We start from the raw sequence: 57,671 nt of genomic DNA on the forward strand, positions 1-57,671 counted from the left end.
CCCGGCGGGGGGTGGCGTAGGGCATCACGGGCGGCGTACGGCACGAGCGGCTGGATGTGCACGGGGTACGGGCCCGGGGGCTGCGGCTGGACGCGTTCGCCGCGGACGGGGTGGGGAAGGTGGCGTTGAGGCCGGGGGCGGGGCGTGAGCCGGGGCGCGGCGCGGGGCGCGGGGTGGCGCGCTGGGCGACCCGCGTGCCGGAGCCCTGACGGGCCGTCAGCCAGCCCTCGGCGACGAGCTCGGCGTACGCGTCGGCGACCGTGTTGCGGGCGATGCCCAGGTCCGCGGCGAGCGAACGGGAGGACGGCAGCCGGGTCCCGGGCGCCAGCCGCCCGGTCCGAACCGCCTCGCGCAACGCGTCCATCAGGCCGGAACGCAACCCCGGGCCACGCAGCTCCAGATGAAGGTCGGCCCCGAAAGTGGCCCAGGAATCCGTCATGAAAGTGGACCATACCTCTGCGCCACAGCCCACGTACGGTCATAGCCATGACTCACAACGCACCTGAGTACGCGACCGAGCACACCCCCCGCCTCCCCTGGGCCCGGCACGCTCCCGAGGTCTACAAGGCCATGGTCCGGCTGGACGCCGCCGCCCGGCAGGGCGTCGACCCGGTCCTCCTGGAACTGGTCAAGATCCGCGCCTCGCAGCTCAACCACTGCGCCTTCTGCCTGGACATGCACACCAAGGACGCGCTGGCGGCGGGCGAGTCGGTCGAAAGGATCGTCCAGCTCAGCGCGTGGGAGGAGTCCCGGCACTTCTACACCGACAAGGAGCTCGCGGCAATCGAACTGACCGAGGCCATCACCGTCCTGACGGACGGTTTCGTCCCCGACGAGGTGTACGCGAGGGCGGCCAAGCAGTTCGAGGAGGCGGAGCTGGCCCAGCTGATCGCCGCGATCACCGTCATCAACGCCTGGAACCGCTTCGCGGTCACCACGCGCATGGTCCCGGGCCACTACACGCCGGGCCAGTACGAGGGCCTGGCCAAGTGACGGCCTGACGGCCGCCGCCGATGCTTTCAGCCGCGCCGCAGCTCGTAGCGGATGCCGTCGTCGGTGGCGGCGGCCTCGGTGAAGCCGGCGCGGGTGACGACCCCGTGCGAGGGCGTGTTGCCGCGGTCGACGGTGGCGCGCAGGACGGTCACCTCCGGGTGGGTGAAGGCCCAGTCGGCCAGCGCGCGCAGCGCCTCGGTGGCGTAGCCCTGGCCGCGCGCCGCCTCCACCAGGTCGTAGCCGATCTCGGCCTGGCCTTCGGCGTCGGGGGCGGCGTGGAAGCCGATGCCGCCCACCGCGCGGCCGTCGCCGGCGCGGACGATGGCGTAGGTACCCCAGCCCGGGCGGTACGTGCCGTCCTCGCGGGCCTTCACCACCATCCCGCCGGCGAACCGCGTGCCGCGCTCCGGCCCGTCGCCCGCCCACGCGAAACCGCCGCTGCCGCCGCCGTGCAGGTCGGCCGCCAGGTGGGGCGACACCTCGCACAGCAGCAGGCGTTCGGCGCGCAGGGGCTGGGCGTACCAGCGCCAGGCCGCCAGGCGGGGCAGCAAGTCGAGCTCGGCGCGGCCGGTGGCCCACAGCAGGGTCCGCCACGGGTCGTCCGTGCGCGGGGCGTGCGCGAAGAGGCGGTCCAGGACCCGGGCGCACAGGTGCGGGGGCGGCCGCCAGTCGGGGACGTCGAGGGCGCCGAGGATGTCGTACGTGTGCAGCAGCGCCTCGACGACGCCCATCGCCGCGAAGCCGTCGGCCCCGGCCATGCCGTACGGATGCCACGCCCGCACCTCGTCGGGCGTGGTGCGGACGGCGGCGGACAGCAGCCCGCCGGTCGCCTCGATGACGTGGATGAGACCGGCCGGGGTGGTGCCGGGGTCGGGGGTGATCTCGAAGGGGACGTACGTGTCGGTGGCACGGCCGGTCAACTGGGCGGCGTAGCCGGTGAAGTCGCCCGCGATGTGGACGGCCGTGTCGTAGCAGCTCCACTCCAGCCCGGCCGCCGCGCCGGACCAGTCCCGGTCCGCGACGCCGCGCAGCGCGCGGGCGGTGAGTGCCACCGCTTCGTCGATGTCGTCCGCCCCCACGACCCCCGTGATGCCCGCGATACCCGTGATCCCCTTGATCCCCATGGCCGCGACCATAGATCGGTACGTCCGCGGGGGCCACCGCTTTTCGAGGCGCCCGCCGAAATCCGCTGGGCCACGCCGCCGGGTGTGAACCATCCTGGGAACCCGCCCGCCCGCTGGAGGAGGATTCTCCATGACCACCACCGCACGTACCGGTCCGCCGCTCGTCGGGGACGAGCGCACGATGCTGCGCGCCTTCCTCGACTACCACCGCGCCACCCTCGCCATGAAGTGTGACGGCCTGTCGGACGAGGACCTGCGCCGCCGCTCGATGCCCCCCTCCACGCTGTCCCTCCTCGGCCTGGTCCGCCACATGGCGGAGGTGGAACGCGCCTGGTTCCGCCGGACGATCAACGCCGAGGACGTGCCGCTCGTCTGGTCGCCCGACGGCGACTACCAGGTGGCGTACGACGCCACGGGAGCCACGCGCTCGGAGGCGTTCGCCGCCTGGCGGGCGGAGGTCGAGCACGCGCGCCGTATCGAGGCCTCGGCCGCGTCGCTGGACGTCACCGGCCACAACGCCCGGTGGAACGTCGACGTGTCGCTGCGCCATGTGATGCTGCACCTCATCCACGAGTACGCCCGCCACAACGGCCACGCGGACCTCCTCCGCGAGGGCGTCGACGGCACGGTCGGCGCCTGACGCCTGACGCCTGACGCCTGACGCCTGACGGGCGGCGGGCGCGGGCTGTGGGCCGGGCAGCGGGGCGCCACCGGGTGCGCGCCCGGCGGCCGCGGACAGGCGGTGCCCCATATGCCTGATTAACCTGGTTCCGTGGAGTCGTATCCGACGCCTGTGAGAGCCCAACGCGGCGGGGAGCGGTCCGGTGCCGGAGTGCGCGCCGAGATCCTCGCCTCCTGGGAGCGCTCGCAGTCGCTCGGCATCGACCGCGAGGGCATGGTGCTGCCCGTCGAGAGCGACCTGGACCCGGACTCGCGCCTGATACGGGCCGCCGCGCCGGTGTTGGAACGGCTGTGCGGGCGGTTCTCCGGTCTGCCGGTCACGGTGGCCCTGGCCGACGCCGAGGCGAACATCATCGACCGGCGGGGCGACCGGGTGGGGCTGGAGCTGATGGACGAGGCGTCCCTGGTGCCGGGCGCCAACGTCGACGAGCGCTTCATGGGCACCAGCAGCGTCAGCATGGCGCTGAGCACCAAGGCGCCGTTCGTGGTCGTGGGCCACGAGCACTTCCTGCACAATCTCAAGGCGCTGACCTGCATGGCCGCGCCGGTGCACGATCCTGTGAGCGGCACCGTGCAGGGCGCGGTCAACCTCTCGGTGCCCGAGGAGCTGGCCAAGCCGGGCATGGCCCTGGCGCTCCGGGACGCCACCGACCGGATCGGCGAGCGCCTGCTGGAGCTCAGCTCCGCCAGGGAGCGCGACCTGATGAGGTCCTTCCTCCGTGCCAGGGAGCGCGGCCCCCGCGCCGGGCTCGACTTCCGCCCGGGCGAGCCGGCGATTCCCGGCGGAGCGGCTCCCCAGCTGGCCCGGCGGGAGCGGTTGGCGCTGCTGGAGGCGGCCGTGGAGCTGATCTCCTCCCACGAGGAGACGTCCGCCGAGGTCGGCCTCGCGGGCGGCCGCGTGGCAGCCCTGCGCCGCAAGGCGCTGCGCCACGGCGACGCCGAGGGCGCCGCCGTCGAGGTCAGCTTCCGGGAGGGTCCGGGGGCGGGTACGGGGACCGGGGCGGCGGCGGGTACGGCCACCGCGACCGTGGCGGGGACGGCGACCGGGGCGGCGGCTGGGACGGCGACCGCGACCGCCCCCGACGGTCGGAAGGTGCCCCTGCTCGGCCCCTCGGCCCCCGCCCCCGCCTCCGCCGGGGAGCAGCAGCCCGCCCAGCCGCCCGGCAGCCGCCCCGACGCGTGGCTGCTGCTGGTGGGCGAGCCGGGTGTCGGCCGCCTCGCCGCGGAGGCGCGCGGACGGCTGTCCCTGCTGAACGAGGCGGGCGTGCACGTCGGCACCACGCTGGACATGCGCCGCACCGCGGAGGAACTGGCCGAGATCGCGGTGCCCCGGTTCGCCGACCTCGTCGTCGTGGACCTGGTCGAGAGCGTCCTCGCGGGCGAGGAACCCCCGCCGGGCCCGGTCGGCCCCGGTACGCCGCTGCGCCGCGCAGCCACCCGGTCCGGCGAGGACACGGTGCGCGACGCCGGGGCGGGCGGGCCGGTCACGTACCCGGCCGGTACCCCGCAGGCGCGCTGTCTCGGCAGCGGGGAGCCGGTCGCCGAATCCGTGCCGGTCACCGGCTCGGGGCCGGTCGCCGAATCGGGGCCGGTCACCGGCTCGGGGCCGGTCGCCGAATCGGGGCCGGTCGCCGGCTCGGGGCCGGTCACCGGCTCGGGGCCGGTTGCCGCATCGGGGCCGGTTGCCGCATCGGGGCCGGTCGCCGGCTCGGAGCCGGCCACCGCCGCGGCGGCGCGCCCGGCCGGCGGCGGCCACCCCGTGGACCTGCTGGGCGAGGGCGTGCACGCCTACGTGGGCGCCCCGCTGTGCGCCAGGGGCGCGATCCTCGGGCTGGCGGGGTTCTACCGGTGCGGCAGCGCCAGGCCGTACGACGAGGACGACATCACCCTCGCGGCGGAGCTGGCCGCCCGCGCCGCCATCAGCGTGGACAACGCCCGCCGCTTCAGCCGGGAGCGCAACGCCTCCCTCACCCTTCAGCGCAGCCTGCTGCCGCGCGACCTGCCCCGGCTGGCCGCCGCCGACCTCGCCTTCCGCTACCTGCCCGCCGACACCGGCCTGGGCGTGGGCGGCGACTGGTTCGACGCGATCCCGCTGTCCGGGATGCGGGCGGCGCTGGTCGTCGGCGACGTGGCCGGGCACGGCCTGCACGCGGCGGCCACCATGGGGCGGCTGCGCACGGCGGTGCGCACCCTGGCCGGTCTCGACCTGCCGCCGGAGGAGGTGCTGGCCCACCTGGACGACCTGGTCGGCCGCGCCTCCGACGACCCGGCCGAGGAGCAGGACCCGGCCACGGCGGCGACGTGCCTGTACGTGGTGTACGACCCGGTGTGCTGCCGCATGACGGCGGCCCGGGCCGGGCATCCGCCGCCCGCGGTGGCCCCGCCCGGGGGCACGGCCCGGATGGTCGACATCCCGGCCGGCCCGCCACTCGGGCTCGGCGGGCTCCAGCCGTACGAGTCCGCCTCCGTCGAGCTGGCCCCGGGCAGCCTGCTGGCGCTGTACACCGACGGGCTGCTGAAGGAGGGGCGCGGATACGGGAACACCGAGGCGCGGATGCGGCAACTGCTGGCCGCGCTGAGCGGCGGGGGCGGCCCTGGTGAGGGCGGCGAGACGTCTGTGGAGCGCGCCTGCGACCGGATCACCGGCACGCTGCTGCCCGGCGGCCCGCGCGACGACGTGGCCCTGCTGCTGGCCCGGGTGCGCGCGCTGCCCGAGGACCGGGTGGCGTCCTGGGAGCTGCCGCCCGACCCCTCGGTGGTCGCGGGCGCCAGGGAGCTGGTACGCCGGCAACTGGCCGACTGGGGCCTGGCGGACCTGGAGTTCACCACCGGCCTGGTGGTCAGTGAGCTGGTCACCAACGCCGTGCGGTACGGCGGCGAGGGACCGGTGTCGCTGCGGCTGCTGCGCGACGGAGCGCTGATCTGCGAGGTGTCCGACCACAGCAACTCCTCGCCGCGCATCCGGCGCGCCGCCACGACCGAGGAGGGCGGGCGCGGACTGTTCCTGGTGGCGCAGTTCACCAAGAGCTGGGGCGCGCGGTTCATGCCGCAGGGCAAGACGGTATGGGCCGAACAGGTGCCGCAGGCGGAGCGGCGGGCGCCGGAGGCGGACGAGCATGCGCTGCTGGACATGTTCGACGACCTGGCGTGAGCCGCCGGCCGGTCCCGCCCTGGCGGCCGATGGCGCGAGGGGTGACCGGTGACCAGTGGCGACGAGCCGGCGAACGCCGGAGAGCTGGACGCGGCGCTCGGCGAGGCCATGCGCCGTACCGGCGCGTCCATCGGCGCCTTCTACCTGCTGGTGCCTCAGGAGCAGGTCCTCCGCCTGGTCGTGGTGGGCGGCGCGCCCCCCGACGTCGCCGCGCCGTGGGCGAGGGTCGCCCTGGCCGCCCCCGCCCCGGTGGCCGACGCGGTCCGCGAGAACCGTCTCATCTGGGTCGGCGGCCAGGACGAGCTGGCCCGCGGCTATCCGCGCACCGCGGTGGCGCTGCCCTACCCGCTCGCGCTGGCCGCCACCCCCGTCGCCGGTGACCGCCGCTGGGGTGCCCTGCTCCTGATGTGGCCGGGCAGTCATCCGCCCCGTATGACACGGCGCGAGCGCGGCCACATCGCGTCCAGCAGCCGGCGGCTGGCCCGGCTGCTGGACGAGGCCGCCCGCGCCGGGCGTCCCGTGACGGCGCCCGACGAGCCGCGCATCCTGGCCGCCGCCCCGCCGGCCGGTCTTCGGACCGCGCCGCAACCGGCCCTGGCGGCCGCCGACTTCGCCGAGCGCCTGCCCGAAGGGTGCTGCGCGCTCGACCTCCAGGGCCGCATCACCTTCCTCAGCGCCAGGGGCGCCGAGCTGCTCGGCCGCGGCGCCGACGAGCTGCTGGGCACACTGCCGTGGCAGGCCCTGCCCTGGCTGGACGATCCGGTGTACGAGGACCGCTACCGTGCCGCGGTCATCAGCCGTCAGCCCGTGTCGTTCACGGCCTGCCGCCCGCCCGACCAGTGGCTGGACTTCCGGCTCTACCCGGACGCGAGCGGCATCAGCGTGCGCATCACCCCGTCCAGTACCGGGCCCCGTCCCACGGCCGGTCCCACGCCCGACCTCACCTCCGGTCCCACGCCCGGTCCCACGCCCGGATTCACGCCGGGCCGGGAACCCGACTTGCACCAGCCGCTGCCCGCCCCGGCACCCGCCCGCGCCGGTCAGCTCTACCAGTTGATGCACCTGGCCGCCGCGCTCACCGAGGCCGTGGGGGTGCGGGACGTGGTGGACCTGGTCGCCGATCAGATCATGCCCGCGTTCGGCGCCCACGGCCTGGTGCTGTCCACCGCCGAGTCCGGACGGTTGCGGATCATCGGCTCGCGCGGCTACCCGCCGTACATCATCGAACGCCTCGACGGCCTCCCCCTCGACACCCGCGTCACCCCGGCGGGGCAGGCCCTCGCCACCGGCGTGCCGTCGTTCTTCACGCACCCCGACGAGATGGCGCGCATCTACCCGGAGGCCCCGCTCATCAGCGGCAAGCAGGCGTGGGCCTTCCTGCCGCTGATCATCTCCGGCCGTCCGGTGGGCATCTGCGTACTGACGTACGACCGGCCCCGGGCCTTCCCCGCCGAGGAGCGGGCCGTGCTCACCTCACTGGCCGGGCTCATCGCCCAGGCGCTGGACCGGGCCCGGCTGTACGACGCCAAACACCAGCTCGCCCACGGGCTCCAGGAGGCCCTGCTGCCGCACACCCTCCCCGCAGTCACCGGCCTCCAGGTCGCCGCCCGCTACCTGCCGGCCACCCGGGGCATGGACATCGGCGGCGACTTCTACGACCTGATCCGCCTCGACGCCACCACCGCCGCGGCCGTCATCGGCGACGTCCAGGGCCACAACGTCTCGGCCGCCGCGCTCATGGGCCAGGTCCGTACCGCCGTCCACACCCACGCGACCGCGGGCGCCTCGCCCGACGAGGTGCTGGCCCGCACCAACCGCCTGCTCCTGGACCTGGACCCGGGCCTGTTCACCACCTGCCTGTACGCCCACCTCGACCTCACCCGCCACCGCGCCCACCTGGTCAGCGCGGGCCACCCACCACCGCTCCTGCGCCACCCGGACGGCCACGCCCACCCCGTGGACGTGACACCCGGCCCGGTACTGGGCATCGTCCCGGAGGCCACGTACCCGGTGACGGACATCCCGCTGCGCACCGGCACCCTGCTCGCCCTCTACACCGACGGCCTGGTCGAAACCGCCGACACGGACATCGAGCAGGCCATCACCGACGTCGCCGCCCACCTCGACGAAGCCGCCGACCAGGACCTCGACCTCCTCATGGACACGATCCTGCGCCAAGCCCCTCCCCCGCACCGGCACACCGACGACATCGCACTCCTCCTGCTCCGGAGCACGGCCACCGACTGACTGGCCCCCTGGTCCCCGCACGCCCACGGGGACCGCCCCAGTACGCCAACGGCGCGCGCGGCCTTACCGGTCGCCGTGCGGGCCGCCCGCTCTCCGGGGCTAGGAGGGGAGCCAGGCCCGCCACGTGGACTCATTCGCCCTGACCCACTTCTCGGCCGCCGCCTCCGGGGAGAGCTTCTGCTCGGCGATCATCAGCGCGACGTCGTTCTGCGCCTCGGTCGTCCAGCGGAAGTTCTTCAGGAAGGCGGCCGCCTTCCCGCCCTTCTCCGCGAAGTCCGCGTTGAGGTACTTCTGCAGCGGGGTGTGCGGGTAGGCGCAGGCGACCTTCTTCGGGTCGGCGTCACAGCCCTCCTTGTACGGGGGCAGCTTCACCTCCGTCATCGGCACCTTCTCGAACAGCCACTGCGGCTTGTACCAGTACGTCAGGAAGGGCTTCTTCTCCTTGGCGAACTGCTTGATCTGGGTGATCTGCGCCGCCTCGGAGCCCGCGAAGACGACCTTGTAGTCCAGGTCGAGGTTCTCCACCAGCGCCTTGTCGTTGGTGACGTAGGACGGGGAACCGTCCAGCAGCTGGCCCTTGCCGCCGCTCTCCGCCGTACGGAGCCGACCGGCGTACTTGTCGAGGTTCTTCCAGTCGGTGACGTCCGGGTGCGCCTCGGCGAAGTACGTCGGTACGAACCAGCCGATGTGGCCCGTCACGCCCAGGTTCCCGCCGCGCGCGATGGTCTTCTTGTCGGTGACGTACCGCTTCTCCTGCTCCGGGTGGCCCCAGTCCTCCAGGATGGCGTCCACCCGGCCCTGGCTGAGCGCGTCCCAGGCCGGGACCTCGTCCACCTGGACGGTGTCCACCCGGTAGCCGAGCTCGTGTTCGAGCAGGTACTTCGCCACGGCGACGTTGGCCTGCGCGCCCACCCACGACTGGAGGGAGAGGGTGACCGTCTTCGTGCCCTGGGCGGCGGCGTACGGGGACGCCTGCTTGGTCATGTCGGCCGCGCCGCAGCCGGTGAGGGCCACCAGGCCCAGCGCGGCGGCGGCGCACACGGTGGTTCGGGCCGTCCGCATGTCAGGCCTCCTTTCGTACGGGCTGGGTGACCCGGTCGAGCATCAGGCCCAGGCACACGATGGCCGCGCCCGCGACCAGACCGGTCGCCAGGTCGCCCTGCGCAAGGCCGAAGACGACGTCGTAACCGAGCGCGCCACCGCCCACCAGGCCGCCGATGATGACGACGGCGAGGACGAGGACGACCGCCTGGTTGACCGCGAGCAGCAGCGCCGGACGGGCCAGCGGCAGTTGGACCTGGCGCAGCTGCTGCCACCCCGTGGCCCCCAGCGAGCGGGCGGCCTCCAGCGCGACGGGGTCGACGCCCCGCAGGCCCTGGGTGGTGATGCGGACGACGGCGGGCAGGGCGTAGACCACGGCGGCGGCCACCGCCGGGGCGCGGCCCACGCCGAAGAGGGCCACCACGGGGATCAGGTACACGAACTGCGGCATGGTCTGGAAGACGTCCAGGACCGGGCGCAGGCAGCGCTCGCAACGCGCGCTGCGCGCCGCCGCCACCGCGATGCCGAAGCCCAGGACGAGGGTGACGGCCACGGCGGCCAGCACCTGGGAGAGGGTGTCGAGCGACGCGTCCCACACGCCCAGCACACCGATGGCGCCCATCGCGGCGACGGCCGTCAGCGCCGTACGCCAGGTGCCGACCAGCAGCGCCAGCGCGCCGACCAGCAGCAGCACCGCCCACCAGGGCAGCGCCTGGAGCCCGTCGCGCACCGGGTCGAGCACCCAGCCGGTGAAGCCCGCGGCCCAGTCGGCCGTGCCGCCGATGACCGGGACGCCGGAGTAGAGGTGGGCGGTCATCCAGTCGACGGCCCGGTTGACCGGCTCGGCGATGTCGACGTGCCAGGACTCGGGCCAGGTGAGCCGGTCCGCGAACCGGCCGGCCAGGGCGACCAGCACGAGCACGGCGGCCGCACCGGTCCAGCCCCGCCGGGCCGCCGCGCGCCCGCCGCCGCCGGACCGGGCGCCCGTCGCCGTACGGTCGAGCACCACGGCGAGCAGCACGATCGGGATACCGGCGGCGAGTGCGGCGCCCACGTCGACGGAGGCGAGCGCCTGGTAGACGCGGTCGCCGAGGCCGCCCGCGCCGATGACGGAGGCGATGACGGCCATCGACAGGGCCATCATGATCGACTGGTTGACGCCGAGGAGCAGTTCCTTGCGGGCGAGCGGCAGGCGTGCGGTCAGCAGCCGCTGCCTGCCGGTCGCGCCGAGCGAGGCGGCGGCTTCCAGGACGCCGGGGTCGGCGGCGCGCAGCCCGAGCGCGGTGAGGCGGGCCATGGGCGGCGCGGCGTAGACGACGGTCGCGAGGACGGCCGCCGGTACGCCGATGCCGAAGACCAGCACCACGGGCAGCAGGTACGCGAACGCCGGCAGCACCTGCATGGTGTCGAGCACGGGGCGCAGCGCCCGGTACGTACGGTCCGAGAGCCCGGCGGCCAGGCCCAGCAGCCCGCCGAGCGCGACGGACGCGGCCACCGCGACGACCATGAGCGCGAGCGTCTGCATGGTGGGCACCCACATGCCGAGCAGTCCGCACACGGCGAAGGCGGCGGTGGCGCCGAGCGCGACGCGTACGCCCGCGACCCGCCAGGCGATCAGCCCGGCCGCGGCGGTGACGCCGGCCCAGCCGACGGCCAGCAGCAGCAGGTAGACGGCGCGCACGGACAGCACGACGGCGTTGCTGATGTGGCCGAAGAAGTACAGGAACAGCGGGTGGCTGTCCCGGTGGTCGATGATCCAGTCGCTGGCGGAGCCGAGCGGCCCGGAGAGATCAACGGAGAGCGAGGCGGGCCAGCTGCCGCCGCCCGCGAAGAGGACGCCGAGCGGTACGAGGACGACGGCGGCGGCCAGCGGCCAGAACGTGAGCGCGGCCGGCAGCCGGGGCCGTACGGGGGCGGTTGTGACGGTCGCGGTCATGCCGCCGCCTTCCCGGCCGGGACGCCGGCGACCACCGACAGCAGGTCCTTGTGGTCCACGACGCCCACGCACCGGCCGGACTCGACGACCCGTACCGGGCCGCCGCTGCGGGCGACGGCCTCGATGGCCTCGGACACGGTGGCGCCGGGGGCGACGGCCGGCCCGGAGGTCTCGTCCCCGCAGGGCGGACGCATGGCGCTGCGTACCGTGATGACCTGCTCGCGCGGCACGTCGCGGACGAAGTCGCGTACGTAGTCGTCGGCGGGCGCGCCGACGATCTCCTCGGGCGTGCCGAGCTGCACGATCCGGCCGTCGCGCATCAGCGCGATCCGGTCGCCCAGGCGCAGGGCCTCGTTCAGGTCATGGGTGATGAAGATCATCGTGCGGCCCTCCTCGTGGTGGAGCCGGATGACCTCCTCCTGCATGTCGCGCCGGATCAGCGGGTCGAGCGCGCTGAACGGCTCGTCGAAGAGCAGCACTTCCGGGTCGACGGCGAGCGCCCGGGCGAGGCCGACGCGCTGCTGCTGGCCGCCGGAGAGCTGCTCCGGCCTGCGGCCCTCCATGCCCTCCAGGCCCACCTTGGCGACGACCTCGGCGGCCCTGGCGCGCCGCTCGGCACGGCCGACGCCCTGGATCTCCAGCCCGTAGGCGACGTTGTCGAGGACCGTGCGGTGCGGCAGCAGGCCGAAGTGCTGGAACACCATCGCGGCACGGTGGCGGCGCAGTTCACGCAGCCGGGTCCGGTCCATGGACCGGACGTCCTCGCCGTCGATGGCGACGGTGCCGGAGGTCGGCTCGATGAGCCGGGTCAGGCAGCGTACGAGGGTGGACTTGCCGGAGCCGGACAGGCCCATGACGACGAAGACCTCGCCCCTGCGCACGTCGAACGACACGTCCCGCACGGCGGCGGTGCAGCCGGTCCGCTCCCGCAGCTCGGCGGCGGACAGCTCGGCCAGCTCGGCGTCGCCGGGCACGCGCTCGGCCTTGGGCCCGAAGACCTTCCACAGCCCCTGGACGGAGAACACGGGCGGATGCGCGGAGTCGTCCGCGACCCCACCCCCGGGCACGTCGCCGAGCCCAGCGCCGGCAGACGCACCCCCGGGCTCGTTCGCGGACACGCCCCCGGGCTCGTTCACCGGCGCACCCCCGGGCTCGTTCGCGGACACGCCCCCGGACCGGCTCGCAGGCACACTCGCGGGCACGTCAGCGGGCACGTCAGCAGGCGCACCCCCGGGCTCGTTCGCGGGCGCACCCCCGGACCGGCTCCCGGGCACACGCGCGGGCACGTCAGCGGGCACGTCAGCAGGCGCACCCCCGGACCGGCTCCCGGGCACACGCGCGGGGGCCTCCCCGGTCGCGTTCGCGGGCACGTCCCCGGGCAGGTGTGCGGGCGCCTGGGCGGAGGTACCCGCAGGGGTGTCCGCGGGCGCGGGCGCGGAGCCGTCCGCAGGGGCGTTCGCGGGGGCGGTCGCAGCAGTGGGGGGCTTCATGGAGGAACTCGCGGGGGTGCTCATCAGGCACCACCTCCCAGTAGTTCGGCGGCCTTTTCGCCGACCATCAGCACCCCGATCATCGGGTTGACGGCCGGCATGGTCGGGAAGACGGACGCGTCGGCGATCCGGATGCCGTCCAGGCCCCGTACCTTCAAGTCGGGGCCGACGACGGCCTGTTCGTCGTCCACCGCACCCATACGGCAGGTGCCGGCCGGGTGGTAGACGGTGTGGGCGACCTTGCGGGCGTACTCGCTCAGCTCCGCGTCGCCGGTGACCTCGGGCCCCGGGCAGACCTCGCGCTTGAGCCAGCCGGCCAGCGGCTCGGCCTTCGCGATCTCCCGCGCGATGCGGATGCCGTCGACGAGCGTGCGGCCGTCGTAGTCGTCCTCGTCCGTGAAGTAGCGGAAGTCGAGCGCGGGCTTGACGTCCGGGTCGGCGCTCGTCAGGTAGAGGCGGCCGCGGCTGCGGGGCTTGGGTATGTTCGGCGTCATCGACACGCCGTGCGCGGGGCGCTGGTAGCCGAGCCGCTCCGGGTTGTCGGTGAACGGGATCTGGTAGAAGTGGAACATCAAGTCCGGCCCCGGTGAGTCGGGGTCGCGGCGCACGAAGAGCCCCGCGTCGCTGTCCATGGCGGAGTTCTCGGGTATCGGACCGTGCGTCTCCCAGACGATGACCGACTCGGGGTGGTCGAGCAGGTTCTCGCCGACGCCCGGCAGGTCGTGGACGACGGGGATGCCCAGCTTCTCCAGGTCGGCGCGCGGCCCGATGCCGGAGTGCAGCAGCAACCGGGGCGTGTCCACGGCGCCCGCGCAGACGAGGACTTCGCGCCGCGCCTGGACGAGCCGCTCGGCGCCGTCCTTCGTACGGACGTGGACGCCGCGCGCCCGCGTACCGTCCAGTTCCAGCCGGTACGCCCAGGTCTCCAGCATCAGATGGAGGTTGGGCCGCCGGTCCATGACCGGGTGGAGGTACGCGACCGAGGCGGAGGAGCGCTTGTTGTCCTCCGGGTGGTACGCCAGGTCGAAGAAGCCGACGCCCTCGTGGAACGGCTTCTTGTTGAACCCCTCGACGCGCGGAACGCCGAGCGCGGCCTGGGCGGCGTCGACGAAGTCGCGGGCGATGGCGTTCCGGTCCTTCTCGTCGACCGAGACGATGTTGTTGAGGAGCTTGTCGTAGTACGGGTCCATGGCGGCCGCGTTCCAGCCCTCGGCGCCGGCCTCCTCCCACTCGTCCCAGTCGGACGGCAGGGGCTTGAAGGAGATGAGGGTGTTGTGCGACGAGCAGCCGCCGAGCACGCGGGCGCGGCTGTGCCGGATGTGGGAGTTGCCGCGTGGCTGCTCGACGGTGGGGTAGTCGTAGTCGAGGTCGCCGCCGAGCAGGCCCATCCAGCGGCGCAGCGTCAGGACGTCGGGCCGGTCGACGTCGCTCGGGCCGCCCTCGATGACGGCGACCGTGACGTCAGGGTCGGCCGTGAGGCGGTGGGCGATGACGGAACCGGCGGTTCCGCCTCCGACGATGACATAGTCGTACACAGGGTTGGCGCTCATGATCTTTTCTCTCCCGCGTCGTCAGCCCGCGAACCAGCGCACGGGGCGCGGGGCGAGGTTCTGGTACACGTGCTTGGTCTCGCGGTACTCGGCGAGCCCGGCCGGGCCGAGTTCGCGGCCGATGCCGCTCTTGCCGAAGCCGCCCCACTCCGCCTGCGGCAGGTAGGGGTGGAAGTCGTTGATCCAGACCGTGCCGTGCCGCAGCCGTCCGGCGACGCGCCGGGCGCGGCCGGCGTCGGCGGACCAGACGCCGCCGGCGAGCCCGTACTCGGTGTCGTTGGCGAGGGCGACGGCCTCGTCCTCCGTACGGAAGGTCTCGACGGTGAGGACCGGGCCGAAGACCTCTTCGCGCACCACCCGCATGCCCCGGTGGCAGCGGTCGAGGACGGTGGGGCGGTAGAAGTAGCCGGGGCCGTCGGGCCGTTCGCCGCCCGCGCGCAGGACGGCGCCCTCGGCGAGGGCGGAGGAGACGTACTCCTCGGTGCGGGCGAGCTGCTGCGCGGAGACGAGCGGGCCGCATTCGACGCCCTTGTCGGTGCCCCGGCCGATACGGATCTTCTCGGCGCGGCGGGCGAGTTCGGCGACGAAGCGCTCGCGCAGCGACTCCTCGATGATGAGGCGGGAGCCGGCCGAGCAGACCTGGCCGCTGTGGATGAACGCCGCGTTGAGGGCCTGGTCGACGGCGGTGTCGAAGCCCTCGTCGGTGGCGCAGGCGTCGGCGAAGACCACGTTGGGGTTCTTGCCGCCCAGTTCGAGGGCGACCTTCTTGACGGTGTCGGCGGCGGCGCGCATCACCTTCGTACCGCTGAGGAGTCCGCCCGTGAACGACACGAGGTCGACGTCCGGGTGCTCGGACATGCGGGCGCCCACGGGGTCGCCGGCGCCGGTGACGAGGTTGCCGGCCCCGGCCGGGAGCCCGGCCTCGGCCAGGAGCCTCATGAGGGCGACGGTGGTGAGCGGGGTGATCTCGCTGGGCTTGATCACAAAGGTGTTGCCCGCGGCCAGCGCCGGGGCGATCTTCCAGCTGGCCTGGAGGAGGGGGTAGTTCCAGGGCGTGATGAGGGCGCAGACCCCGACGGGCTCGTGCACGACCACGCTGTGGATGTCCGGTGACCCGGCGTCGACGACCCGGCCGCCGCTCTCGTTCATCACGAGGTCGGCGAAGTAGCGGAAGGCGTCGGTGACGCAGTCGACGTCGACGCGCCCTTCCTCCAGGGTCTTCCCGGCGTCGCGGCTCTCCAGCAGACCGATCTCCTCGCGGTCGCGCTGGAGCAGGTCGGCGACGCGGCGCAGCAGCGCGGCCCGTTCGGCGACGGGGGTACGCGGCCACGGGCCCTCGTCGAACGCGGTGCGTGCGGCGGCGATCGCGGCGTCGGTGTCCTCGGCCCCGCCCTCGGCGACGACCGCGAGGGTCGTGGCGTCGGCGGGGTCGAGGATGTCACGTGTGGCGCCGGAGGCGGCGGCCCGCCACGCTCCGCCCACGTGGATGGTGTGTTGTTCCGACACGATCGCGTTTGCCTTCCATTCCCGGTTCGGTCCACACCAGCGGTGGCTGGCGACCGGGGACCCTGCCCGGGGTGGCGGAAAGCATGCGCGAAAGTGGGTTTGCTCACTCCGTGCCGGGTAGGCGGGCGCGTCCCCGCCCGGCGGACGCCGCCGTCCGCGACGCCGTCCCGCCCGTGTTTCCGACACACGCGATCAACGCAATCAATAGGACAAGCGCAATGATCTGTATGGATGACCGCTTGGGCTCGTCGCCCTCTCCCGGCCCGGTGGCGCGCCTAGGGTTCGGGCATGCGCAGCAGCGACCGCGTCTATCTCGCCCCCGTCGACCATCTGCGCGCCGCCGCCGCCGTACTGGTCGTGCTCTACCACGGGTGCCAGCTCCTCGGCGCGCGCATCGAGGGCCGGGACTTCAGGCCGGTGACCGACTGGCTGTACTCCACCAACCCCGCCGCCACCCTCGTCTTCGAAGGGCACACGGGCGTCGCCCTGTTCATGGTCCTGTCCGGCTTTATCTTCACCGTGGGCGCGCACGGAAAGCCCGTCCGCTACGGCCGCTTCCTGACCAACCGGCTGCTGCGCGTCTACCCGCTCTACCTGGTCATCGCCGTCCTGGGCATGGCCACGCACATCGCCATACCCACGTTCCAGGACCTGCTGCGGATCCTGACGTTCGCCGCGCCCGCCCAGCCGTACGGGGGCGTCTTCTGGACCCTGTGCGTGGAGATGCAGTTCTACCTGGTCTTCCCGCTGCTCAACCGGCTCCTCACCGAGCGCGGGCCCGGCGCCCTGCTGCGGCTGCTGGCGGCGGTCTCGCTGCTGCGGGCGCTGGTGTGGCTGAGCAGCCCGGCGCCCGAGCCGCACACGGCCGCGCTGTACCTGGGCCTGGCCGGGCGCATCGACCAGTTCCTGCTGGGGATGCTCGCCGCCTGGCTGTACCTGCACCACCGGGGCCGTCTGCGGAACCGCTGGCTGCCTCCCGCCGCCCTCACCCTGGCGGTGGGACTGCTGTGGTCGTTCAACCAGGTCCACGGGTTCGTCTCCGACAGCCCGCTGAAGCTGGCCTGGAGCAGTGCGGAGGGGGCCGTCTGGGCGCTGGTGGTGGCGGCGTACGTGGCGAACCGGGGGCCCGGCGGGGCGCTCTCTCGGGCGGCCGCCCGCCTGGGCGAGGTCAGCTTCTCGGTGTACCTGACGCACTTCATGGTGCTGACGGTGATCTGCGAGTACGGGTACGGGTGGCTTCCGCGCGGGCTGCCGCCGGTGTGGGGCGCGTTCCTGGTCACGCTGCTGGTGGCTCTGCCGGTGACGGTGGGCCTGTCGTTCCTGACGTACCACGCCATCGAACTGCCGTTCCTGCGGCTGCGGCGGCCGTACGTGGGCGGGGCACCCGTCGTGGAGACACCGCGCCCCCGGCAGCGGGAGAGCTACCGGGGGCGCTGAGCGGTTCTGGCGATCGGGTCAGCCAGGTCAGGTCAGCCGGGTCAGGTCAGCCGGGTGAGATCAGGCCGGATCACCGGATCAGATCAGGCCCAGGCCGCGCACCGCGTCGCGCTCCTCGACGAGCTCGGCGACCGAGGCGTCGATGCGCGCACGCGAGAACTCGTTGATGTTCAGGCCCTGGACGATCTCGTACTTGCCGTCCTTGCAGGTCACCGGGAAGGAGGAGATCAGGCCCTCCGGGACGCCGTAGGAGCCGTCCGACGGGATGCCCATGGAGGTCCAGTCGCCGTCGGCGGTGCCGTTGACCCAGGTGAAGACGTGGTCGAGGGCGGCGTTCGCGGCGGAGGCGGCGGAGGAGGCGCCACGGGCCTCGATGATCGCCGCACCGCGCTTGGCGACGGTCGGGATGAAGGTGTCCGCCAGCCACTGCTGGTCGCTCACGACCTCGGCGGCGTTCTTGCCGGCGATCTCCGCGTGGAAGATGTCGGGGTACTGGGTGGCCGAGTGGTTGCCCCAGATCGTCAGCTTCTTGATGTCGGTGACCGCAGCGCCGGTCTTCTTCGCCAGCTGCGAGATGGCCCGGTTGTGGTCCAGGCGGGTCATCGCGGTGAAGCGCTCGGCCGGTACGTCCGGCGCGGCGGCCTGCGCGATGAGCGCGTTGGTGTTGGCCGGGTTGCCGACGACGAGGACCTTGATGTCGTCCGCGGCGTTGTCGTTGATGGCCTTGCCCTGCGGCTTGAAGATGCCGCCGTTGGCCTCCAGCAGGTCGCCGCGCTCCATGCCCTTCGTACGCGGGCGGGCACCCACGAGGAGGGCCACGTTGGCGCCGTCGAACGCGACGTTCGGGTCGTCGGTGATCTCGATGCCGCGCAGCAGCGGGAAGGCGCAGTCGTCGAGCTCCATGGCGGTGCCCTCGGCGGCCTTGAGGCCCTGCGGGATCTCCAGGAGGCGGAGCTTGACCGGCACGTCCGCGCCGAGCAGGTGGCCGGAGGCGATGCGGAAGAGGAGCGCGTAACCGATCTGGCCGGCCGCGCCGGTGACGGTGACATTCACGGGAGTGCGGGTCATGGCGATCTCCGTAAGACAGCTGGCGGTGGGGGTCCCTGCCCCTGGTGCTGGACATCCTTACTGATCGATCGGTGTCTCGACGTGAAGAGATATCCAGCGGTCAGGCTATCCGACCCGGACCCCCCTCAACCGCCGCCCCCTTGTGTCGCGGCTCACTGCCTCCCGGTGCGGCCCACGGTGCCGTTTCTCCGGCGTGGCGCAGGCCCTGAGCCGGGCTCACGGGTGGGTGAGTGTCTCGCGCTCGTCGCGGGCCGATCACACCATGGCGGAATGGTCACCTCCGTGCCACAGGGCCCGGACACGTCTTGATCCAGCTTGGCGCCCGCGTGACGCTTTACGCAGGCCACGGCGCCCGTCCTGCTCGGGGGAGAGGACGGGCGCCGCGACCGGTGACGGGAGACAGGAGACGGGAGCGGTGACCGGAGACAGGAGACGGGAGCGGGAGACGGCACGGCTCAGGCGGAGACCATTTTCTTCTGCACATTGGTGTCGACGGCCTCCAGGAACTGCTCCGTGGTCAGCCACGGGTGGTCCCGGGAGATCAGCTGCGCCAGGTCCTTGGTCATCTGACCGCCCTCGACGGTCTCGACACAGACCTGCTCCAGGGTCTGCGCGAACCGGGTCACCTCGGGGGTGCCGTCCAGCCTGCCGCGGTGCGCGAGGCCACGGGTCCAGGCGAAGACGGAGGCGATCGGATTGGTCGAGGTGGCCTTGCCCTGCTGGTGGCGGCGGTAGTGGCGGGTGACCGTGCCGTGCGCCGCCTCGGCCTCGACGGTCCGGCCGTCGGGGGACATCAGCACCGAGGTCATCAGCCCGAGGGAGCCGAACCCCTGGGCCACCAGATCCGACTGGACGTCACCGTCGTAGTTCTTGCACGCCCAGACGTAACCGCCCTCCCACTTCAGTGCCGAGGCGACCATGTCGTCGATGAGACGGTGCTCGTAGGTCAGGCCCGCCCGGTCGAACGCGGCCTTGAACTCGGCGTCGAAGACCTCCTGGAAGAGGTCCTTGAAGCGCCCGTCGTACTTCTTCAGGACCGTGTTCTTCGTGGACATGTAGACCGGGTAGCCACGGTCCAGGCCGTAGCGGAACGAGGCACGCGCGAAGTCGCGGATCGACTCGTCCTCGTTGTACATGGCCAGCGCGACACCGGAGTCCGGGAACTCGTGGACCTCCAGCTCGACCGGCTCGGAGCCGTCCTTCGGGGTGAACGTCATGGTGAGCGTGCCCGGGCCGGGGACCTTGAGGTCGGTGGCGCGGTACTGGTCGCCGAAGGCGTGACGGCCGACGACGATCGGCTTGGTCCAGCCGGGGACGAGCCGGGGCACGTTGCTCATGATGATCGGCTCGCGGAAGATCACGCCACGGATGATGTCGCGGACGGTGGCGTTGGGCGAGCGGTACATCGCCCTGAGGCCGAACTCCGCGACACGCGCCTCGTCCGGGGTGATCGTGGCGCACTTGACTCCGACGCCGTACTGCTTGATGGCGTGGGCGGCGTCGACGGTGACCTGGTCGCGGGTGGCGTCGCGGTGCTCGATGCCGAGGTCGAAGTACCTCAGATCGACATCGAGGTACGGCAGGATCAGCTTGTCCTTGATGACGTGCCAGATGATGCGGGCCATCTCGTCGCCGTCGAGCTCGACGACGGGGTTGGCTACCTTGATCTTGGCCATGTGGCGGTACGTCCCTCTCGCGCGACGACGACCTCTCTCGGCATCAAGGTACTCACGGTGGGGTCGGTACGCCGGGACCTACGGCCGTCGACCCACCTGCGTCGACCCGCCTGTCAGCGCACCGAGAGGGTCAGCGCCCGAGAAGGTCGGCACCGAGAAGGTCAGCGCACCGCGAAGCGGACGGCTTCCTCCAGGAACGGGATCTCCAGCCACGGCTTCGGCTGGGTCATCAGGGCGAGCAGCACGATGGTCCCGCCCAGCACGCCGTACGCGGCCATGTCGGTGAAGCGCGACCGTACGGCGAGCATGCCCACGGACGGCAGCGCGCGCCGCAGCCCGGCACCGGTGAGCAGGGCGGCCCCGATGAGCAGGGCCCCGATGCGCGGCGCCTGCGGGAACGGGTCGAACCCGACGACCAGCAGGCCGAGCGCGGCCATCCCGAGCACGGTGAGCAACGGCCACTGCCGCGCGGGCGCCGGCGCGTCCCCAGGAGCGGCCCGCCCACCGCCCTCGGGCCGCGCGGTGCCCCGCGTCACGGTCGGCGGCCGCCGCGACCCCCCACCCCGGCGCGCCTCGGGCCGCGCCGCCTCAGGTGAGCGGGGGCGGTCGCCGCCGGCACGATCGGCGGCCGCGGGACGGTCAGTGGCGGAACGGTCAGTGGCGGGACGGTCAGCGCCGGTGGCACGGCCCGTGGCGGGACGGCCGGCCGGCGGCACGTCACCGCCGGCGGGGCGGCCGGCGGCCGTGGCACGGCCCTCGGCAGGAGGGTGACCGGCAGGACGGTCACCGGCCGGGGAAGGGGCCGTCGCGGGGTCATCGGCGTCGGCGGCGGCAGGGGCCCCGGTGGGGCCGTCTCCCGCCTCCGCGTCGGCGTCGGCGGGCCGCCCGGCCGCCGGAGCCCCGGCCTTCAGGGGGCCGGGGCCCTCGGAACCGTCGCCGCGCGACGCGGCGCCGCCCGCGCCCCCCGCGGGGGCACCCGCAGCTTCCGCCGCCGCGGCACCGGTGCCGGCGGGATCGTCGTTCGCCCGTACGCCCATGGGGTCGCCCTCTCCGGTCCGGCTCAGCTCGCGGTGGCGTTCGCGGCGCGCTCGGCCGCCTCGACGACGTTGACCAGCAGCTGCGCGCGGGTCATCGGACCGACGCCGCCCGGGTTGGGGGCGCGCCAGCCGGCCACCTCGTTGACGCCGGGGTGTACGTCGCCCACGATCTTGCCGCTCTCGTCGCGGCTGACGCCGACGTCCAGCACCGCCGCGCCGGGCTTGACGTCCTCGGGCTTGATCAGGTGCGGCACGCCCGCCGCCGCCACGATGATGTCCGCCCGCCGCAGGTGCGAGGCGAGGTCGCGCGTACCCGTGTGGCACTGCGTGACGGTCGCGTTCTCGGACTTGCGGGTGAGCAGCAGCGGCATCGGGCGCCCGATCGTCGTACCGCGGCCGACGACCACGACCTCCGCGCCGTTGATCTCGACGCCGTGCGCGCGCAGCAGCGTGATGATGCCGTTCGGCGTGCAGGGCAGCGGGGCGGGCTCATTGAGCACCAGGCGGCCGAGGTTCATCGGGTGCAGACCGTCGGCGTCCTTGGCCGGGTCCATGAGTTCGAGGATGCGGTTCTCGTCGATGCCCTTGGGGAGCGGCAGCTGCACGATGTAACCCGTGCAGGCGGGGTCCTCGTTGAGCTCGCGCACGACCGCCTCGATCTCCTCCTGCGTGGCGGTGGCGGGCAGTTCGCGCTGGATGGAGGCGATGCCGACCTCGGCGCAGTCGCGGTGCTTGCCCGCGACGTACTTCTGGCTGCCCGGGTCGTCACCGACCAGCACAGTGCCGAGGCCGGGGGTGATGCCCTTGGCCTTGAGGTCCGCCACGCGGGCGGTCAGTTCGGACTTGATCGCTGCGGCGGTGGCCTTGCCATCGAGAATCTGGGCGGTCATGTGCCCATACTCGCGGATGACCCCGCCCCTGTTCCAATTCGGTCCCCGCCGGAGGAACAGCGGGTTGCACTTGCACAACACCTGACGATTCCGACTGGACAAAAACAAGACGATACGACCACGATGAGCCGCGCAGTGCCGCGGGCAGTGCCGGGGGGCAGAACCGCTTCAATATTTGTGAGAGTTCCTCCGCGCGGGCCGCGCCGTCCCCGCACTACCAACGGAGGAAACCCGCCATGAGTTTTGGCGACCCGAACAACCCCTATGGCCAGCAGCCCCCGCAGGGCCAGCCCGGTTACGGCCAGCAGCCCCCGCAGGGCCAGCCGGGCTACGGCCAGCCCCAGCCGGGTCAGCAGGGTCAGCCGGGCTACGGCTACCCGCAGCAGGCGCCCCAGGGTGTGCCGCCGCAGCAGGGCTACGGCTACCCCCAGCCGCCTCAGCCGCCTCAGCCCTACGGCGCCTACCCGCAGCAGCCCGGGATGCCGGGCATGCCCGGCATGGGCGGCGGCATGCCGCCGCTGGCCCACTGGGGCCAGCGCGTCGGCGGCTACCTGCTCGACATGCTGATCATCCTCGGTCCGATGTACGCGCTGGTGGGCATCGACGCCGCCATGAGCGGCTCGGGTGAGCCCAGCGGTGTCCTCAGCTTCGTCGGCATGCTGTACGGCCTCGGCATGGGCTTGTTCCAGATCTACAAGGAGGGCAAGACCGGTCAGTCGATCGGTAAGAAGGTCCTCGGGATCAGCCTGCACAAGGAGGCCGACGGCCGCACGCTGGGCTTCGGCATGGCATTCGTCCGCAAGCTGGCGCACATGCTGGACAGCTTCGCCTGCTACCTCGGCTGGCTGTGGCCGCTGTGGGACGCCAAGAAGCAGACCTTCGCCGACAAGGTGTGCAGCACCGTCGTCATCAAGGTCAACAAGGGCTGACACCGCCCGCCCGGCCGCCCGCCCGGCCCGACACGCACGCACGGCGAAGGCCGTAACACCCGCTTGGGAGCGGTGTGTTACGGCCTTCGCCGTTGCCTCACGCCTCCGCGTACCTCGCGGTCAGTGGAAGAAGTGGCGCGTACCGGTGAAGTACATCGTCACGCCCGCCTTGCGCGCCGCCTCGACGACCTGCTCGTCGCGGACCGAACCGCCCGGCTGGACCACGGCCTTGACGCCGGCCTCGGTGAGGATCTCCAGGCCGTCGGGGAACGGGAAGAACGCGTCGGACGCGGCGTACGAGCCACGGGCACGCTCCTCGCCCGCGCGCTCGACCGCGAGCTTGGCGGAGTCGACGCGGTTGACCTGGCCCATGCCCACGCCGACGCTCGCGCCGTCCTTGGCGAGCAGGATCGCGTTGGACTTGACCGCGCGGCAGGCCCGCCACGCGAAGGCCAGTTCGGCGAGTTCGGCCTCCGGCAGGGCCTCGCCGGTGGCCAGCGTCCAGTTGGCGGGGTCGTCGCCTTCTGCCTGGAGGCGGTCGGTCACCTGGAGCAGCGCGCCGCCGTCGATCGGCTTGACCTCGACGGGGTTGGCGGGCGCGCCCTCGGCGCGCAGCACGCGGATGTTCTTCTTACGGGCGAGGACCTCAACGGCCCCGTCCTCGTAGTCCGGCGCGACGATGACCTCGGTGAAGATCTCGGCGACCTGCTCGGCCATCGCCACCGACACCGGGCGGTTGACGGCGATCACGCCGCCGAAGGCCGAGAGCGGGTCGCAGGCGTGCGCCTTGCGGTGCGCCTCGGCGACGTCGGCGCCGATCGCGATGCCGCACGGGTTCGCGTGCTTGATGATCGCGACGCACGGCTCGGTGTGGTCGTACGCGGCCCGGCGCGCGGCGTCGGTGTCCGTGTAGTTGTTGTACGACATCTCCTTGCCGTGCAGTTGCTCGGCCTCGGCGAGGCCCCCGGTGCCGTCCACGTAGAGCGCGGCGCCCTGGTGCGGGTTCTCGCCGTAGCGCAGCACGTTCTCGCGGGTGTACGTGGCACCGAGGAAGTCGGGGAAGCCGCTGTCGTCGGCGGCGGCGTAGTCGTCGGCGAACCAGGACGCGACGGCGACGTCGTACGCGGCGGTGTGCTGGAACGCCTCGGCGGCCAGGCGCTTGCGGGCGGCCAGGTCGAAGCCGCCGGACGTGACGGCCTTGAGCACGTCCGCGTACCGCGCGGGCGAGGTGACGACCGCGACGGAGGGGTGGTTCTTGGCGGCGGCGCGGACCATGGAGGGGCCGCCGATGTCGATCTGCTCGACGCACTCGTCGGGGGCGGCGCCCGAGGCGACCGTCTCGCGGAACGGGTACAGGTTCACGACGACCAACTCGAACGGCTCGACACCCAGCTCGGCGAGCTGCTCGCGGTGTGCGTCCAGGCGCAGGTCGGCGAGGATCCCGGCGTGCACGCGCGAGTGCAGGGTCTTGACGCGGCCGTCCAGGCACTCGGGGAAGCCGGTCAGCTCCTCGACCTTGGTGACCGGGACACCGGCGGCGGCGATCCTCGCCGCGGTGGAGCCGGTGGAGACCAGCTCGACGCCGTTCTCGTGCAGCCCGCGGGCGAGCTCCTCCAGCCCCGTCTTGTCGTAGACACTGATCAACGCGCGACGGATGGGCTTATTCACCGACATGAACCTTTCGTCCCTCAATGCGGTAGCCGTGCCGGGCCAGACGCCCCACGACCTCGACGAGCAGCGTGCGCTCGACTTCCTTGATGCGCTCGTGGAGAGCGGCTTCGTCGTCCTCGTCCCGTACCTCGACCACGCCCTGGGCGATGATCGGGCCGGTGTCGACGCCGTCGTCGACGAAGTGGACGGTGCATCCGGTGACCTTCACGCCGTACGCGAGCGCGTCCCGCACTCCATGGGCACCGGGAAAACTGGGCAGCAGGGCGGGGTGGGTGTTGACGATCCGCCCGCCGAAACGCGCCAGGAATTCCTTCCCGACGATCTTCATGAAGCCGGCCGAGACGACGAGGTCCGGTGCGTACGCGGCGGTCGCCTCGGTGAGCGCGTGGTCCCACTCGCCGCGGGTGGCGTAGTCCTTGACCTTGCACACGAAGGTCGGCAGCCCGGCACGCTCGGCACGCTCCAGGCCGGCGATGTCGTCGCGGTCGGCGCCGACCGCGACGATCTCGGCCCCGTATCCGTCCGGATCGGCGGCGATGGCGTCGAGGAGGGCCTGGAGGTTCGTCCCCGAACCGGAGACCAGGACGACGAGGCGGGCGGCAGCGTCAGCCACAGGGGGACTCTTTTCGCATTGCGGCTTCGTGAAGCGGTGATCTTTGTGTGGTCGTACGAACGAATCACGCCCTCCGATACGGGGAACTCTACGAAGGGGCCGACCGTCAGCAACGATACCGGCACACCGAGCCGCCCCCGCGGGACGGGGGCGGAGCCGGGGGGTAGCGTCTGGGGACAGGGCCGTCCCCGAACGGACGGACACGACGACACAAGACCCCTTTATGTACCGGGTCTGAGGGGAAGACGTTCACCACATGCCGGACCGACGCCGCCGCACGGCCATCCACCTCCTGCCGCGGGAACGCCAGTCCACGGACTCCAGGGACGACAACAATCCGTTCGCCCCGCCGCCCGAGGGCAGGCCCGACCAGCCCTGGCAGCCGCGCCGGCCCGCGAACGGCGACGACTCGTCAGGATCGGGCTCAGGGTCGGGCTCCTCGGAGTCGCCCGATGGCGACCGTGACGGTGACCGCGACCGCCCGGCCTGGGGCAGCCAGTGGAGCCCGCGGCAGCCGGGGCGTTCCTCCGGCGGCTTCGGCAGCCGCCCGAACGCCGACCAGCAGGGCGGCGGCGGTCAGGGCGGCCAGGAGGGGCCCGGCCTGCGGTGGGACCCCACGGACCCGTCCCAGCGCCGCGCGCGCTACGCGCTGCTCTCCGGCATGTGGGCGTTCTTCTTCGCGATCTTCGACTTCCCGGAGATCGCCCTGCTGCTGGGCGCCCTGGCGCTGTACTGGGGCGTCAGCTCCCTGCGCGCCAAGCCCCGCCCGGCCGCTCGGCCCGCCCTGGACGGCACCACACCCCCGCCCGGCCCGCCCCCGGGCTCGGGCCGCCCGCAGACGACCGCCGCGGTGAGCGGCCTGGTCACGGCGGCCCTCGCGCTGACGATCGTGGCGGCGACGTTCACGATCCAGCTCGTGTACCGGGACTACTACACGTGCGTGGACGACGCCCTGACCAAGACGGGCCAACTGTCATGCAACGAACTGCTCCCCGAACCCCTGCGGGACGTCTTCGGCGTCCAGGAGTAACCGTCCGGGCGGGATGCCGGGGCCGCTAGCGCTCCTTGGCCGCGGGGTTCTCCGGGGTTTCGGGGCCCTGCGGGTCCGCGGCGCCTCGGGGGCCGCCAGGTACACCGGGGGTCTCAGGGGCAGGGGCTTCCGGGCCGGGCTCCCGGGGTGCGGGGCTCTGCGGGGCGGCGGTAGCGACGTGTTGGGGGCGCTGGAGCGGAGGCTCCCCGGCGGGCGGGGCCTCGTCGGCTACGGCGGGCGGGTCTGCGGGGGCTTCCGGGATGCCCGGGTTCGCCGGCTGCTCGCGAGGCTCGGTCGCCGGGGCGGCAGGAGCGAGGGGGGCGGCCGGGGCCGCCGCCGGGGCAAGGGGGACCGCCGGGGCTTGCGGGACCTCCGGGGCCAGCGGAGCCTCAGGGGCATGCGGGACCAATGGGGCTGATGGGGCAAGCGGGGCGGTTGGGGCCGGCGGGACCGCTGGGGCCACCCGGCCCAGGGGGGCCATGAGGCCGCCTGAGGCTTCCTTGAGGGCCGTCCAGCGGGCTTCGCGGGCCGCCGGGTCCTCCCAGGCGGCGGGGAGGAAGTCGTACGGTTCGAAGGACGGGTCGCCGGGGTCGTCCTCGCGTGCGGGCCGCTCGCGAGGCGGTGCCGAGACCGGAGCCGGCGCGGGCTCGGGCGGTTTCGGGAGGGCCGCCCCGCCCGCCCCGCCCCGCGACCGCCACGCCCGTACCGCCAGCGCGCCCGGCAGGCCGAGCGCCGCCGTCCACGCCAGCGCGGCGCCGCCGGTGCGCCACCACACGGGGCCGAACGCCGCCAGGCGCCCCGACCCCAGCGGCCCGCCCGCGGCCGCGGCCAGCGCCGCCATCGCCGCCCCGCACAGCACCGCCGCCATCAGTGCGGCCAGCGCGGTGTCCCGTAGGCCCGCACTCCTCACCCGGCCGGTGAACCACGCGACCGTCACCCCCGCCGCGACCGGCACCGCCGCGGCCGTCCAGGTCAGCCAGCCCCCGCGCCCGTCCGCCGGCACCGCGGCCAGCAGCGGGAAGGGGGGCAGCCCGGCGGTCCCGGCTACCGCGAGCGGGGTCGCCGTCACCCCCGTACCGACCGCGAAACCGGGGCCGAGCCCGTACGACGCGCCCCACACCGCCGCGTTCGGCAGCAGCGCGACGGTCAGCAGCAACAGCGCGATCCGCCCCGACCACACGCCCGACAGGCCCAGCAGCGCCTCCCGGGCCGCCCCCGCGTGCCACACCAGCGACACCAGCACCAGCAGCGCTCCCCCGCCCACCAGCACCGCGACTCCGGCGCCCCCGGCGCGTACCGCGACGGCGACCCGGGAGCGCGCGAGCGCCACCCGCAGCCGTTCCGGCAGCCACGTCGGCAGCGGCCCCCGCGGCCGGCCGTGCGCCGTCCACACCCCGGCGGCCGCGGCGAGCGCGACGAGCGGCGGCAGGTGGAGCGCCGCGCCGAGCGGGTCGGTCGGCAGCGGCCCGCCGACCGCGTACCCCACGGCGGCGGCCGCGACGAGCAGGTAGCCGCCCGTGACGGCGCCGACCGCGCCGCGCGCCGACGGGCTGGGCCGGTCCTCGCCCGGCTCGGCGGCGTCGCGCGCGGTCCGGTACACCAGCCACGCCGGCAGCGTGACGAGCAGCAGCGGGACGACGCCGACGGGCGCGGGCGTCCCGGAGAGCGTCGCGGGGCGCGTCAGCTCCGCCCCGTGGGCGAGCAGCCACAGCCCGGCGGCGACGTGCAGCGCCCCGCCGGGACCGCTGTCGGGGTACGGGGAGCTGATCCACATCACCATCACCAGGACGGTGAGCGCGGCGAGCCCGAGCCCCGCCGCGAGCGCGCCCCGTACGCAGGACCCGGCCAGCGCGGCGGCCCGGCCGCCCTGCACCGGGGCCGGAGGGTGGTCGGTCACTTGCGTCACGGCGCCATGCTGCCAACGACACGCGCTTGATCCCCGTAACACGAGAATGGCCGGTGTGGCGCGCAATATACGTTTATGTACTTTTTCGTCGAGTGCAGTGCTGCCGGGGGCCGGCCATGACCGCCACCACGAGCGGCAGCCGTTCCGCGCCCCGGCCACCGCTGCCCACCCCCAAGGAGCGGCGCCGACTGCGCGAGGCGCGGTCGTTGACGGAGGAACAGCTCGCCCGACTCGTCGGGGTGACGCGCGCGACGGTGCGCTCCTGGGAGACGGGGCGCACGAGTCCGCGCGGGCGCAAGCGGGAGGCGTACGTGAAGCTCCTGAGCGCCGCTCCGGGCACGGAAACGGCCCATAAGCCCACGGAGCCACCTCCGCGGCCGCAACCGCGGGAGAAGGCGCGGGACAAGCCGGACCCGCCCGCCGCTCCGGCCACTCCCGCCGAGGCGTTCGACCTGCTGTACGCGCACGCCGCCCCGGCCCTCGTACGGCAGGCCTATGTGCTCACCGGGCGGCGCGGGCTGTCCCGCGAGGCCGTGGAGTACGCCTTCCACCTGGCGTGGGAGCGCTGGCCGCAGGTCGCCGTCGACCGGGACCCGGCCGGGTGGGTGCGCGTGGCGGCGCACGAGTACGCGCTGTCGCCCTGGCACCGGCTGCGCCGCTCCCACCGGCATCCCGACGGCCCCACGGCCGACCGCGCCGCCCGGGCGCTGCACGGCGCGCTGCTGGACCTGCCGCCCGCGTACCGCCGCACGCTCCTGCTCTACGACGGGCTCGGCCTGGACCTGCCGGAGACGGCCGCTGAGACGGAGGCGAGCACTCCGGCGGCCGGCAGCCGCGTACTGCGCGCCCGCGCGGTGCTCGCCGAACGCATCCCGGAGCTCGCCGACCCCACGGTCCTGCAGACACGGCTGGCGTCGCTGCTCGACAAGGGCCCGGCACTGTTGCTGGCCCCGCCCAGCACCGTACGCACGGGCAGTGAGCGCCGGGTCAGGTACTGGACCCGGGGGGCCATCGGCCTGACGGCGGTCATCGTGGCGGCGACGGCGTTCACGCTGGCCACCGCGCCGACCTCGTACCGGCCGCCGGTGGCGCCCGGCGCGGCGGTGGGCGGCGTCCCGCAGCTCAGCGGCCCGCAGCGGCTGACCCCCGCGGACGCGGCGCTGCGCGCCAGGCTGGCCACCGAGCCGGTCACCGGGCCCGCCCGCCTGGTCCCCGAGCCCCACTGACAGGCCAGGTGCGCGCCGAAGCCGAATGACGGAGAAACAGCGAAACAGCGAAAAGGCGAGAAAGAGAGAAGGCGAGAAGGCGAAACGGCGAAACACGGATGGGCCCGCTCCCGGACGACGTACATCCGGAAGCGGGCCCATCAGCCGTGCGGCAGGCCGCGCGGTGCGCGGCAGGTGAGGCGGTGGCTCAGCCGGCGAGGATGGCGCGTGCCAGCTTGGCCGTCTCGGTCGGGGTCTTGCCGACCTTGACGCCCGCGGCCTCCAGGGCCTCCTTCTTCGCCTGCGCGGTGCCGGACGAACCGGACACGATCGCACCGGCGTGGCCCATCGTCTTGCCCTCGGGGGCGGTGAAGCCCGCGACGTAGCCGACGACCGGCTTGGTGACGTTGGCCTTGATGAAGTCGGCCGCCCGCTCCTCCGCGTCGCCACCGATTTCACCGATCATCACGATCAGCTCGGTCTCGGGGTCGGCCTCGAAGGCCGCGAGCGCGTCGATGTGGGTCGTACCGATGACCGGGTCGCCACCGATGCCGACGGCCGACGAGAAGCCGATGTCACGCAGCTCGTACATCATCTGGTAGGTCAGCGTGCCGGACTTGGACACCAGACCGATCTTGCCGGGCTTGGTGATGTCGCCCGGGATGATGCCGGCGTTGGACTGGCCCGGCGTGATCAGGCCGGGGCAGTTCGGGCCGATGATCCGGGTCTTGTTGCCCTTCTTGACCGCGTACGCGTAGAAGGCGGCGGAGTCGTGGACCGCGATGCCCTCGGTGATGACGACGGCCAGCGGGATCTCGGCGTCGATGGCCTCGACCACGGCGGACTTGGCGAAGGCCGGCGGCACGAAGAGGACGGAGACGTCGGCGCCGGTCTTCTCCATCGCTTCCTCGACGGAGCCGAAGACGGGGACGGACGTGCCGTCGAAGTCGACGGTCGTGCCCGCCTTGCGCGGGTTCACGCCACCGACGATGTTGGTGCCATCACCCAGCATGAGCTTGGTGTGCTTCATGCCCGTGGCACCGGTCATGCCCTGGACGATGACCTTGGATTCCTTGGTCAGGAAGATAGCCATGGTGTTTCTGACCTCGTCCCTTACTTCGCAGCCGCGAGCTCGGCGGCCTTGTCGGCCGCGCCGTCCATGGTGTCCACGCGCTGCACGAGCGGGTGGTTGGCGTCCGACAGGATCTTGCGACCCAGCTCCGCGTTGTTGCCGTCGAGGCGCACGACCAGCGGCTTGGTGACGTCCTCGCCACGCGAGTGCAGCAGGTCAAGCGCCTGGACGATGCCGTTGGCGACCTCGTCGCAGGCGGTGATGCCGCCGAAGACGTTGACGAAGACCGACTTGACGTCCGGGTCCCCGAGGATGATCTCCAGGCCGTTCGCCATGACCTCGGCGGAGGCGCCACCGCCGATGTCGAGGAAGTTGGCGGGCTTCACGCCGCCGTGCGCCTCACCGGCGTACGCGACGACGTCGAGGGTCGACATGACCAGACCCGCGCCGTTGCCGATGATGCCGACCTCGCCGTCGAGCTTGACGTAGTTGAGGCCCTTGGCCTTGGCGGCAGCCTCGAGCGGGTTGGCTGCGGCCTTGTCCTCGAGCTCGGCGTGCTCGGGGTGGCGGAAGTCGGCGTTGGCGTCCAGGGACACCTTGCCGTCGAGGGCGATGACCCGGCCGTCGGCGACCTTGGCCAGCGGGTTGACCTCGACCAGGAGCGCGTCCTCGGCGACGAAGGTCTTCCACAGGGTCACGAGGATCTCGGCGACCTGGTCCTTGACCTCGGCCGGGAACTTCGCCGCCTCGACGATCTCGCGGGCCTTGGCCTCGGTGACACCCTCGTTGGCGTCGACCGGAATCTTCGCCAGGGCCTCGGGCTTGGTGGCCGCGACCTCCTCGATGTCCATGCCGCCCTCGACGGAGGCCATGGCGAGGAAGGTGCGGTTGGTGCGGTCGAGGAGGTACGAGACGTAGTACTCCTCGGCGATCTCGGGGGCCGTCTCGGCGATCATCACCTTGTGGACCGTGTGGCCCTTGATGTCCATGCCGAGGATCTGACCGGCCTTCTCGACCGCGTCCTGCGGGTCGGAGGCCAGCTTGACGCCGCCGGCCTTGCCTCGGCCGCCGACCTTGACCTGCGCCTTGACGACCGAACGGCCGCCCAGTCGCTCGGTCGCCTCGCGCGCCGCCTCAGGCGTGTCGATGACTTCACCGGCCAGCACCGGTACACCGTGCTTGGCGAAGAGGTCCCTCGCCTGGTACTCGAACAGGTCCACGCGCGTCCGTCCCTTTTCTGGTGATCGCGGTTCCGTTGTCTGCGTGGGCGTGCCGCGGAGGGCAACGTGACCGCTGTCACAAGGGAGGCGTACACGGTGTCCGTGGACGCGGCATGTCCGTCTCGCAGATTATCCCCGTGAGACCTGGGTCCCTAAATCGCAGATCACACCGGAGCGGTGATACCTGTCACAGGCACAGACCTCAAACGGGCGGCCCCACTGTCTGTGAGACCGCCCGTTGCTACGGATTTCGTACCGGATCAGACGCCGGTTCCGTACCGGATCAGACGCCGGTTCCGTACGGATCAGACGCCGGCTCCGCACCGGACCAGGCGTCGGTTTCCCTGGGGATCAGACGACGCACGCCGGTTTCCGTACGGAGTACGGATCGAACGCCTCAGATCCCGTAGGGGAGGTAGTCCGGGGTGACCGCGGAGACCGTGCCCTGGAGGCCGGAGACGGCGTTGCCGGCGAGCGGCTGGACGTCGGCGGTGACACCCCCCACCAGGCCGGTGGCGAAGGGCTGGACCTCGCCGGTCACGCCGTAGGCGAACGGGGCCGCCTCGTCGGCCACGCCGTACGCCAGGCCGGTGGCGGCGCCGCTCACGCCCTGCGCGACCGGCTGAACCTGGTCGGCGATGGCCTGCACCAGCGGCTGCGCGGAGCCGGTGACACCGTTCGCGAACGGCTGGACCTCGGAGGTCACACCGTCGGCGAAGGGGTACGCCTCGGAGACGACGGCCCCGGCGAACGCGGGCACCTCGGAGACCAGGTCGTCGGCGAGGACGCCCGCGTCACCGGCCGCCTGGCCGGCGACCGGCAGGGCGGACTGCACGGCGCGGTACGCGATGGGCGGCAGCGCGTCCTGGGCGGCGGCGTCCGCGACGGGGGTGGCGGTGGCGGCCGGGTCGCTGTGGACCTCGTGCGCGAACGCGGCGAGGGGGCCGAAGAGGTAGTCGATCTCGCCCTCGGCCTCGGCGCCGATGCCCTGCGCCGCCGCGGTCGCGTCCTGGGCGTACGCGGTGGCGGTGCCGGCGTCGGCCGAGACGTCCTGCTGGACCTGCTGGGACTCGGCCGTTGCGCCCTGGAGCAGCGGCTGGAGGGCGTCCTGCGTCGTGACCGTGGCGTCGGCCGTGACGTCGGCCGTGATGTCGTCGGCGACCGCGTCGGCGGCCGAGACGGCCTTGTCCGGCGTGGAGAGCGGCACCGAGACGGACACCTCGGCCGCGCTGGCCGCGGCGGTGCCGATGGCCCACATGCCGGTGGCGGTGGCGGCGACGGCTATGGAACGGCGGATGTTCTTGTTCATGCGTGCGTCGGTTTCCTTCGAATTCGGTTCTTCAGACGGCGGGCAGACCTGTCCCGCCCCCGCGCGGCAGGTCTTGAGCGGGGGGAGGTCTGCCCTAGCCGGGGAATTCGAGGATCGCGTGGGGCCGGTCGTGGGTGGGCGCGGCGGTGGTGGGCAGCGCGGCGCCGCGTATCCGTCCGCCGTACGGGTCGGCCTGCGACGCCACGGCGTGCTGGTCGCCCGGGCGCGGTGCTCCGCCGTCGCCGGCGGACTGCCGGACGGCGCCGCCGCCGCACGGGGCGGGCGCGAAGGGTGCGTCGCGGAACGCGTCGCGGGCCGTGTCGAGGGCCGCGGCGCGGGGCTGGGAGGCGCCGGGCTGGAAGGCGCGGGCGGCGTCGGCGTGCCCGTACCGGTACCCGTCCTGCGCCATCGTCGCGTACGGAGGGGCGGGCTGCGCGGGCTGCGTACGGGCGTGGGCGGCGTCGTGCCGGGCGGACACCTGCTGGGCCGCGTCCTGCTGTGCGCCGCCCGGGGCCCCGGGCACGGCGGGCGTGGCAGGCGGCAGGGCCTGCGGTGCCGGCGGAAGCGCGGCGCCCGGTACGGCGGGGACCACGGGGGCCGTGGGGGCCCTGGGTGGCTCGGAGGGCGCCGGAAGCACCCCGGCGATGTCAGGTACGGCGCCCTTGACGGGGGCGTCCTTGACGGGGGTGCCCTTGGCGGACTGGGCCACGGCCTGGATCACCGGCTCGGCGACCTCGCCGGCCGCTTCCGGCACGGCCCCGCCACCGGGCGAGCCCGTGCCCAGCATCTCCGTGCCGGGGGCGCCCGGGAGCTGCCCGCCGGCCCGCTCCACCGTGCCGGCGTGCTCGACCGCCGTGCCTGCGGCGGCGGGCGTCGTGGACGTCCGGTCCGTGGCGTGGGCACGGTCGGCGCAGAGGATCCCGAGGGTCAACAGGCCCCCGAGGAACAGCGTGACCGCCAGCGCACGCCGCGCCGCCGCCCCGCGCACCTCGCGCAGGGCGGCAACAGGCGTCACAGCTGCTGCGGCAGTCACGGTGTCCGGATTCCTCCCCCTTCGCGGAACATCGCCTTCCGCGTACGTCGCGCCGATGCTCGCACGAGCATCCCCGGGTCGCGCAAGTCCTGTGTTACTGATGAGTCGCCATGTCCGGTATGGGCAGTGGCCTCTTCTCGATCGCCGCCGCCATCACCTCGGGGAACAACTCCGGGGTGCAGGCGAACGCCGGCGCGCCCAACGCGGCCAGTGCGGCCGCGTGTTGGCGGTCGTACGCCGGCGCTCCCTCGTCGGACAGCGCGAGCAGCGCCACGAACTGCACGCCCGACGCTTTCATCGCGGCCACCCGCTTCAGCATCTCGTCGCGTATCCCGCCCTCGTAGAGGTCGCTGATGAGTACGACGACGGTGTCGGCCGGGCGCGTGATCTGCGACTGGCAGTAGGCCAGCGCCCTGTTGATGTCCGTCCCGCCGCCGAGCTGGGTGCCGAAGAGGACGTCGACGGGGTCGTCCAGTTGGTCGGTGAGGTCGACAACGGCCGTGTCGAAGACCACCAGCCGAGTCGCGATGGACCGCATGGAGGCCAGCACGGCCCCGAACACCGAGGCGTACACGACGGACGCCGCCATCGAACCGGACTGGTCGATGCACAGCACCACGTCCTTCTTCACGGACTGCGCCGCCCGCCCGTAACCGATGAGCCGCTCGGGCACGATCGTGCGGTACTCCGGAAGGTAGTTCTTGAGGTTCGCCCGGATGGTGCGGTTCCAGTCGATGTCCCGATGGCGTGGCCGGCTGATGCGCGCGCTGCGGTCCAGCGCGCCGGTGAGGGTGGCGCGGGTGCGCGTGGCGAGCCGCTTCTCCAGGTCCTCGACGACCTTGCGTACGACGGCCCGTGCCGTTTCCTTCGTCGTCTCGGGCATCGCCTTGTTGAGCGAGAGCAGCGTCCCGACGAGGTGGACGTCCGCCTCGACCGCCTCCAGCATCTCGGGCTCCAGCAGCAGCGCCGACAGCCCCAGCCGGTCGATCGCGTCGCGCTGCATGACCTGCACGACGGAACTGGGGAAGTACGTGCGGATGTCGCCGAGCCAGCGGGCGACGGACGGCGCCGACGCGCCGAGTCCCGCCGAACGGTCCCGCCCGGCCCTGCCGTGGCCTCTGCTTTCGCTGTACAGCGCGTCGAGGGTCGCGTCCATGGCGGCGTCGGTTCCGGCGAGCGCGCAGCCGGTCCCGTCGGCCGCTCCCCCGCCGAGCACCAGGCGCCAGCGCCGCAGCCGCTCATCCTCACTCATCGTCCCGCCCCCACAAGGTCGTTGTCTTCCTCTCCGCCGCCCTGGTCCCCGCTGCCCAGGTCCCTGGCGCCCTGGTCCCTGGCGCCCTCGTCTCCGCCGCCCTGGTCCCTGCCGCCTGCATACCTGTCGCGCTGGTTCACGCCGCCCTGACCCATGGCGCCCGGGTCTCCGCCACCCGCTTCCCTGCCGCCCTCGTTCACGGCGCCCTGGCCCATGGCGCCCGCGTCCCCACCGTCCTCGTCCCCGCTGTCCTGGTTCATGCCCAGCAGCATCCGCACCAGCGGCAGTACCCCGTCCGCACGTGCCTCGTCCAGGCCGGCCCCGAATCCCGGCACTGCGGCCTCCGCGCGCGCCGGGCCCCCGTTCGCTGCCGGACCACGCCGGACGAGCTCGCCCAGCGTGCGCCTCACGCCGGGTTCGTACGCCGAGAACGTGCGCCGCAGCAGCGGCAGCACATCGGTGAACGCCTCCGCCGGCACGCCGGTGAGCCATGCGTCGACCAGCCCGAGCAGCCGCTCGTCGTGGACGAGCAGCATCCCGCCGCCGGGGTTGCCCGGCCCTCCGCCGACGAAGCCCTCGATCCAGGCGGCCGCATCGGCGGGCGGCGTGCCGGGTGAGAGGGCGAGCCCCATCAGCCGCGCGGCCTCGTCCTCCGCGAGCCGACCGTCGTCCAGCAGCAGCCGGGCGGCCCGCCCGCGTATGACGCCGGGCACGCTGTCTCGCGCGGGCAGCTTGCGCAGCACGGCGGCCCAGTGGCCGGTGACGTCCTCGGCGTCGGGCAGCAGCCGGATCGCGGTGTGGACGGCGTCGAGGTGGCCGCGCATCTCGGCGGCGCCGTCCGCGTCCAGACCCGTGCACGCCGGCGGCAGGCCGACGCATATCCGCAGGGCGAGCCCGGTGGCGACCTCACCGAGCGCGGCCGTGTCCGTGGAGCGTACGTCGCCGTACCGCAGGGAGCGGGCCAGCGCGGGCAGGGCCTGGGCGAGGTGGCCGACGTCCGCGTCCAGGGCGGCCCGGTCGGCGAGGGCCTTCATCACCGCGGGCAGCGCGTCGGACAGCCCGGCCAGCAGGCACCGTTCGGCGAGGGCGGTGACCTCGGCGAGCGCGGTCGCCGAGGCGGCCTCGGACTCGGCCTTCGCGGTGGCGGCCGCGAGCACGGTGGTGCCCCAGACACCGGCTTCGGCGACCCGTACGTGCAGTTCCGGCTCCCAGCGCAGCCGCCAGCTCTCCCGGAAGGTGCCGGTGCCGGCGCGCCCGGCGGCCGGTTCGCCCCAGCCGACGCCGAGCAGCCGCAGCCGGTGCAGCAGGCGGCTGCGCGCGGCGTCGTTCTCCTTGCGCAGGTCCAGGTCGATGTCCCGCTCCAGCGCCTCGGGTTTGAGGCGCAAGGTGCGCTGGAGCCGGGTCAGGTCGCGCTGCAGGGGCACGGCGGGCGCGTCCTCGGGTACCTCGCCGAGGACGTCGCCGATGATCAGGCGGTCCCTGATGAGCCGCAGCGGCACGTCGGAGCCCTCGCACATCACCGCCCGTACCGCGTCGATCGTCTCGGTCAGCCCCGCGAGCGGACGCCCGCGCATGGTGGCGAGTGTCCCGGCCAGCCGTACGGCCTCGATCACATGGGCGGAGGAGACGATCCGGTCCTCGTCGCGCAGGAGTCCGGCGACCTTGGTCAGCCACCGCTCGACGGGCCGGTCGGGTACGGCGAACAGATGCCCGTACCAGCCGGGCGAGTCGATGCCCGCGCCGTACCCGCTGTGCCGGGCGAGCCGCCGGTGGGTCCAGGGCACCCAGGTGATCTCCGTCTTCACCTTGGGCAGGCCCTTGAGGAGGCTCCGGTCGGCGGTGGCGGTGGTCTTCGCGGCCAGCGCGGGTACGTGCCAGGCCCCGCAGACGACGGCCACGCCGTCTCCGTACTCCTTGCGTGCGGCGCGCAGTTGGAGGCGCATGTACGCCTCGCGGATCAGGTCCCGGTCGGGGCCCCCGTGCCCGTACGTCTCGCGCAGCGCGGCCATGGCCTCGGCGAGACCGGTGAACACGGCGATCGGGTCGTGGCCGTCGCCGCCCGGCGGTCCGTTGGGGGCGCTTCCGGTGCCGCGGTGCTCGATGACGTCCTCCCACCAGCGTTCCGGGTCGTCGTACCCGGCGGTCTCGGCGAGCACGGCGATGGGGTCGATCCGCAGTCCGTGGCGCATCTCGTCCGGTTCGCCGGCGTCCGCCTCCTCGCCTTCGCCGTCCTCCCAGGTGGGGTCCTTCGCCATGGCGAGCGTGTGGGTGGCGGGCAGGTCGATGAAGCGCACGGCGGCGCCGTGGTCGAGCGCCCAGCGAAGGGCGACCCACTCGGGGGAGAACTCGGCCATCGGCCAGAAGGCGGCGCGCCCGGGGTCGTCCACGGCGTGGGCGAGCAGCGCGACCGGCGGGCTCATCCGCTCGTCGGCGGCGAGCGGGAGGAGCGCGTCCCCTTCGGGCGGGCCCTCGATCAGCACGGCCGGGGGCTTGGCGGCGTCGAGCGCGGCCCGCACGGCGCGGGCCGAGCCGGGGCCGTGGTGGCGTACGCCGAGCAACAGGGGCGCGGTGAGCGCCGTGGGGGCCGTGGGTGCCGTCATGCCGACACCTCCCGGCAGGCGCGGTAGAAGTCCTTCCAGCCGTCCCGCTCGCGCACCACCGTTTCCAGATACTCCTGCCAGATGACGCGATCGGCCGCCGGGTCGCGGACGACCGCACCGAGGATGCCGGCAGCCACGTCACCGGGGCGCAGCACACCGTCGCCGAAATGCGCCGCGAGCGCGAGGCCGTTGGTGACGACGGAGATCGCCTCGGCCGTGGAGAGCGTCCCGGAGGGGGACTTGAGCTTGGTGCGGCCGTCGGTGGTGACGCCGTCGCGCAGCTCGCGGAAGACGGTGACGACCCGGCGGATCTCGTCGACGCCCTCGGGCGCGGCGGGCAGATCGAGCGACCGCCCTATCTGGTCGACGCGCCGGGAGACGATGTCGACCTCGGCTTCCGGTGTCGCTGGCAGCGGGAGCACGACCGTGTTGAAGCGGCGGCGCAGCGCGCTCGACAGGTCGTTGACGCCTCGGTCGCGGTCGTTGGCGGTGGCGATGAGGTTGAATCCCCGTACCGCCTGAACTTCTTGGCCGAGCTCCGGGATGGGCAGCGTCTTCTCGGACAGGATCGTGATCAGCGTGTCCTGCACGTCGGCGGGGATACGGGTGAGCTCCTCGACACGGGCGGTCATACCGTCCGACATGGCCCGCATGACGGGGCTCGGCACGAGGGCGTCACGGCTGGGGCCGTGGGCGAGCAGCTGGGCGTAGTTCCATCCGTACCGGATGGCTTCCTCGGGGGTGCCGGCGGTGCCCTGGACCAGAAGGGTCGAGTCCCCGCTGACCGCGGCGGCGAGGTGCTCCGACACCCATGTCTTGGCAGTGCCGGGGACGCCGAGCAGGAGCAGGGCGCGGTCGGTGGCGAGGGTGGTGACGGCGACTTCGACGATCCGGCGCGGCCCCACGTACTTCGGTGTGATCACGGTGCCGTCGGGCAGCGTGCCGCCGAGCAGATAGGTGGCGACGGCCCACGGCGACAGCCGCCAGCGGGCCGGGCGCGGCCGGTCGTCGGCCGCGGCGAGTGCGCTGAGTTCATGTGCGAACGCGTCCTCGGCGTGCGGCCGCAGGGCCTCGTCGCGGGCTGCTTCGGTAGCTTCGGCGGTTGCGGGCACAGTCATGGGTCCCCCTCCTGATCGTGTGCGACCGGGTGTGGGAACCACCGTGCACCATGCCACTGACAATCGGCCGTTTCCGCAGCTCAGAGGCGAAAACGGCCGATGTGTCAGAGGAGTTGGCGGGTCAGCCGGCGACCGGGGAGACCGCGATGCAGCCGGCAGCGGCGGCCAGGCCCTTGCCGGACTTCTCCTCGATGACCTTGCCCTGATAGATGATTTTGCAGGCGACCTCGGCCCCGGTGGCGTCGGCCGCCACCGGGATGACACCGGGCGGCAGGATGCCCCGGAGCTTCACGGTCTTCTTCCACGGCAGCGTGGGCTTCTGCACCGTCTCGATCTTCGGCTTCGCCGGCTCGCCGCCGTCGACGTGGTAGTCGATCGAGTCGACGCCCTTGCCCGTGACCTCGTAGGTGACCTCGTACTGCTCGTTCACTTCCTTCTCGACCTGCTTGGTCGCCTCGTCGGTGATCTGGGAACAGGCGCCGAGACCGAGCGCGAGCCCGCCGGCGACGAGTGCGGAAGCGATGGAGCGGCTGATGCGGTTCATGCTGACCCCCCGTAAGAGTTGACTGCGTCACAGGCAGAAAACAGTAAGGGGACGGCAGGGTCAACCGTTGGCTTCCCGGCGAATCCCCTGGTCACGGCCGATTGTCAGTGGTGGCACCTACCGTCGTTCCCATGAATCAGCAGGGGGTGCGCTGGACGGCGGAACAGGTGCTGGCCCTGGCTCCTGACGACGCCTCACGCAGAGCGGGAAGCAGACTCGGTGCGGCCGGACCGTGGTCGGGCGGCGGCAGTGATGGCACGGGGGCCCTCTGGGGGCTGTGCAAGGGCAGCGGAAGCAGGCCGTACCAGACGATCGTCGACACCACGGGCCCCGCCTACAAATGCAGTTGCCCGAGCCGGAAGTTTCCGTGCAAACACGCGCTGGGGCTGCTGCTGCTCTGGGCGGCGGACGAGGGCGCCGTGCGCCGCTCCGACGTGCCGGAGTGGGCCGGGCAGTGGCTGGAGGGCCGGCGCGCACGCGCGGCCGGGAAAGAGGGAGGGGACGCGGGCGGCGGACCGCCCACGACAAGCGCCGATCCGGAAGGGGCGCGGCGCCGGGCGGAGCAGCGGGCGGCGCGCATCACCGCCGGAGCCGAGGAGTTGGAGCAGCGGCTGGCGGATCTGCTGCGCGGCGGGCTGGCCTCCGCCGACCGGTCGGGGTACGGGCTGTGGGAGGAGACCGCGGCCCGGATGGTCGACGCGCAGGCGCCCGGTCTGGCCGGCCGGGTCAGGGACCTGGGGGCGATACCGGGCTCGGGGCCCGGCTGGCCGGTGCGGCTGCTGGAGGAATGCGCGCTGACGCATCTGCTCGACCGCGCGTGGCTGGGCATCGAGCGGCTACCCGGCCCGCTGGCCGTGACGGTCCGCACGCGGGTCGGGCTGACGGTGCCCGCCGATGGCCCGGCCGTGCGCGACCGCTGGTCGGTCCTTGCCCAGTACGACACCTCGGACGGCAAGCTGACCACGCGCCGCGTCTGGCTGTACGGGCGCGACAGCGGGCGAACAGCACTGCTGCTCTCCTTCGGCGCGGCGGGCAGGGCTCCCCAACTGGCCCTTCCCGTGGGGGTGGCCATCGACGCGGACGTCACGCCGTACCCGGGCGCCGGACAACTGCGGGCCGAGCTGGGCACCCAGTTCTCGCCGCCGGTCCCCCACGAGGCACCGCCGCCGGGCGGGTCCGTGACCGACGCGGCGGCGGCCTACGGGCTGGCCCTGCGGGACGACCCGTGGCTGGACTCCTGGCCGGTGACGCTCAGCGGCGTCATACCCGTGCCGGGCCAGGACGGCGGCTGGCAGGTCGCCGACGCGGACGGCGGCCACGCGCTGCCGCTCTCCCCCGCAGCGCTCGCCCGGCCCGGCCTGTGGCGGCTGACCGCGCTGTCCGGGGGCGGGCCCGTGACGGTGTTCGGCGAGTGCGGGCACCGAGGCTTCACCCCGCTGACCGCCTGGTCCGCGGAGACGCCCGAGACGGTCGCGCTGACCTGACGCAGGGAGGATTCGATGACCACCACGACCTGGGAAGACCTGGTCACCTCGGCGCTGCTGGGCACCGACCGCCGCACACCGGCCGCCGACGTCCTGGCGCCCGGCGAGGACGCGCCGGTCGCCCTGCTGGACGCCGCCGCGCTGCACACCGTACGGCGCAGGGCGGGCCTCGTGCCGGCGCCCGCCGCCCCCTTGCCCGAACCGGCACCGCACGACGACCGGCCGCCGCTTCCCGAGGCGGCCCGGCGCCGGCTGGGGCGGCTGCTCGCGGACCGTTCCGGTGCAGCCTCCGGCGGCAGACGCGGCACCGCGCCCGACCTCACGGAGCTGCTCCCGCAGTGGCTGGCCGCCGCCAATGGGCACGGCTACCGGGCGCCGGCGTCCGTCCTGCCCGCGCTGCTGGACGCGGCACGGGCACGCACCGATCTGCGCCCGGCGGCGCTGGCGTTCGCCGGGCCCCGCGGGCTGTGGCTCGCCCGGTTCAATCCCGACTGGAAGTTCGCGCTGCGCGGCGCCTCATGCAGGACGGCGCTGCCCTCGCCGGACGACGAGGAGGCCGTGCGGCGCCTGTGGGAGGAGGGTCTGTTCGCCGAGCGGGTCGCCCTGCTCGGCGCCGTACGGTCCCACGATCCCGGCGCCGCGCTCGCCCTGCTCGCCTCGACCTGGTCCACCGAGCGGGCCGAGGACCGGCTGATGTTCCTGGACTCGCTGCGCGACGGGCTGTCCGACGTGGACGAACCCTTCCTGGAACAGGCCCTGGCCGACCGCAGCCGCAACGTCCGCTCCACCGCCGCCGAACTGCTGTCCGCGCTGCCGCACTCGGCGCTCGCCGGGCGCATGGCCGAGCGGGCGTCCACCTGCGTGGGCCTGGACCGTACGGGCGGGAACGCGGTGATCGTCGTCGAGGCACCGCACGAGTGCGACGCGGGCATGCAACGCGACGGTGTCCTGCCCAACCCGCCAACGGGGCGGGGGCAACGGTCCTGGTGGCTGGGCCAGTTGGTCGAATCGGCGCCACTCACCGTCTGGTCGTCGCGGCTGGGCGGACGTACACCGGAGGAAATCCTCGCGCTGCCGGTCGCGGACGACTGGCAGGGCGAACTGCACGCGGCGTGGTGCCGGGCGGCGGTCCGGCAGCGGGACGCCGCCTGGGCCCGCGTCCTGCTCGGCCCGCCGGCCACACCGCCGGCGACCGGCCCGGGCACGTCCTCGCTCGCCGAGCGGTCCCAGTTGCTGTCCATCCTGCCCGGGGGCGAACGCGCCGCCTGGGTCGCCGGCTTCATCGCGGCGCACGGGCTGTCGGAGGCGTTCCAGTTGCTCGGTGTCTGCGCGGTCCCGTGGGCCGAGCCGCTGGGCCGCGCGGTGATCGACGCGCTGGACATCGCCCGGGACGCGGGCAGCTACCCCTGGAGCTTCAGCGGGGTGATGGGCCTCGCGGAACGCTGCCTGGACCCCGAGGAGGCCGACCGCCTGGAGGTCCTGACAGCGGTCCCGGACGAACCGGAGGGCGCGTCGCCGGGGGCGGGCGGCTACTGGTCGGAAGCCTTCCAGCGGCTGGTGGCGACGCTGCGGCTCCGGGCGGCGATGCGGGCGGAACTGTCACCGTGACGCGCCGCGGGGGCGTGCGCCGGGCCTTGGTCACCGGCGAAGGGGGACGCGCAGTGGGTCGTGTTCTGGGCGTAAGCGAGCGAGCTTGCGAAGGAGAGCCCAGGACACGATCCCCGGAGCGGCCCCCAACGGCACGCGTCCACGCCCGGCCAACCCCGTCATGGACGCGGGGCGCCACGCACACGGGCCCGGCCGGACCGCCCCGCCGACGCGGCACAGGCCCACCCGGCACGACGCACCGGAAACGGGTCCCTCAGGCACCGACCCCACGCGGGCGCACCCGACACGCACACGGGCCCTCCCGACACCCGCACAGCGCCCGACGCCGAACCCACCCGGCACGGGCACCGACCCCACGCAAGCTCACCCAGCGCGAACGCGGGCGGCCCAGCGCCCCGGCGTTACACCTGGGCACCCCGCGCCCGGGGTTACGCCCCGGCGTTACGCCCTGCCGTTACGCCTCGGCGGAGACGCGGACGTTGGCGTTGACCCAGTCAACGATGGACGCCGTCGTCGCGCCGGGCGTGAAGATCTCGGCCACGCCCTTCTCCTTCAGCGGCGCGATGTCCGCCTCGGGGATGATGCCGCCGCCGAAGACCTTGATGTCCTCCGCGTCGCGCTCCTTCAGCAGCTCAAGGACCTTCGCGAAGAGCGTGTTGTGGGCGCCCGACAGGATCGACAGGCCGATCGCGTCCGCGTCCTCCTGGATCGCCGTGTCGACGATCTGTTCCGGCGTCTGGTGCAGGCCGGTGTAGATGACCTCCATACCGGCGTCACGCAGCGCCCGCGCGATCACCTTCGCGCCACGATCGTGGCCGTCGAGACCCGGCTTGGCCACCACCACGCGGATCGGACCGGTCACACCCATCAGTGCCTCCACATGCGTCCCCCGTACCTGTATGCCCGGGGAGGTGAACGAACGTTATCGACAGCATCCCGCAACCGGCCGTTTCGCGGTGGATAGCGAGGGGGAAATCACACGTGGGACATGTTCGCTCGGCGTCGTACCCCCATCAGGCGGCCCCATCCGGCCACAGGAGACCGGGACGATCGCCAGGGGAGCCGCAACGGGGTTGTCGTATCCACCGTGCCGCCAGCCGCGCGGCGCGGCGGTACGGCTCCGATCTCGCCCTCCGACACGGCGCCCCATAAGGGCGTACGGGGGACAGAGCGGTCCCTCGTGTGCCGTTCGGAGGTCGGCCATGAAGTTCCTGCTCCCCTGGAAGGCACTGCCGCTCCTTCCGTTACGGCTGTCCGTCACGCTGATCAAGGCCACCGCCCTGGAGTTCGCGATCCTCGCCGGCCATCTCCTCCTCTACCCCACCGGCATCGCCCCGGAACGCCGTCCCGCCACCACCGCCGATGTGCCGCTCCCCACCAGCGGCCGCCCCCACCCGCCGACCGTGCTCCTCCATGGCTTCGTGGACAACCGCTCCGTCTTCGTCCTGCTGCGCCGTTCCCTCGCCCGGCACGGCCGGCGCCACCTCGAGTCCCTCAACTACTCGCTGCTGACCTGCGACATCCGCGCCGCCGCCGAGCTGCTCGGCCGCCATGTGGAGGAGATCTGCGCCCGCACCGGACACCGGGAGGTCGACATCGTCGGGCACAGCCTCGGGGGGCTGATCGCGCGGTACTACGTCCAGCGGCTCGGCGGCGACCGCCGCGTCCGCACCCTGGTCACGCTCGGTACGCCCCACTCCGGTACGACCGTCGCGCCGCTCGCCGGCGCGCATCCGCTGGTGCGCCAGATGCGGCCGGGCTCTTCCGTGCTGCGGGAGTTGAGCGAGCCGGCGCCCCACTGCCGTACACGCTTCGTCAGCTTCTGGAGCGATCTGGACCAGGTGATGGTCCCGGTGGAGACGGCACGCATCGACCATCCGGACCTGATCGCGGAGAACATCCGCGTCACCGGCATCGGCCATCTCGCCCTGCCCGTGCACCCGGCGGTCGCGGCCGGCATCCGCCATGTGCTGGAGTCCGGAGGAGCAGCTGCCGGAACCTCCGGTTCCGCGTCCGTGGCCTGAATCAACGCAACGAAACTTCGAACAGTTCTCGAACGTAGGGCCAAAGCTGTGCCCACACTCCGCCGAAAGGCGGCCGAATGCCCGTTTCCCCCGGGCCTAAAACCCGCGGAAGATTGTCGCTTGCGCATACCGCCGGGTACAGTCGCGCCCACTGCTTTCCCCTCTGGGTGACCCCTCCTCGGGTTCCCGCCCAGATCTGGTCCTGCTGCCGAGGCGAGAGAGAAGTTGGTGAACGACCAGCACCCCCACGCCGGGTACGTCGGAGACGACGCCTATTCCACGGGTAGCTTCGACACCGGCAGCTTCGCCACCGATCCTCTCTTCGGGGCCCTTCCCGGCACGTACGAGACCGTCCGCGAGAGCGCCCACGGCACCGCCTACCAGACCGCCTCTTACGAAGGCGGTTACCCCGGCGGCTACGACGCAATCCACAGCGGTCAGTACGACACCACGCAGTGGACCGCCTCGACCCAGCAGTGGGACACCACCGGGTACGTCGAGTACTCCGAGTACACCGGGCAGTGGGACGCCAGCGCCTGGAGCGAGGCCGCCGCGCAGCCGGCGCAGGCGTACGACACGACCGGCCAGTGGGACACGGCCGCCACGGCGGCCTTCGACACCGGCGCCTACGACGCCACCGCCTGGAACATCGCCACCGCGCCCACCGAGACGTACGCCATCCCGGAGCAGTACGACTACGCGGCGGCCGCCGAGCCGGCCGACGACCCGCACGCGGACACCGACAACGAGGCCGGAGCCGAGGCCGGAGCCGAATCCGGTACCGACTCCCGCTCCGACACCGCGGCCGAGCCGGACGCCACGTCCCAGCCCGTGGTCCCCCGCCCCGTCCGCCGCTCCGGCGGAAGCGGCAGCCGCGGCCGCCGCCGCACCCCCGCCAAGCGTTCCGCGCTCCTCACCGTCGCCGTGCCGTCCGCCTGTGTGATGGGCGTGGCCGGTATCGCCGCCGCGTCCGTCAGCGGCCTCTCCGACAGCACCGGCGAGGCCAAGAGCGACGCCAAGGCGGTCACCGCCGCCGACCCGGCCTCCGTGCAACCGGTCGCCGCGAACAGCCAGCTCGACACCCAACTGGCCGCGCTCAGCGCCGACGCCCGCGACTTCGGCGACCGCGCCAGCCGCACCCAGGAGCGCATCGACCTCAAGGCGCGCCAGGAGGCGGAGCGCAAGAAGCGCGAGGAGGAGGCGGCACGCCGGGAGGCGATGCGCCCCAAGTTCGTCCTCCCCGTCAAGCTGCACCAGCTCAGCGCGTACTACGGGCAGGCGGGCGTCAACTGGATGTCCCTGCACACCGGTATCGACTTCCCCGTCCAGTACGGCACGCCCGTGATGGCCGCGACCGACGGCACCGTACGGACCCAGTGGAACAGCGCGTACGGGAACATGGCGATCGTCACCGCCAAGGACGGCACCGAGACCTGGTACTGCCACCTCAGCAGTACCAAGATCCGGTCCGGTGAGGTCAAGGCCGGCGACGTCATCGCGTACTCGGGCAACTCCGGCAACTCCACCGGACCGCACCTGCACTTCGAGGTACGGCCCGGCGGCGGCGCCGCGATCGACCCGCTGCCGTGGCTGCGCAGCCACGGCGTCAACCCGACCGGCTGACGACGCCTACAGCTTCTCGGCCGACCGCGGCTCCGCGACCGGCCTGGCCAGCCGGCTACAGCTCCGCGACCGACTGGCCAGCCGGCTACAGCTTCTCGACCGGCGCGTACCGCAGCAGCAGCCGCTTCGGCTTCTCGTCGCCGAAGTCGATCGTCGCCTGCGCGTCCGCGCCCACTCCCGTCACCGCCATGACGGTCCCGAGCCCGAACTGGTCGTGCGTCACCCGGTCCCCCACCGCCAGCGAGATCACCGGCTTGTCGGTCGTACGCCGCGTGGCGAAGCCCGCGGGGCCGGACCGGGAGCGGGAGGAGGAGAGCGAGGACGTGATGCCGGAGGTGGGGCCGGCCGGCTTGGCCATCGCGCCCGTGCGCTTCCACTCCAGGTGCTGGCCCGGGATCTCCTCCAGGAACCGCGACGGCGGGTTGTACGAGGGCTGTCCCCACGCGCTGCGCATCGACGACCGCGTCAGGTAGAGCCGTTCGCGGGCGCGGGTGATGCCCACGTACGCCAGGCGCCGCTCCTCCTCCAGCTCCTTGGTCTGGCCGAGGGCGCGCATGTGCGGGAAGACGCCGTCCTCCATGCCGGTCAGGAACACCACCGGGAACTCCAGGCCCTTGGCGGTGTGCAGCGTCATCAGCGTGATGACGCCGGAGCCCTCCTGGTCCTCGTCCGGGATCTGGTCGGAGTCGGCGACGAGGGCGACCTGTTCCAGGAACTCGGCCAGGGTGCCGGAATTCTCGCCACGCTCCTGCTCGAACTCCAGGGCCACGGCGGCGAGCTCCTGGAGGTTCTCGATGCGGGTCTCGTCCTGCGGGTCCGTGGAGGCCTGGAGCTCGGCGAGGTATCCGGTGCGCTCAAGGACGGCCTCCAGGACCACCGCCGGGCCGGCGCCCGACTCGGCGATCGTCCGCAGCTCGTCCATCAGCGTGTTGAACCGCTTCACGGCGTTGGCGGACCGGGCCGCCATGCCGTACGCCTCGTCGACGCGCCGCAGCGCCTGCGGGAAGGTGATCCTCTCGCGCAGCGCAAGGGCGTCGATCATCGCTTCGGCGCGCTCGCCGATGCCGCGCTTGGGCACGTTGAGGATGCGGCGCAGCGGGACGTTGTCCTCGGGGTTGGCCAGCACGCGCAGGTACGCGAGGACGTCGCGGACCTCCTTGCGCTCGTAGAAGCGGACACCGCCGACGACCTTGTACGGCAGGCCGACGCGGATGAAGATCTCCTCGAAGACACGGGACTGGGCGTTCGTCCGGTAGAAGACGGCGACGTCGCCGGCCTTCGCCTCGCCCGCGTCCGTCAGCCGGTCGATCTCGTCGGCGACGAACTGCGCCTCGTCGTGTTCGGTGTCGGCGACGTACCCGATGATGCGGGAGCCCGCGCCGGCGTTCGTCCACAGGTTCTTGGGGCGGCGGCTCTCGTTGCGCTCGATCACCGCGTTGGCGGCGGACAGGATGGTCTGCGTGGAGCGGTAGTTCTGCTCCAGCAGGATCGTCGTCGCGTCCGGGTAGTCCTCCTCGAACTGGAGGATGTTGCGGATGGTCGCGCCGCGGAAGGCGTAGATCGACTGGTCGGCGTCACCGACGACGCACAGCTCGGCCGGGGCCAGGTCGTCGTACCCCGTGCCCACCAGTTCGCGTACCAGGGTGTACTGGGCGTGGTTGGTGTCCTGGTACTCGTCGACGAGGACGTGCCGGAAGCGGCGGCGGTAGTGCTCGGCGACGTCCGGGAACGCCTGGAGCAGGTGGACCGTCGTCATGATGATGTCGTCGAAGTCCAGGGCGTTGGCCTCGCGCAGCCGCGCCTGGTACATCCGGTAGGCCTCGGCGAGGGTCTTCTCGAAACCGTCGACGGCCTGGTCGGCGAAGGTCTCCTCGTCGATCAGCTCGTTCTTCAGGTTGGAGATCTTGGCGCTGAAGGACTTCGGGGGGAACTTCTTGGGGTCGAGGTCCAGGTCGCGGCAGACCAGCGCCATGAGCCGCTTGGAGTCGGCGGCGTCGTAGATCGAGAACGACGACGTGAAGCCGAGCTTCTTGGACTCGCGGCGCAGGATGCGCACGCACGCGCTGTGGAAGGTCATCACCCACATGGCGTTGGCGCGCGGGCCGACGAGCTGTTCGACGCGCTCCTTCATCTCGCCGGCGGCCTTGTTGGTAAAGGTGATCGCCAGTATCTGGCCCGGGTGGACGTGCCGGGTGGCCAGCAGGTGGGCGATGCGGTGGGTGAGGACCCGGGTCTTGCCGGACCCGGCACCGGCCACGATGAGCAGCGGGGAGCCGGTGTGCGTGACGGCGGCGCGCTGCTGGTCGTTCAGTCCCTCCAGCAGCGCGGCGGGGTCCACGACGGTGCGCGGGGCGCCGTCGCGGTGGTAGGCGTCCCGGGCCGGGGGCACGTCGAACCGGTCCCCGAAGAGGTCGTGCGGGACCTCCTCCGCGGCCGGGGCGTGGTCCCCGAGGCCCTCGGAGTCCTCGGGCGGCGGCGGGGGCTCCTCGGAGGTGTGATTCCGGAGGTCCGCCAGGAAGCTGTCGTCAAAGAGGCTGCTCATCGCTTATCGAGTCTAGGCCGCCCCACTGACACCCGTGGACGAACGCGATTCGTCACGCTCCGTACGGACCCGGCGACATCACGCCAAGGTCACGGAAATGTATCGGGCATATCGAACATCATCCTTCACAGCACCACCACAGGTTGGCTAGCGTGCTCGCCCAAGCGGTCCGTTCTCTCATCGGCGAACCACGCCAATCGGATCGCCCACGCCGAATCCGCGCTGCCCCCGAGGCAGTTCGGGACCGGGGACCCACCAGGTACGACCGAGGTGAATCGGCCCGCGGCCCTCGGGCGCGGCCGTAGGGCACCTTCCGTTCCGCCCGAACCTGACAGACCCGGTAGGCGGTCCATGGAAGGAGATGCCGGCCTTGGCGTCGCATCGCAAGCCGCGCACGCGCACCATGCAGACCCTGCAAGCCCACTCGCCCGCCGTCGGGGTCACCACGGCCGCCGCCCTGGCCTCCGTCACGCTGCTGTCGTCACAGAGCGCGACCGCCGCGCCGGGTGACCCGGACCGCACGCCGACGGTCGAGGAGGTCCAGCGGAAGGTCGACGACCTCTACCGGCAGGCGGGTACGGCGACGCGGCAGTACAACAAGGCCCCGCAGGCCACCGGCGAGCAGCGGCGGGGGGCCGGCGCTCTCCCGGACGACGCCGCCCGCCGTACGGAGGCCCTGAACGACTCCCGCCGGGCGCTCGGCACCCACGCGGCCGCCCCGTACCGCTCCGGCGCGATGAGCCCGACCGCGGCGCTGGCCTTCGCGGACAGCCCGCCGCAGTCCTTCGCCGACCAGGCGATGCCGATGGACCGGCTCACGGACCGGCCCCACCAGGCGCTCACCGACCACCAGACGCGGCAGGCGCGGGCCGCCGAGCGGCGGGCGGAGGCGACGTGGAGCCCGGAGTCGCTCACCGCCTCCCAGGCCTCCCTCCGGGCCACCAAGCAGACCGTGCAGCGCAAGCTGGCCGAGGCGCGGGCCCTGCTGGCGCACCTGACGGCCGAGGAGCGGGAGCGGCTGGCCGAGCTGGAGCGCGAGCGGGCGGAGGAGGCCCGCCGCCGGGCGGAGGAGAAGGCGAAGACGGAAGCGGAGGAGGCCCACGCGCGCCACCGGCAACAACAACAGCAGCAGCACGGGCAGCAGGACCGGCAGGAGCAGCCGCCGCGGGACGACCGCGGGTACACCCCCGAGGCGGCCAAGGTGCTCGCCTTCGCCGAGGCCCAGATAGGCAAGCCGTACGTGTGGGGCGCGACCGGCCCGAGCTCGTACGACTGCTCGGGCCTCACCCAGGCCGCGTGGCGGGCGGCGGGCGTCGACCTCCCCCGTACCACCCGGGACCAGGCCAAGGCCGGCCCGCGCGTCGCCACGGAGGACCTGCGCCCCGGCGACCTGGTCTTCTTCTGCGACGAGATCAGCCACGTCGGGATCTACAAGGGCGACGGCAAGATGATCCACGCTCCCAATCCCGGTGCGAACGTCCGCGAGGAGTCCGTCCACTCCATGCCGATCCACAGCGGCGTACGCCCGGCCTGAGCCACTGGCGGGGGTACGGGGCAACGCGCAGCAGGTGGGCGAACTCGGGGGTGGGGGCGGTGCGGGGGTCAGGTCCAGAGCGTCGCGATGAAGATGTTGGCCACGGTCAGGCCGCCCACGGCTCCGAAGGCCGCCTTGTCCACCTTCTCCTCGTCGCGCTTGACGTAGACCAGGCCGAGGATGACGACCAGGATCGCGAGCTTCACGGCGATCTTGACGTTGTTCACGGCCTGGTCGTCGGCCTGGTTGAGGCCGACCAGGACCATGCCCGTGACGAGCATGGTCAGCGCGCCGTGCAGCATCGCGGGGCCGAAGCGGGCCGTGCCCTCACCCATCGCCTTCATCTGCGTCAGAAAGCCGCCCAACAGGGAGGCGATACCGATGATGTGCAGGGCGACGAAGACATTGATGAGTACGTCCATGGGCCGGAGCCTAGCCGGGGCCATAGCACCGGCCGGGCGCCGGGGTTGCCTCATTCGTCGCATCGGTCACCACTGATACGGAATGGAGGGTTCCGCGGGCGTCGTCCCGTACGGAATCCGTACCCGTGCCCTCACCTGCGGCCAATAACGGTCATGCCACCGCTCCGCCACGACCCCCGCGTTTAGCGTCCTCCCCCAGGTGCCCGGCCGGCCCTTCGGCCAGGGCACCCGGCCCCGTCCCCAGGGGCACGTCCGACGGGAAGGAAGTGACCGCCCTCGTGGCAGCGCACCGTAAGCCCAGACAGCGCCCGCTGAGCGGCTCGGCAGGCCGCACGGCCGCCACCCTCGCGCTCGCCGGGGCGGCGACCGCCACCGCCTTCCAGGGCTCCGGGCATGCCGAGCCGCACCGCGGCCCCGCCCAGGTCAGGGCCGAGGCCGACCGGCTGTACCGGGAGGCCGAGGTGGCCACCGAGAAGTACAACGGCGCCAAGGAGGAGGCCGACGAAGCCCGGGCGGCGCTGGACGCGCTGCGCGACGAGGCCGCCCGCCGCACCGCCCGCCTCAACACCACCCGCACCGCGCTCGGCTCCATCGCCACCGCCCAGTACCGGGCCGGCGGCCTCGACCCCGCCCTCCAACTGGCCCTCTCCGCCGACCCCGACACCTACCTCCGGGGCGCCGCGCTCGCCGAACGCGTGGGGGACCGGCAGGCCGGCGCCCTCACGGCCCTCCAGCGCCAGGTCACCGAACTGGCCCAGCTGCGCACCGAGGCCGCCGGCCGGCTGCGCGACCTGAGGGCCCGGCAGGCCGAACTGCGCCGCCACAAGGCCACCGTCCAGGACAGGATCGCCGCCGCCGAGAAGCTCCTCGACCGGCTCACGGCCCCCCAGCGCGCCGCGTACGACCGTCCCCCGGCTCCCCCGGCTCCCCCGGCTCCCGAGGCCCCCGCCCCGACTCCCGCCCGCACGACCGCCCCGGGCATGCCCGACTCCCGCGCCGCGCAGGCCGTTTCGTACGCGTACGGAGCCCTCGGCAAGCCGTACGTGTGGGGCGCCACCGGGCCGTCGGCGTTCGACTGCTCGGGGCTCACGCAGGCCGCGTGGCGCTCCGCCGGGGTGTCCCTGCCCCGGACGACCTACTCCCAGATCGGCGCCGGCCGGCGCGTGCCCCGCTCCGAGCTGGCCCCCGGCGACCTGGTGTTCTTCTACTCCGGCATCAGCCACGTCGGCCTCTACATCGGCGACGGCAAGATGATCCACGCCCCTCGCCCCGGCGCCCCCGTACGGATCGCGCCGATCGACCAGATGCCGTGGGCGGGCGCGACACGCGTGGGGTGACGGGCGCCGGCTAGCGGCGGGTGACGGTGAGCGTCCCGCCGACGTACCTTTCGGTGCCCGGCCCGGTACCCGTACCGGTACCGGTACCAGGACCGGTGGGGCCGGCGCCCGTCCCGGTCCCGCCGATACCGCCGGTAGCCGTCTCCTGGAGGCGGAACTGCTCGGTCAGCCACCGGAACGCCGACGGCACCTCGCGCACCCACGTGCTGATGCGGTGCCCGCCGTAGACCTGCCGTACGTCGATGCGCGTCGGGGCCTCGGCGGCGTCCCGCAGCGCGACGCCCTGCTGGTAGCCGTCGACCCCGTCCCCGGTGACCAGCAGCGTGACGCGGGGCGCGACCGGGGCGGTCCTCAGCATGGTGAGCGGGTTGTTGGCGTGCCGCAGCGCGGGGTCCTTCGCGGTGAGCGAGGTCGGCTCGTCGGCCGGGTCGTTGTAGCCGGACATGCTGATCCCGTACCGGTACCGGTCCGGGTGCCCGATGGTCAGCTTCGTGGCGCAGTGCGCGCCCGCCGAGTATCCGACGACGGCCCAGCCGTCGGCCTTGTCGGCGGCGCGGAAGTTGTCCATGACCATCTTGCGTACGTCGACACTCAGCCAGGAGTCGGCGTTGACCGTGCCGGGGATGTTGGCGCAGCCGGTGTCGGTGTGGCCGAGGAGGGTGGTGCGCGGCGCGACCAGGATGAACGGGGCCACCTCGCCGCTGCGCATCAGCGGCTCCAGCTGCCGGCCGGCGCGCATGCTGCCGAACCAGGACGTGGGCGAGCCGGGGAAGCCCGAGAGCAGCTCCACGACCGGGAACTTCGTGTCCTTGTAGGCGGGGTCGTCGTACTGCGGCGGCAGCCATACGTACACCTCGCCCCTCACCCCCGATACCCGCCCCTTGAGGGTGGTCCGCCGTACTCCCGGGCCCATGTCGGCGTCGTTGACGGGTGTGAAGGTCTGCTTGACCTTGGGCAGGTCGGCGACGCGCTTGCCGCCCATGCCGTCCGGGCCGAGGTCGATCGCGGTGTCGACATGGTCACCGGTGCCGAGCAGGTCGTCCCAGCTGTCGTACAGCCCGTTGACGTTGTTCACCGCGACGAAGACCACGACGATGGCCGTGAGCTGCGCGAACGCCACCATGCCCAGCCGCATCGCGCCCCGGAGGACGGCCGGCCCCCGCACCCGGCTCCACAGCGCCAGGGGCAGCAGGACGGCGATCACGGCCAGCACGGCCGCGGTCACGAAGAAGGGGGTACCAGTCAGGCTCATCACGGTGAATAGGAGGGCACCTCGGCCGTGCGGGTTGCCACGCCCATGTACCGGTTGCCTCACACCTGCCCGGCCGGAGCCCTCGCGCTGCCCCAGCCGGAGTCGCCCGGAGGCCCCGGAGTCGCCGGAAGACCCGGAGGTCCCGGGCGTGCGGTCCTCAGACCAGGCGGCGGGCCGTCGCCCAGCGGGTCAGCTCGTGGCGATTGGACAGCTGGAGCTTGCGCAGGACGGCCGAGACGTGCGACTCCACCGTCTTCACGGAGATGAACAGCTGCTTGGCGATCTCCTTGTACGCGTATCCCCGCGCGATCAGCCGCAGCACCTCCCGCTCGCGCTGCGTGAGCCGGTCCAGGTCCTCGTCCACGGGCGGGGCGTCCGTGGAGGCGAACGCGTCCAGCACGAAGCCGGCCAGCCGGGGCGAGAACACGGCGTCGCCGTCCTGGACGCGGAAGACCGAGTCGATGAGGTCGGTGCCGGTGATCGTCTTGGTGACGTATCCGCGGGCGCCGCCCCGGATGACGCCGATGACGTCCTCGGCGGCGTCCGACACGGACAGGGCCAGGAACCGCACCGGGTTCTCGGGGGCCGCCATCAGGCCCGCGCAGCGGCGCAGCACCTCGACACCGCCGCCGCCCGGCAGGTGGACGTCGAGGAGGACCACCTCGGGGCGGGTCGCGGTGATCACGGTGACCGCCTGGTCGACGTCGGCGGCCTCGCCGACCACCTCGACGCCGGTCGTCTCGGTCCGGCCGATCTCGGCCTGCACCCCGGTGCGGAACATCCGGTGGTCGTCCACCAGCACGACCCGCACCCGGCGCTCCGCGGGAGCCGTCCCCGTCTCGTCGGTCATCCGTCCGCCCTCTCCATCTCCAGCTCCACTTCGGTGCCGTCACCCGGCACCGATCGCATGCGCGCGGTGCCGCCGTTGCGCTGCATCCGGCCGATGATCGATTCTCGTACGCCCATCCGGTCGGCGGGTACGGAATCGGGGTCGAAACCGGGCCCCCTGTCCCGTACGGACACGAAGACCGTGCGGCCCTCGACCTCCGCGTACACCTGGACCGCCCCTCCCCCGCCACCGTACTTGGCGGCGTTGACCATGGCCTCGCGCGCGGCCTGCATCTGAGCCCCCAGCTTCTCGTCCAGCGGGCAGTCGCCGACGACCACGACCTCCAGGGGCACGCCGTGCGTGTCCTCGACCTCGGCGGCGGTCCGCTTGACCGCCTCCGCCAGGGTCTCGGGCTCCTCGGCCTCGTCCTTGCCGGTGCCCTCGGGCTTGTAGAGCCAGTTGCGCAGCTCACGCTCCTGCGCGCGGGCGAGACGGCGGATCTCGCCGGGGTCGTCGGCGTTGCGCTGTATCAGGGTGAGGGTGTGCAGCACGGAGTCGTGCACGTGGGCGGCGACCTCGGCCCGCTCCTGGGCACGGATGCGCATGGTGCGCTCCTCGGACAGGTCCTGCGACATCCGCACCAGCCACGGCCCGGCCAGCAGCGCTATCCCGGTGAGGACCGCTATGGCGGCGGTCAGCGCGGTGCCGAGCTGGGCGGCCGAGCCGCGCACGACCATGAAAGCGGTCATGCCCATCCCGACGAGCGCGACGCCCGCGAGGCCCCGGGCCAGCTGGAACAGCCGCTTGCGGCGGCCCGACTCGGTCCAGCGGGCGCGGCGGGCGTTGTCCACCTGCCGCCAGACCAGGACGACACCGACACCGACGAGCAGCGTCGGCCAGACGTACCGGCCGGCGCTGCTGCCCAGGTCGACGCTGCCGACGAAGCCGATGGCGCCGAAGGTGAGCGCGATGAGCGCGACGATCTGGCCCTTGTCGGGCTTGCGGAGTCGGCGCCGCCCCTCGGGCGTGGTCTCGAAGACGGAACGCGGCTCGGCGGACCTGCCCCCGACGCCCAGGGGGACGACGATCCAGAAGACGGCGTAGAGCAGCGCGCCCATGCCGTTGGCCATGAAGAGGGCGAGGAACGCCAGTCGCACCCAGGCGACGGGCAGCCCCAGGTGGCCGGCGAGTCCTCGCGCGACACCACCGAGCATCCGCCCGTCGGCGCTGCGGTACAGCTTGCGCACGGGCGGATCGTCGGTCTCGGTCGGGCGGGCGGCGACGGGCATGCCCCGATCGTCACACGTCACGGGAGGCTCCGACATCAGGGTGGCCCCCTACTCCGACCCTGATCCCGGGGGCGAATATCAGGGACGGGCCAGGGTCGCGGAAGGTGCCGGCGGGGCTCACGGGCCGTCACCATGGAGGCATGACGAGCACCACCCCCGCCCCTGTCGGCGGCCACGCCCCCGGCGACGGCCCCGGGGCCACCGGAATACCGCCGCGCCCGCCACTGCGGCGCACGCGGCGGCGGAAGGTGGTGGCCGGGGTGTGCGGCGGGCTCGGCCGGTCTTTCGACCTCGACCCGGTGATATTCCGGGTGGCCGTCGGGGTGCTCACCGTGACCGGCGGGCTCGGTCTGGTCTTCTACGGCCTCGCCTGGCTGCTGATCACGGCCGACGACGAGGACGAGAACGAGGTGCGGCGGCTGGTGTCGGGCCGGGTCGACGGCTCCTCGCTCATCGCGGCCCTGATGGCGCTCGTCGGCTGCGGACTGTTCCTGTCGATGCTGGGCAACGGCGGCACGATCTCCTTCTCCCTCATGCTGGTCATCGCCGTCAGCGGCGCGGCCGTGTGGTCGTGGCGCCGCCGGTCGGCCGAAGGCGACGAGACCGCGGTGGCCCCCGCGACGGCGCACACGGTGGCGGAGGCGCCGCCCGAGACCAAGGCGCCACCACCGCCGGAGTCCCCGTCCTGGTGGCGGGAGCCGATCATCAAGGACGGCACGTCGGGACCGGTCCCGCTGGGCTACCTGTGGGGGCCGGAGGACGGGGCGGAGACACAGGACGCGGTCCTCCGGGGGCCCGCGCGCACCGGGGGGCCGCCCGCCGCCTCCCGTGGCCCGCGCTCCATCGGCGGCCCGGTCTTCCTGCTGGCCCTGGTGGCGGGCGGGCTGGGGACGGGCCTGTCCTGGGGGTCGCAGCCGCTCGGGACGTCTTTGCAAACGGGGCTGGCGTGCGCACTGGCGGTGCTCGCGCTCGGGCTGGTGGTCAGCGCGTTCCTGGGCCGGACCGGTTTCGGCACCGTGTTCCTGACGGTGGTCACGGCGCTGCTGCTGGCGGCCGCGTCGCTGGTGCCCCGTCAGATCGACACGGAGTGGATACGTACGGACTGGAAGCCGGCGACCGCCGCGGACGTGCGGCCCCGGTACGAACTGGGCACGGGTGCCGGCACCCTGGACCTGTCCGGCCTGACCGTTCCGGCCGAGCGGACCGTGCGCACCTCCGCCGAGGTCGGCGCCGGCCGGCTGGAGGTGGTCGTACCGAAGGACGTGACGGTGACGGTGTCCGCCCAGGTCGGGCTCGGCGACGTGCGGCTGCCGGGCGACCGGCCGGGGGAGGTCGACGTCGCCCCGGACCAGGAGAGGGTGCGTACGATCGCCCCGCCCAAGGGCAGCGCCCCGGCGGGCACGCTCGACCTCACCCTGGAGGTCGCGCTCGGACTGGTGGAGGTCACCCGTGCCGCGTCGTGAGTCGCGTGAGCCGCGCCCCGACCGGCGTGAGCCGCGCCCCGACCGGCGTGAGCCGCGCCCCGACCGGCGTGAGCCGCGCCCCCGGTGGCGGCATGAGTTCCGGCCGGGACGGCTGGTCGCGGGCGCCTCGGGCCTGGCCGTCGCGGCGCTGTACGGAGGCGACGCCGCGGGCGCCTGGCACACCCCCTGGTACGCGGTGATACCGCTGCTGTCGTCCGGCCTGGTCCTGGCGGGCCTCGCCAGCTGGATCGGCTACCGCGCCCGGCGGCGGCGCGACGCCAGGGCGGCGTCGAGGGACAGCACCGGGGCACCGGCCAGCACCAGCGGCACCCAGGCCATCAGGTAGACGAGGTCGTTCCCGTAGTAGTACGGGGTGGACTGCCAGCTCACGGTCAGCCACAGGCTCAGCGATATGAGCGCCCCGCCGGCCGCCGCGAGCCGCGCGAGCAGTCCGAGGAGCGTCCCGATGCCGACTGCCAGCTCACCGAAGGCGATGGCGTATCCGGACACTTCCGGGTTCTTCAGGGCCTGGTCGATGAGGAAGGGCACGGCCGAGGAGTCCCGGACGGACCGCATGAGGTCGCCGATCGAGCCGGTACCGGACGCGGCCATGAACCGCTCGTCGGTGAGCTTGGTGAGACCGGCGTAGACGAAGGTGACGCCGAGGAAGAGCCGCAGGGGCAGCAGGGCGTACCGGGAGGCGGTCGCCCGCCGGCCGCGCGGCTCGTCGGCGCCGGCCCCGTAGGTCGCTCTCGCCCGGTAGGTGTGCGTCATTGCCGGCCTGCCTCTCCACACGGCTGTCCCCGGAACCGATGGTCCCCTCCTATGGGCGGGTCCCCTCCTATGGATACGCGTCGGAAGGCACGTCAGTTCAGGCGCACGCCGGCTCGGGCGCACGCCGGCTCGGGTGCGCGCGCCCACGGCAGGACCGGTTC

The 57,671-nt window shown here is 73.2% G+C and carries 45 protein-coding genes and 1 riboswitch; of the genes, 16 read left to right on the plus strand and 29 right to left on the minus strand.

The features are described from left to right. A partial coding sequence (locus tag QWM81_RS22040; protein WP_290113978.1) for a GntR family transcriptional regulator occupies positions 1 to 439 on the minus strand: 439 nt, incomplete at its 3' end. Positions 440 to 486: 47 nt separating this feature from the next. Here QWM81_RS22040 and QWM81_RS22045 point away from each other — a divergent pair. Then, positions 487 to 993 carry a carboxymuconolactone decarboxylase family protein gene (locus QWM81_RS22045; protein WP_290113979.1) on the plus strand — a complete coding sequence of 169 codons (507 nt, stop codon included), beginning with the start codon at positions 487 to 489 and terminating at the stop codon, positions 991 to 993. 26 nt (positions 994 to 1,019) lie between these two features. Here QWM81_RS22045 and QWM81_RS22050 read toward each other — a convergent pair whose 3' ends face one another. Next, positions 1,020 to 2,117: a GNAT family N-acetyltransferase gene (locus QWM81_RS22050; RefSeq protein ID WP_290113980.1), complete on the minus strand. Its 1,098-nt coding sequence runs from the start codon at positions 2,115 to 2,117 to the stop codon at positions 1,020 to 1,022. A gap of 130 nt (positions 2,118 to 2,247) precedes the next feature. Between QWM81_RS22050 and QWM81_RS22055 the strand changes: the two genes are divergently transcribed. The 3 genes from QWM81_RS22055 (at position 2,248) to QWM81_RS22065 (ending at position 8,196) form a co-directional block, all read left to right on the plus strand. Next, complete coding sequence (locus QWM81_RS22055; protein ID WP_290113981.1) at positions 2,248 to 2,757, plus strand: DinB family protein; 510 nt, start codon at positions 2,248 to 2,250, stop codon at positions 2,755 to 2,757. A gap of 153 nt (positions 2,758 to 2,910) precedes the next feature. Beyond that, positions 2,911 to 5,949: a SpoIIE family protein phosphatase gene (locus QWM81_RS22060; protein ID WP_290113982.1), complete on the plus strand. Its 3,039-nt coding sequence runs from the start codon at positions 2,911 to 2,913 to the stop codon at positions 5,947 to 5,949. Between the two features lie 108 nt (positions 5,950 to 6,057). Further along, the gene (locus QWM81_RS22065) at positions 6,058 to 8,196 is read left to right on the plus strand and encodes a SpoIIE family protein phosphatase (RefSeq protein ID WP_290114030.1); all 2,139 of its coding nucleotides are present in this window, start codon (positions 6,058 to 6,060) and stop codon (positions 8,194 to 8,196) included. Between the two features lie 99 nt (positions 8,197 to 8,295). Here the strand turns inward: QWM81_RS22065 and QWM81_RS22070 are convergent, their stop codons facing one another. The 5 genes from QWM81_RS22070 to QWM81_RS22090 all read right to left on the minus strand — a co-directional run bounded on the left by QWM81_RS22070 (position 8,296) and on the right by QWM81_RS22090 (position 15,719). Continuing rightward, entirely contained in the window at positions 8,296 to 9,258 is a 963-nt protein-coding gene (locus QWM81_RS22070) for an ABC transporter substrate-binding protein (RefSeq protein ID WP_290113983.1), read from the minus strand. Position 9,259: 1 nt separating this feature from the next. Next, positions 9,260 to 11,173: an ABC transporter permease gene (locus tag QWM81_RS22075; RefSeq protein WP_290113984.1), complete on the minus strand. Its 1,914-nt coding sequence runs from the start codon at positions 11,171 to 11,173 to the stop codon at positions 9,260 to 9,262. Further along, entirely contained in the window at positions 11,170 to 12,240 is a 1,071-nt protein-coding gene (locus QWM81_RS22080) for a quaternary amine ABC transporter ATP-binding protein (protein WP_290113985.1), read from the minus strand. Before QWM81_RS22080 ends, QWM81_RS22075 begins: the two co-directional genes overlap by 4 nt. Positions 12,241 to 12,686: 446 nt before the next feature. Further along, a complete protein-coding gene (locus tag QWM81_RS22085) occupies positions 12,687 to 14,213 on the minus strand; it encodes a GMC family oxidoreductase (RefSeq protein ID WP_290113986.1) in 1,527 nt (508 codons plus the stop codon). 21 nt (positions 14,214 to 14,234) lie between these two features. Further along, positions 14,235 to 15,719, minus strand: a complete 1,485-nt coding sequence (locus QWM81_RS22090) for an aldehyde dehydrogenase family protein (RefSeq protein ID WP_435372420.1) — start codon at positions 15,717 to 15,719, stop codon at positions 14,235 to 14,237. Positions 15,720 to 16,007: 288 nt separating this feature from the next. On the opposite strand from QWM81_RS22090, the gene QWM81_RS22095 reads away from it, so the two are divergent. After that, entirely contained in the window at positions 16,008 to 17,156 is a 1,149-nt protein-coding gene (locus tag QWM81_RS22095; RefSeq protein ID WP_290113987.1) for an acyltransferase family protein, read from the plus strand. 78 nt (positions 17,157 to 17,234) lie between these two features. On the opposite strand, the gene QWM81_RS22100 is transcribed toward QWM81_RS22095, so the two are convergent. From QWM81_RS22100 to QWM81_RS22115, 4 genes are all read right to left on the minus strand, one after another. Further along, positions 17,235 to 18,224 carry a malate dehydrogenase gene (locus tag QWM81_RS22100; protein WP_290113988.1) on the minus strand — a complete coding sequence of 330 codons (990 nt, stop codon included), beginning with the start codon at positions 18,222 to 18,224 and terminating at the stop codon, positions 17,235 to 17,237. Between the two features lie 455 nt (positions 18,225 to 18,679). After that, positions 18,680 to 19,900, minus strand: a complete 1,221-nt coding sequence (locus tag QWM81_RS22105) for an NADP-dependent isocitrate dehydrogenase (protein WP_290113989.1) — start codon at positions 19,898 to 19,900, stop codon at positions 18,680 to 18,682. Between the two features lie 161 nt (positions 19,901 to 20,061). Continuing rightward, on the minus strand, positions 20,062 to 20,937 hold the full coding sequence (locus tag QWM81_RS22110) for a DUF3017 domain-containing protein (RefSeq protein WP_435372421.1): 876 nt from the start codon (positions 20,935 to 20,937) through the stop codon (positions 20,062 to 20,064). 23 nt (positions 20,938 to 20,960) lie between these two features. Beyond that, entirely contained in the window at positions 20,961 to 21,827 is an 867-nt protein-coding gene (locus tag QWM81_RS22115; protein ID WP_290113990.1) for a bifunctional methylenetetrahydrofolate dehydrogenase/methenyltetrahydrofolate cyclohydrolase, read from the minus strand. A gap of 236 nt (positions 21,828 to 22,063) precedes the next feature. Between QWM81_RS22115 and QWM81_RS22120 the strand changes: the two genes are divergently transcribed. Beyond that, positions 22,064 to 22,756, plus strand: a complete 693-nt coding sequence (locus QWM81_RS22120; protein ID WP_290113991.1) for an RDD family protein — start codon at positions 22,064 to 22,066, stop codon at positions 22,754 to 22,756. Between the two features lie 120 nt (positions 22,757 to 22,876). Here the strand turns inward: QWM81_RS22120 and purH are convergent, their stop codons facing one another. Together purH and purN are read right to left on the minus strand one after the other, a co-directional pair. Further along, complete coding sequence (purH, locus tag QWM81_RS22125) at positions 22,877 to 24,430, minus strand: bifunctional phosphoribosylaminoimidazolecarboxamide formyltransferase/IMP cyclohydrolase (RefSeq protein ID WP_290113992.1); 1,554 nt, start codon at positions 24,428 to 24,430, stop codon at positions 22,877 to 22,879. Continuing rightward, positions 24,417 to 25,040: a phosphoribosylglycinamide formyltransferase gene (gene purN / locus QWM81_RS22130; RefSeq protein WP_290113993.1), complete on the minus strand. Its 624-nt coding sequence runs from the start codon at positions 25,038 to 25,040 to the stop codon at positions 24,417 to 24,419. Before purN ends, purH begins: the two co-directional genes overlap by 14 nt. A gap of 256 nt (positions 25,041 to 25,296) precedes the next feature. On the opposite strand from purN, the gene QWM81_RS22135 reads away from it, so the two are divergent. Then, positions 25,297 to 26,070 carry a hypothetical protein gene (locus QWM81_RS22135; RefSeq protein ID WP_290113994.1) on the plus strand — a complete coding sequence of 258 codons (774 nt, stop codon included), beginning with the start codon at positions 25,297 to 25,299 and terminating at the stop codon, positions 26,068 to 26,070. A 25-nt stretch (positions 26,071 to 26,095) separates the two neighbouring features. Here the strand turns inward: QWM81_RS22135 and QWM81_RS22140 are convergent, their stop codons facing one another. Continuing rightward, the gene (locus QWM81_RS22140; RefSeq protein ID WP_290113995.1) at positions 26,096 to 27,976 is read right to left on the minus strand and encodes a cell division protein PerM; all 1,881 of its coding nucleotides are present in this window, start codon (positions 27,974 to 27,976) and stop codon (positions 26,096 to 26,098) included. 116 nt (positions 27,977 to 28,092) lie between these two features. Between QWM81_RS22140 and QWM81_RS22145 the strand changes: the two genes are divergently transcribed. Next, positions 28,093 to 29,202, plus strand: coding sequence for a helix-turn-helix domain-containing protein (locus tag QWM81_RS22145; protein ID WP_290113996.1), 1,110 nt, complete (start codon positions 28,093 to 28,095; stop codon positions 29,200 to 29,202). Between the two features lie 187 nt (positions 29,203 to 29,389). On the opposite strand, the gene sucD is transcribed toward QWM81_RS22145, so the two are convergent. From sucD to QWM81_RS22185, 8 genes are all read right to left on the minus strand, one after another. Further along, positions 29,390 to 30,274: a succinate--CoA ligase subunit alpha gene (gene sucD, locus QWM81_RS22150; RefSeq protein ID WP_290113997.1), complete on the minus strand. Its 885-nt coding sequence runs from the start codon at positions 30,272 to 30,274 to the stop codon at positions 29,390 to 29,392. 20 nt (positions 30,275 to 30,294) lie between these two features. Continuing rightward, positions 30,295 to 31,473, minus strand: a complete 1,179-nt coding sequence (sucC, locus tag QWM81_RS22155) for an ADP-forming succinate--CoA ligase subunit beta (protein ID WP_290113999.1) — start codon at positions 31,471 to 31,473, stop codon at positions 30,295 to 30,297. A 397-nt stretch (positions 31,474 to 31,870) separates the two neighbouring features. Beyond that, positions 31,871 to 32,782: a hypothetical protein gene (locus tag QWM81_RS22160; RefSeq protein ID WP_290114000.1), complete on the minus strand. Its 912-nt coding sequence runs from the start codon at positions 32,780 to 32,782 to the stop codon at positions 31,871 to 31,873. 94 nt (positions 32,783 to 32,876) lie between these two features. Beyond that, the gene (locus tag QWM81_RS22165) at positions 32,877 to 33,815 is read right to left on the minus strand and encodes a hypothetical protein (protein WP_290114001.1); all 939 of its coding nucleotides are present in this window, start codon (positions 33,813 to 33,815) and stop codon (positions 32,877 to 32,879) included. Positions 33,816 to 33,909: 94 nt separating this feature from the next. Then, complete coding sequence (locus QWM81_RS22170; protein ID WP_290114002.1) at positions 33,910 to 35,067, minus strand: VWA domain-containing protein; 1,158 nt, start codon at positions 35,065 to 35,067, stop codon at positions 33,910 to 33,912. Beyond that, entirely contained in the window at positions 35,064 to 37,667 is a 2,604-nt protein-coding gene (locus tag QWM81_RS22175; RefSeq protein WP_290114003.1) for a DUF5682 family protein, read from the minus strand. Before QWM81_RS22175 ends, QWM81_RS22170 begins: the two co-directional genes overlap by 4 nt. Then, entirely contained in the window at positions 37,664 to 38,785 is a 1,122-nt protein-coding gene (locus QWM81_RS22180; protein ID WP_290114004.1) for an ATP-binding protein, read from the minus strand. The genes QWM81_RS22175 and QWM81_RS22180 overlap by 4 nt, the downstream gene beginning before the upstream one ends. Positions 38,786 to 38,906: 121 nt before the next feature. Beyond that, positions 38,907 to 39,329 carry an MmpS family transport accessory protein gene (locus QWM81_RS22185; protein ID WP_290114005.1) on the minus strand — a complete coding sequence of 141 codons (423 nt, stop codon included), beginning with the start codon at positions 39,327 to 39,329 and terminating at the stop codon, positions 38,907 to 38,909. Positions 39,330 to 39,460: 131 nt separating this feature from the next. Here QWM81_RS22185 and QWM81_RS22190 point away from each other — a divergent pair, with 131 nt between their 5' ends. Together QWM81_RS22190 and QWM81_RS22195 are read left to right on the plus strand one after the other, a co-directional pair. Continuing rightward, positions 39,461 to 40,813, plus strand: coding sequence for an SWIM zinc finger family protein (locus QWM81_RS22190; RefSeq protein ID WP_290114006.1), 1,353 nt, complete (start codon positions 39,461 to 39,463; stop codon positions 40,811 to 40,813). A 15-nt stretch (positions 40,814 to 40,828) separates the two neighbouring features. Then, complete coding sequence (locus QWM81_RS22195) at positions 40,829 to 42,421, plus strand: DUF5691 domain-containing protein (RefSeq protein WP_290114007.1); 1,593 nt, start codon at positions 40,829 to 40,831, stop codon at positions 42,419 to 42,421. Between the two features lie 454 nt (positions 42,422 to 42,875). Here QWM81_RS22195 and icmB read toward each other — a convergent pair whose 3' ends face one another. Beyond that, on the minus strand, positions 42,876 to 43,289 hold the full coding sequence (icmB, locus tag QWM81_RS22200; protein WP_290114008.1) for a coenzyme B12-dependent isobutyryl CoA mutase small subunit: 414 nt from the start codon (positions 43,287 to 43,289) through the stop codon (positions 42,876 to 42,878). Between the two features lie 334 nt (positions 43,290 to 43,623). On the opposite strand from icmB, the gene QWM81_RS22205 reads away from it, so the two are divergent. Next, positions 43,624 to 44,445 (plus strand): alpha/beta hydrolase, encoded by an 822-nt coding sequence (locus QWM81_RS22205; RefSeq protein WP_290114009.1) that lies wholly within the window; start codon positions 43,624 to 43,626, stop codon positions 44,443 to 44,445. A 228-nt stretch (positions 44,446 to 44,673) separates the two neighbouring features. Beyond that, positions 44,674 to 46,068, plus strand: a complete 1,395-nt coding sequence (locus QWM81_RS22210) for a peptidoglycan DD-metalloendopeptidase family protein (protein WP_290114010.1) — start codon at positions 44,674 to 44,676, stop codon at positions 46,066 to 46,068. An 85-nt stretch (positions 46,069 to 46,153) separates the two neighbouring features. Here QWM81_RS22210 and pcrA read toward each other — a convergent pair whose 3' ends face one another. After that, positions 46,154 to 48,610, minus strand: a complete 2,457-nt coding sequence (gene pcrA / locus QWM81_RS22215) for a DNA helicase PcrA (protein WP_290114011.1) — start codon at positions 48,608 to 48,610, stop codon at positions 46,154 to 46,156. Between the two features lie 199 nt (positions 48,611 to 48,809). Beyond that, positions 48,810 to 48,973, plus strand: a riboswitch (cyclic di-AMP (ydaO/yuaA leader). On the opposite strand from pcrA, the gene QWM81_RS22220 reads away from it, so the two are divergent. Beyond that, positions 48,972 to 50,144: a C40 family peptidase gene (locus QWM81_RS22220; protein WP_290114013.1), complete on the plus strand. Its 1,173-nt coding sequence runs from the start codon at positions 48,972 to 48,974 to the stop codon at positions 50,142 to 50,144. (Overlaps the previous riboswitch by 2 nt.) 68 nt (positions 50,145 to 50,212) lie before the next feature. Here QWM81_RS22220 and QWM81_RS22225 read toward each other — a convergent pair whose 3' ends face one another. Further along, a complete protein-coding gene (locus QWM81_RS22225) occupies positions 50,213 to 50,566 on the minus strand; it encodes a hypothetical protein (RefSeq protein WP_290114014.1) in 354 nt (117 codons plus the stop codon). Positions 50,567 to 50,844: 278 nt separating this feature from the next. Here QWM81_RS22225 and QWM81_RS22230 point away from each other — a divergent pair, with 278 nt between their 5' ends. After that, positions 50,845 to 51,903: a C40 family peptidase gene (locus tag QWM81_RS22230; RefSeq protein ID WP_290114015.1), complete on the plus strand. Its 1,059-nt coding sequence runs from the start codon at positions 50,845 to 50,847 to the stop codon at positions 51,901 to 51,903. A gap of 10 nt (positions 51,904 to 51,913) precedes the next feature. Here QWM81_RS22230 and QWM81_RS22235 read toward each other — a convergent pair whose 3' ends face one another. From QWM81_RS22235 to QWM81_RS22245, 3 genes are all read right to left on the minus strand, one after another. Further along, positions 51,914 to 53,155: an alpha/beta hydrolase gene (locus tag QWM81_RS22235; RefSeq protein WP_290114016.1), complete on the minus strand. Its 1,242-nt coding sequence runs from the start codon at positions 53,153 to 53,155 to the stop codon at positions 51,914 to 51,916. Between the two features lie 157 nt (positions 53,156 to 53,312). Then, positions 53,313 to 54,005, minus strand: a complete 693-nt coding sequence (locus QWM81_RS22240) for a LuxR C-terminal-related transcriptional regulator (protein WP_290114017.1) — start codon at positions 54,003 to 54,005, stop codon at positions 53,313 to 53,315. Beyond that, positions 54,002 to 55,273 (minus strand): ATP-binding protein, encoded by a 1,272-nt coding sequence (locus QWM81_RS22245; RefSeq protein WP_290114018.1) that lies wholly within the window; start codon positions 55,271 to 55,273, stop codon positions 54,002 to 54,004. The genes QWM81_RS22240 and QWM81_RS22245 overlap by 4 nt, the downstream gene beginning before the upstream one ends. Positions 55,274 to 55,413: 140 nt before the next feature. On the opposite strand from QWM81_RS22245, the gene QWM81_RS22250 reads away from it, so the two are divergent. Together QWM81_RS22250 and QWM81_RS22255 are read left to right on the plus strand one after the other, a co-directional pair. Next, entirely contained in the window at positions 55,414 to 56,736 is a 1,323-nt protein-coding gene (locus QWM81_RS22250) for a PspC domain-containing protein (RefSeq protein WP_290114019.1), read from the plus strand. Next, positions 56,723 to 57,082, plus strand: a complete 360-nt coding sequence (locus tag QWM81_RS22255) for a hypothetical protein (protein WP_353938335.1) — start codon at positions 56,723 to 56,725, stop codon at positions 57,080 to 57,082. Before QWM81_RS22250 ends, QWM81_RS22255 begins: the two co-directional genes overlap by 14 nt. Here the strand turns inward: QWM81_RS22255 and QWM81_RS22260 are convergent. Beyond that, positions 56,989 to 57,510 carry a DoxX family membrane protein gene (locus QWM81_RS22260; RefSeq protein ID WP_290114020.1) on the minus strand — a complete coding sequence of 174 codons (522 nt, stop codon included), beginning with the start codon at positions 57,508 to 57,510 and terminating at the stop codon, positions 56,989 to 56,991. The two genes, QWM81_RS22255 and QWM81_RS22260, sit on opposite strands and share 94 nt — an antisense overlap. Positions 57,511 to 57,671: the final 161 nt, after the last annotated feature.

Origin of the sequence: Streptomyces ficellus (genome assembly GCF_030406405.1) — a bacterium.
GTDB classification, from domain to species: domain Bacteria; phylum Actinomycetota; class Actinomycetes; order Streptomycetales; family Streptomycetaceae; genus Streptomyces; species Streptomyces ficellus_B.

Excerpts from the sequence above, each read along its gene's own strand:
- QWM81_RS22110 (WP_435372421.1), bottom strand. The coding sequence starts at position 20,937 with ATGGGCGTACGGGCGAACGACGATCCCGCCGGCACCGGTGCCGCGGCG.
- QWM81_RS22205 (WP_290114009.1), top strand. The coding sequence starts at position 43,624 with ATGAAGTTCCTGCTCCCCTGGAAGGCACTGCCGCTCCTTCCGTTACGG.
- QWM81_RS22240 (WP_290114017.1), bottom strand. The coding sequence starts at position 54,005 with ATGACCGACGAGACGGGGACGGCTCCCGCGGAGCGCCGGGTGCGGGTC.
- QWM81_RS22190 (WP_290114006.1), top strand. The coding sequence starts at position 39,461 with ATGAATCAGCAGGGGGTGCGCTGGACGGCGGAACAGGTGCTGGCCCTG.
- QWM81_RS22180 (WP_290114004.1), bottom strand. The coding sequence starts at position 38,785 with ATGACTGTGCCCGCAACCGCCGAAGCTACCGAAGCAGCCCGCGACGAG.
- QWM81_RS22095 (WP_290113987.1), top strand. The coding sequence starts at position 16,008 with ATGCGCAGCAGCGACCGCGTCTATCTCGCCCCCGTCGACCATCTGCGC.
- QWM81_RS22075 (WP_290113984.1), bottom strand. The coding sequence starts at position 11,173 with ATGACCGCGACCGTCACAACCGCCCCCGTACGGCCCCGGCTGCCGGCC.
- QWM81_RS22050 (WP_290113980.1), bottom strand. The coding sequence starts at position 2,117 with ATGGGGATCAAGGGGATCACGGGTATCGCGGGCATCACGGGGGTCGTG.
- QWM81_RS22100 (WP_290113988.1), bottom strand. The coding sequence starts at position 18,224 with ATGACCCGCACTCCCGTGAATGTCACCGTCACCGGCGCGGCCGGCCAG.
- QWM81_RS22245 (WP_290114018.1), bottom strand. The coding sequence starts at position 55,273 with ATGCCCGTCGCCGCCCGCCCGACCGAGACCGACGATCCGCCCGTGCGC.
- QWM81_RS22260 (WP_290114020.1), bottom strand. The coding sequence starts at position 57,510 with ATGACGCACACCTACCGGGCGAGAGCGACCTACGGGGCCGGCGCCGAC.
- QWM81_RS22120 (WP_290113991.1), top strand. The coding sequence starts at position 22,064 with ATGAGTTTTGGCGACCCGAACAACCCCTATGGCCAGCAGCCCCCGCAG.
- QWM81_RS22055 (WP_290113981.1), top strand. The coding sequence starts at position 2,248 with ATGACCACCACCGCACGTACCGGTCCGCCGCTCGTCGGGGACGAGCGC.
- QWM81_RS22070 (WP_290113983.1), bottom strand. The coding sequence starts at position 9,258 with ATGCGGACGGCCCGAACCACCGTGTGCGCCGCCGCCGCGCTGGGCCTG.
- QWM81_RS22195 (WP_290114007.1), top strand. The coding sequence starts at position 40,829 with ATGACCACCACGACCTGGGAAGACCTGGTCACCTCGGCGCTGCTGGGC.
- QWM81_RS22115 (WP_290113990.1), bottom strand. The coding sequence starts at position 21,827 with ATGACCGCCCAGATTCTCGATGGCAAGGCCACCGCCGCAGCGATCAAG.
- QWM81_RS22105 (WP_290113989.1), bottom strand. The coding sequence starts at position 19,900 with ATGGCCAAGATCAAGGTAGCCAACCCCGTCGTCGAGCTCGACGGCGAC.
- QWM81_RS22250 (WP_290114019.1), top strand. The coding sequence starts at position 55,414 with ATGACGAGCACCACCCCCGCCCCTGTCGGCGGCCACGCCCCCGGCGAC.
- QWM81_RS22175 (WP_290114003.1), bottom strand. The coding sequence starts at position 37,667 with ATGACGGCACCCACGGCCCCCACGGCGCTCACCGCGCCCCTGTTGCTC.
- QWM81_RS22135 (WP_290113994.1), top strand. The coding sequence starts at position 25,297 with ATGCCGGACCGACGCCGCCGCACGGCCATCCACCTCCTGCCGCGGGAA.
- QWM81_RS22065 (WP_290114030.1), top strand. The coding sequence starts at position 6,058 with ATGCGCCGTACCGGCGCGTCCATCGGCGCCTTCTACCTGCTGGTGCCT.
- QWM81_RS22045 (WP_290113979.1), top strand. The coding sequence starts at position 487 with ATGACTCACAACGCACCTGAGTACGCGACCGAGCACACCCCCCGCCTC.
- QWM81_RS22220 (WP_290114013.1), top strand. The coding sequence starts at position 48,972 with ATGCCGGCCTTGGCGTCGCATCGCAAGCCGCGCACGCGCACCATGCAG.
- pcrA (WP_290114011.1), bottom strand. The coding sequence starts at position 48,610 with ATGAGCAGCCTCTTTGACGACAGCTTCCTGGCGGACCTCCGGAATCAC.
- QWM81_RS22235 (WP_290114016.1), bottom strand. The coding sequence starts at position 53,155 with ATGAGCCTGACTGGTACCCCCTTCTTCGTGACCGCGGCCGTGCTGGCC.
- QWM81_RS22185 (WP_290114005.1), bottom strand. The coding sequence starts at position 39,329 with ATGAACCGCATCAGCCGCTCCATCGCTTCCGCACTCGTCGCCGGCGGG.
- icmB (WP_290114008.1), bottom strand. The coding sequence starts at position 43,289 with ATGGGTGTGACCGGTCCGATCCGCGTGGTGGTGGCCAAGCCGGGTCTC.
- sucD (WP_290113997.1), bottom strand. The coding sequence starts at position 30,274 with ATGGCTATCTTCCTGACCAAGGAATCCAAGGTCATCGTCCAGGGCATG.
- QWM81_RS22085 (WP_290113986.1), bottom strand. The coding sequence starts at position 14,213 with ATGAGCGCCAACCCTGTGTACGACTATGTCATCGTCGGAGGCGGAACC.
- QWM81_RS22170 (WP_290114002.1), bottom strand. The coding sequence starts at position 35,067 with ATGAGTGAGGATGAGCGGCTGCGGCGCTGGCGCCTGGTGCTCGGCGGG.
- QWM81_RS22145 (WP_290113996.1), top strand. The coding sequence starts at position 28,093 with ATGACCGCCACCACGAGCGGCAGCCGTTCCGCGCCCCGGCCACCGCTG.
- QWM81_RS22225 (WP_290114014.1), bottom strand. The coding sequence starts at position 50,566 with ATGGACGTACTCATCAATGTCTTCGTCGCCCTGCACATCATCGGTATC.
- QWM81_RS22160 (WP_290114000.1), bottom strand. The coding sequence starts at position 32,782 with ATGAACAAGAACATCCGCCGTTCCATAGCCGTCGCCGCCACCGCCACC.
- purH (WP_290113992.1), bottom strand. The coding sequence starts at position 24,430 with ATGTCGGTGAATAAGCCCATCCGTCGCGCGTTGATCAGTGTCTACGAC.